Raw genomic sequence first — 56,780 nt, 5'->3', positions numbered from 1 at the left:
GCCCCCGGAGCGAGTCGCCCCACCCCACCGGTCGGCCGCTCGCCCGAGGCACCCGCCGCCTGAGCGGCAGGTGCCGGTTCCGCAGCGACGCTGTCCCGTGCTCCCGCTTCCGCCTGCGCCGTGCCCGCGGGGGAGTTAGCCGTGGAGACGGGCTGGATGTCCACGGAACGGGGCCTCGGTACTTCGGCTTCGGGCAGACGAGCGAGGCGTTCATCGGAAGTGGTGTGCCCGTCGGGGGCCGCCGTGGTCTCACCTCCGTCGTCGGTGGTGTTCTGACTAGCGCTCGTTGCGGTCCTGGGGTCCGCTTGAGCATCAGCCGGAGCCTCGGTCGCGTCGGCCCCAGCCTCGCCGGGCACAGCGCGCCAGCGGTTGGACAAGCGGCGCCCGCCGTCCCGACGGCCGGGCGTGTGCACGGCGAGCCCGCGCGCTTCCAACTGGCTCAGTGCCTTCCTCACGCTGGAAGCGGTCACCCCCGCGATGGGAGCCAGCTCGGCGACGGTGAGGGCGTCGGTTGCCTTGGTGAGTTCGGTGTGGATCACGGCGAGTGTGCCGGTGAGTTCGGACGTCGGCTCGTTCGAAGGGGGCATGTCGACCTGCGACGTGTTCTCGGGAGTGGTCTTGGACATGGGGAACCTCGCTGTCTCCGGTGCTCGGCTGTTGAGGTCCCCGGCCGGGGTGCGGGCACGATGTGCCGCGGGGCCACGGGGCGCGTGCGCATCGCGATATATCCCGTGGTGAGGCCGTACCTGCGGGGAGGCACACGGATCGCCCGTGGTCCGATCCTGCGGTGGCCGGCCGCGACCCATCGACGCTCGCCTCGATCCGAAAGTCAAGCCGAAGCCAATTGCACTGGTCAGGCTCCACACATCGGCGGGATTGCGTAACGCACATGCCCCTTCCCGATGGCTCAAAGGGAGACACCCCCGATGTAACGCTGTCGCCCTTCCCTTTCAGCAAGCGACACCTATGATGGCCACAAGTGCTATTGCTCCCTGCCGCCTCTGCGGTCAATCAGACCCGGCGCAGCACCGGAATCTGGCAAAATCAAGGCATGCTCATTGCGCCCAGACCTGGTGCTGATCGCCGAAACATCCGCCAAGCGTTGAGGGCAGCCCATGTCTCAGCTGGCAACGAGCAGAGTGCCAACGCCGGAAGTGCAGTCGGTCGACTCCTGCACTACCCGGAGCGGGCCACCGACACAGCCAGGGCGCTCAGCTCTCACGACAGCGATAAAGACGTCGACCAGCTCGTCTTGACCCACCGCTACCACGCGCTCTTGGCGGGTCGCGGAACCCTTGCAGGGACCGCGCAAGAGTGCCTCGTCAACGGTCTGGTTAACCTCGAATTGACGGAAAGCATCGATGCTCTCGAACGAGCCGAAAAATGATCTCAGTAATCTTGTCTTTGGCGAGGGCGCGCGCGTAATCGTGGCGCCCGGCTACCCGACAAAATTGGCGGTGCTGCGCAGCGGCCTTCATCTTAAAACCCGATGCTTTTGTGCGTGTGAAAGCGCGGCAGCGGTCGCACTCGCCCGACGTAATGTGCGATGAGGTCTTCGTCATCGGCGAGTTCCTGGCCGGTACCGGTTCTGACCACACGGCCGTTCTCCATGACATAGGCGCGGTGTGACAGGCGTAGGGCGGCCATGGCGTTCTGTTCGATGAGTAGTATGGCCACCCCTGATTTATGGAGCTGCCGCAGAGCGCGGTAGATGTCGGCCACCGCGAGGGGTGCCAGGCCAAGGCTTGGTTCGTCGAGGATGAGCACGCGAGGTTCTCCGACGAGTGCGCGCGCAATGGCCAGCATCTGCTGCTGGCCGCCGCTCATCGTCTCGGCGAGCTGGTGGCCCCGTTCCCGCAGGATCGGGAAGAGGTCGTGCACCCGGGCGAGCGCGGCCGAAGTGTTCACCCTGCGCCCGCGTGCCGCGTACCTGGCGGCCAGCCTCAGGTGCTCGCTGACGGTCAGACCAGGGAAGACCTGACGTCCTTCGGGGACGCCCCCCAGACCGGTCCGTATGACACGGTGGGCAGGCATGCCGCCGAGCGGTTCGCCGAAGAGGGACACAGAACCGCTGCGCGGCTTCAGGTTCCCGCTGAGACACTTGAAGAGGGTGGACTTACCGCCTCCGTTGGCTCCGATGAGTGCGACGAGTTCGCCGGGCCTCACCTGGATGGTGACGCCGTGCAAGACAGTGTGCGGACCGTATCCGGCGCTGAGGTCCTGGGCGTCCAGTGCGAAGACGCCGTCTTCGGTGCCACCGGGTTCAGACATCGACTGCTCCTGTCAGCTCGGTCCCGCTGCCGAGGTATGCGGCGATGACCGCCGGGTCGGCACGTACGTCGGCTGGGGGACCTTGGGCGATTATTCGACCGGAGTCGATGACGGTGATCGAGTCGGCGAGGTCCATCACGAGCTGCATATTGTGCTCGACGAGGGCGATCGTAATGCCCGACTCGTTGATGGCACGGATGCGCCGAGTGAGATCAGCGGTCTCGTGGTCATCAAGTCCTGCGGCCGGTTCATCGAGAAACAGCATCACCGGCTCTGCGACGAGCAGCCGCGCAAGTTCAAGCAGTTTGTCCTGACCCGTTGTCAGCAAATTTGCCGGGAGGTCGGGGTCGCATTCCAGATTGACCTGCCGCAGTGCCCGGCGACCTGCCTCTGCCGCGGCGGCCTCGCGCGCTCGTGCCCGGCGCAGCTTCAGTCCGGCGGACAGCATGCCGACTGGGTGGTGCTGCTGCGCCGCGACCATGACGTTGTCGAGGACCGTCATGTTGCGGAAGATCCGCGGATGCTGGAACGAGCGGCTCAGGCCCTTGGCCGCGAGCCGGTGAAGCGGGGCGCCGGTGATGTCGTGACCGTTGAACTGGATGCTTCCTGCATCCGGTCGTGTCACACCGGTGACGAGGTTGATGAGCGTCGTCTTACCGGCTCCGTTCGGTCCGATGACCGCGACCGTGGAACCCTTCTCCACTGTGAACCCGACGTCGTTCACGGCGTAGACCCCGCTGAAGTGCTTGCAGAGGCCGGCGGCTTCGAAAAGTGTCATCATGCGTCTCGATTCGATCCAGCGGTGCTCAAGGCCGATGGTCGCGATGCCGGTCCACGGGACAGGTGCCGGTCGTTACGCCCCCATAGCCAGTTGCCGAGGCGGATGACACCGCCGGCGGCCCCGGAGGGGGACAGCAGCAGGACGCCCGTGAGCAGGACACCCGCGAGCAGGGTCTGGTACTGGGCGAGGGAGCTGAAGTACTCGGGAAGCAGCTTGAGTACGGCAACGCCGATCAGCGTCCCCCACAGCGTTCGCTCGCCGCCCACCATGAGCATGGTGAGGAGGAGCAGTGAGGCCGTGAGCCCGAACTGGTCAGGGGATGCGAAATGCTGGAAGTGCGCGTAAAGGGAGCCCATCACGGTAGCGATCAGAGCGCTGAAGACGAAGATCCTCACTTTCACACGCCCCGGGTTGACGCCGAGTGAGCGGGCTGCCAGTTCGTCCGCGTGTACGGCTCTCATGACGCGGCCCGGTTGGCGTCGCACTGCGGCGCGCATCCAGGCGTAGAGGAGAACGAAGACGGTGACGAGGAGGTAGAGCTGCGACCGGAGGCTGCTGAAGGAGTAACCAAGTATCGACAGGTCGGGGATGCCGCCGAGTCCGGACTGGCCACCGGTGAGGCGGGTGAGCCCGTCCATGAGCCCCTCGAAGATGACGGCAAGGGCCATGGTCGCAAGTGCCAGGTTGTAGCCGGAAAGCCGGGTGCAGACGATGGACAGAAGCCAGGCGAGAGCGCCGGAGAGAGGCAGGGCGGCGAGCATCGCCGCCAGGGGCGGCCACCCATAGTGGGTGGTCAGTACGGCTGTGCTGTATGCCCCGATTCCCATGAACGCGGCATGTCCGAGCGAGACCATGCCCGTGTAGCCGCGCAGCAGATCCAGGCCCAGCAGCACGATCGCGTAGAGCATCCCCAACGACGCCACCGAGATGATGTAGCCGTTGGCCGGCACGAGCGGGAACACCAGGGCGATCGCGACACCCGCGAGGCTGGCACCATGCCGCCAGCGGCCTTCCGGCAGGCGGCTGAAGACATTCGGCACGGCGAACGAATCAGAGTTGGTCTCGCGGCTGCGCAACGAACGGTAGATCAGCGCGAGGAGCAGAATCGCAAAAGCAATGACGTCGCTGTAGACCGATGAAATGTACCCGGCGCTCAGCGACTCGGCCAGCCCCAGGACCAGTCCGCCCGTGATCGCTCCGACCGGGCGTCCGAGGCCGCCGAGCACGGCGGCGACGAACGCCTTGATTCCGAGCATGCCGCCGCTGTCGAAGCCGACGAAGGTGATCGGTGCCGCGAAGACGGCTGCCGCCGCGGCGATGGTGCCGCTGAGGCCGAACGCCAGCGTCCGCACGCGCGAGGTGTCGATGCCGGTGAGTCCGGCGCCGAACGCGTTGCCGGCCGTCGCACGCATGGCGATGCCGACGCTGGTGCGGTGCAGGAACAACGTCAGGCCGCCGCCGGTCACCGCAAGGAACCCGAAGAGCCACAGGTCCTGGGGGATGACGTGCAGGGAACCGAGAGAGAGCGGCGTCTGCTCGCCGAACGCCGGCAGGGCGCTGGCATCTCCGCCGTACCTGATCAGCAGGGCGCCCTGCACGATCATCGACACGCCGGCGGTGAGGACGAGTCTGATCGGGATCGCGGCTTGCCGTGTCGGCCGGATCACCACTCGTTCCATGACGAGACTCACCACGGTCACGAAGGCGATTGCGATGAGCGCCGCCGCCCACAGCGGCAGGCCGTCGGACGTGGAGAATCCCAGGGTGAGCAGGGCTCCTGCTGCGAAGAAGTCCCCCTGCGCGAGGTTGACGACGCCACTGACCTTGTAGATGAGGGTGAAGCCGAGAGCGATCGCGGCATATACGGAGCCGGATATCAGGCCGGACACCAGGATCTGAGAGAACTGGTTCATCGGCTGTCCGAGGTCGTCGCGGCCGCGGCATCGGTATCCGCGTCGGGTGTGACCTTGCCGTTCTCGACTCGGCCCAGCAGTGTGTCGGCCGCTGTGAGACCGACGTGATTGCCGGTGGAGAGGTGGTAGACACCCAAGACGCCCTGGGGGTTGTCGAGGCTCTGCAAGGCGGAGGTGATTTCGGCGGGGTCGTTCGAGTGCGCTCTGCGCGCCGCCTCGGCCAGCAGCATGACCGCGTCGTGGCCCACGGCCGATCCGAGCCCCGGCTCCTCACCCTCCTGTGCCACGTAGTCGCTATGGAACTCCGTTATGACCGGTGCTTGCGGGTCGCCGTCGGCGAGCCCCTTCCAGAAGACGTCCTTGGTGGCCTGCACATAGACGGTGGAGGGCTGTTTGTCGGCGATGCTGCCCAGGAACCCGGGCGCGAGGTTTCCGTCCGAGATCATGAACGGGGTCTTGACGGCGAGTTGATGCGCCGAGTTGTAGACGACCCCGAGTGGCTTGCCGATCTCCCAAGCGATGATCAGATCGGGTTTGCTCTTCTCGATGTTCGTCAGTTGCGGTGACACATCGACGTCGGTGGTGTTCATCTGCTCCTTCACGACCAGGTCGAGGCCCGCTTTCGCCGCAAGCTTCGGAAAGAGTGAAGCCACGATCTGCCCCGTCGCATCGTTGGTCGTCAGCAGGGCGATCCTCTTCACTCCGCGCCGAGAGAGCTCCCCGAACTCACTGCCGACCTTGTCCGTGATCTGGACCGGCGTCGAGAACGTCTGATGGTTCGGCGGAGTGAAGTTCCCACTGAGCACGTAGAGGGGAGTCTTGAGAGAAGCCGCCAGCGGTGCGACCGCGCCCGCCTCGTTGGTCAACCCGAGTCCTGCCACGGCGCTGACACCGTCTTGCTGAACCAGCTTGCGGAAGCCTGTCATGGCCTTCTGCGGATCGGACCCGGTGTCGTAGGTAATGAAGTCGATCTTCATCTTGCCTGTCCTGGGATGGAGCTTCTGATAGAGGCGCGCGCCCTTGACGGCTTCCTGGCCGTACCAACTGAATTGCCCGGTCTGCTCTACCAGCAGCCCGATCCTGAGGGTGTTCGGCGAAGCGCGAGTTCCCCCTTCGCATCCGGCAAGCGTCAGCAGACACGCGGCAGCGGTCACAGCGACGGACTTGGCTCGACGTCGCATTGCTCTCCTTCACGGGTGGTTGGCCTCCGGCTGCCACTGCGTGGACCGGCTCCGGCCGCGCAGCGATCCGCGAAGGCCAGCTGCTCCAGGTGCAGGGCCCGTGCGGCGTAGTGGTGGTCGGTGTTGTGACCGCTGCCCAGGACGACAGCCGAGTCGACATGCGGCGCTGCGCCGAACAGCGAGACGAAGCGTCCGAGCGCGTCCGGGCTGACGTCCTGGACCGCGTCGTGCTCACTGACTCGCACATGAACGGGAACCCTCACGTGCGCCGCCACTGCGGCCGCATCCTTCGGCCACCCGGAGGCCCACTCGCGGATCTCCACCGCCGGAGCGGGAGCGGTTGATTCCGCCGCGGCCGCGGCGACTGCGGGATCGAAGGTGCCGTCAGGGCCGTAGAAGTACGACCGCTGGACCTCGGGCGGCAGCAGGACGGGAGCGAGAGCAGGGGTTTCCTCCAGGGCTCCTGCCAGTTCGAGCATGCTCGGGACGGTCCGGTCCAACGTGCCGTTGACGATGACCCCGAGAAGCGGCCAGGCAGGCTGCCGGGCCGCGATCCGCAGCGCGACGGTCGCGCCGAAGGAGTGTCCGAGCAGAACGACGCCAGTCCGGTCCTTCTGGAGACGGCGCCAGGCGTCGGCAATGGCGGCGTCGACGGTCCTGGCTTGCGCGGGGAACCATCCCCGCTCCACGGCCGGGGCGTCACTGTCCCCGTAACCGGGTCGGTCCACCGCCAGTACCGGAAAGCCGTTCACCTGCGCCCGGCGCAGGAACGACGATGCTTCGATGTCGAAGTAGCGGCGGGTGTAACCGCCGCCGTGCAGGCAGACGATAAGAGGGGAAGACGGAGCACCGCCGCTCAGGTAACTTGCCGCGACGGACATGCCGTCGGCGTCCAGGAGGACGCTGCGGGACGCCGCCGCGGCCCCTCTTCCCCTGTCCATGCTCACCGCTCGAACTGCCGCGGTATGAGCCTGCTTCCACCAGCACGCGAGGCGAGCGCCTCTTTGGACGCTGCTCTCGCGGGTCCCGAATCAGTCGTCACAGTTGCTCCTTAGGTCTAAGTGACGACTGTATTCAGTAGTCACTTAGCCGGGCAATGGGCGTGCGTCAAAGCCACGCAACTCGCTGCCCAGGCTTCCGGCCGGTGACGATTGCCGATGCCCGGAGGCGTCCCCGGGGCCGCACCCCCCTGGAACCCCGCCGGTGGCCTGCCTCACCGATCGGGCCCCACGGGGTGCTGTCAAGCGTCAGCTCCCGCGGCGGCCACCGCGGTTCCACCAGCCGTGACGGGGGCTCCAGCCCAGCACGGACCGTGCTGCCGCGCTGTCGGCCAGCGCGGTGCGGGAGTCGGTGCCGAGGGACGCTCCGCGCCACGGTACGTCCGGCAGGTGCTCACGGAGTACCTCGACCGTCGGCCGGTCCGCGGCCACATCGTCGGCGCACAGCAACAGCCGCGCGTGTGTGGGGTCCGGACACGTCAGCGCCGCTACGAAGGCATTGGCCACATCGCGGACGTCGACGACCGCGCCGAGGTGCCACGCCGCCCCTCGCGCCGGCGGGAGTTCCGCCTGCTCACTCAGCTTCTCCCAGGCGGCCTCGTCGGCCACGAAGACCGGACGCAGGCAGATCGTGGTGATACCGGTGTCCCGGGTGAACGCCTCGCACATCTCCTCGGAGAGCCATTTGGACAGGGCGTAGGGCTTCGACGGCAGTCCGCGGTGCCGGTCGTCGACCGGTAGGTAGTCCGGATCGCGTTCGAGCATGCCGAGCGCCTTGCCCGACGATGCGTGGACCACCCGCCGCACACCGGTGGCTCGGGCCGCCAGAAGCACGTTCCAGGTACCTGCCAGGTTGACCGCCATGACCTGGTCAGGGTTGTCCTCCTGGTCCCCGGGCAGCCCGGCGAGGTGCACGATGGCGTCCTGATCCAACGCGGCGGAGGCGAGGGCCGCGGCGTCCCGGACGTCGTCACCCGAGGCCAGGTCGTAACCGGTGACGACATGGCCGTCGGCCTCGACCGCTGCTCGTACGGCCCTGCCGAGTACGCCGCGGTCGCCCGTCACGAGCACCCGCATGGTCAGGCCCCGGGGCCGAGCAGGCGTGTGCGCAGGTCGTCGCCCCCGCGTACCCGGCGCAGACCGCGTACGCCGAGACCGGCGTCGCTCTTGATGACCGTCCCTGTCATCGCCGGACCCTGCGTTCGCGACGCGACGAGGACGAAGGCGGCGGTGTGGTCCTCGGGGTCCGAGTGCCGCCGCAGCGGAGTCACCCGCTCGACCTCGGAGTCCGCGTTGGAAGGGTGGGAGTGGGCCCGGATCGCGTTGCCCTCCTCGTCCTTTCCGTAGGCGTCGGGGATGCGAATGTTGGTCTTCGTGCCTCCCGGAGCGACGGCGTTCACCCGTACCCACGGCGCGAACTCATGGCCCAGCTGACGGACGATGCCGAGCGCGGCGTGCTTGCTGGCGATGTACATGACGCCGCCGCCGTCCGGGTAGAAGGAGGAATTCGACAGGGTGACGATGAAGGCGCCCTTCGTCCTGACCAGTTCCGGTAGTGCCGCCTTCGCGCCGAGGATGACCGCCTTGACATTGATGTCGAACACCTGGGTGTAGGCGTCGGCCACCTTCTCGTCGGCGATGTCCACCAGCTCGGTGAACATGTCTCCCATCCCCGCGTTCGCAACGAAGATGTCGAGCTTGCCGAAGGCCGCCACAGCGTGTGCCACGGCTTCCTTGTTGGCCTCGATGTACCGGGCGTCCGAGACGAGGGTCGAGACCGCTTCGCCGTGGTCCTTGCGGATCTGTGCCAGCAGCTCGGCATCCACGTCGGTCACCACTACCCGGGCGCCTTCGTGGACGTACCGGTCGACGATGGCGCGGCCGATTCCCGAGCCGCCTCCGGTGATGAGTGCAACTTCTCCTTCGAGCCAACCCATGCTGTCGTGCCTCTCCTGTGTGTTTTAACTCGGATAGTCGTGTGTGCCCGCGTCGACCGGGTGTGCCCCGGTCAGATCAGCCAGTCGACGAGGACCTCGACCACGCCGTCGACGACGCGTGAGTCGAGGACCTCCAGCGGCTCCTTTGCGGGGCCCTTGGTCACTGCGCCGGTGCCGTCTGCTTTGAAACGGGCACCGTGCATCTGGCACTCGATCTCGCAGCCGAGGCGCAGGCGTGAGGCCCCGAACCGGAAGTCGGAGTGCGGGCACATCGCGTCATAGACGTGGATGCCTTCGGCGGTGGCTGCGACGACCACCGCCCGCCCTTCGACCTCGTGTTCGGTGAGGAACCCCTCTCGAAGGTCGCCGACCGCGGCTACCGCGACGTAGTTCACCGTCTTCTCCACCGTCACCTCTTTCAGAACAGCACGCTCAGGTTGGTCGCCGTGATCACCGTCTGGTCGACGAGGATCATGCGGCGGCGGATACGGAACCCGTCGCCGTCCGGGACGAGCCGGTCGTGCCGGACGCCGGTGAACATCTGGTAGTCCATGTCCTGCCGGGTCCTGGTGATGAGGAAGTTGACCCGGGTGGCGAGCTCGCCGCTTTCCGGATCGTGGGTCAGGCGAAGATTGCTGACGAAGTGGCGGGTCCGTGACGGCGGTGTTTCCGCCCACGCGAACTCCGTCTCCAACCGCCGTACGCGCGTCAGCAGCGTCTGATGGTCGTCGGCGAAGAAGTCGAACTCGTGGAAGCCCTCCCCGTCCACCAGGAACTGTGTGGTACGTACGGGCATGCGGTAGACCACGTCCTCGCTGAACAGAGCCAGCCAGTCGACCAGGCGATAGCTGTCCAGCAGCTCCGCCTCGTGGTGCAGGAACTCGGCGACGCGTCCGTAGGTGTCGCTGTTCGGCAGCAGCGCCGGCAGTGTCTCGTCCTCACGGAGGTCCTCGACGGCGGTCATCGCGCGGCCCCCGCACTCCGACGGTCGGGCCAGCCGGTCGTCATGGACCGCAGCCAGGCCGCATACCAACTGCGCTGGGTCATCTCGCCGTAGGAGCCCCGGTATGCCGTTCCGGGTCCCGGCCAGCTCTCGTCGACCGGCCGGCCCAGGCCCATCTTGTGGTGCAGCGTATGCTGCCGCGCGGCCGGACCGAGAGAGGCGCGGGTGCAGTCCTCCCAGTTCTCCATGTCGTCCTGGTCGTAGATCCCGCCGGGGCCGAACGTGCGCACGTACGTCTCGTAGGACGTCTTCGTGTACTCGGGATCGGCGTCCGAGTCGATCAGCAGCCACGACCACATGCGGGTGCGTGTGGGGCTGATGGGGACTTCCATGCGCAGGTTGAGGAAGGGCGCGTCCTTCTGTCCGAGAGTGCCGCTGCTCATGAGCTGGAGCCAGTGGAAGTTGGGCCAGACGGTGCCGGCGCTGTAGGCGGTGTTCGCGGCCATCAGGACCTGGTCCGCGTCCAGGTGCTCGGGGAACTTCTCGCGCAGGGCGTGCGGCAGGCCCATGGAGGCGTAGTCGTCGTTCGGGGCGCCGGGCGTCAGATGCAGGACGTGACCCTCTTCCGCGACTACCATCGTGCCGTGCCCGGCGAAGTCGGGGTCGTTGGGGAGCATTCCCAGCTCGACCAGGCTGTGGTGGGCCGAGAAGACGTGGAAGTTGTCGGTGAAGTTGTCGGTGGCGAACTTCCAGCTTGTCTCGACGTCCCAGATCTGCGGTGTGCCGAGGACCTTCACTCCGCCCGTACGGTTGAAGATGATGTCCAGGTAGTACGCCATGTTGCCGAGGTACTCGCGCAGGGGCGGGGCGGCCGGATTCCAGGTCGCGAAGATCAGACCGCGGTGGGTGCCGAGTTGCGCGACCGGGATCAGCCCGAGGTCGTCCTTGTCCAGCTCCCCGGGTCCGTAATGGTTCTCCGCGGCGGCCGTCACCAGTTCGCCGGTGTTCTTGTACGCCCACCCGTGGTACGGGCACCGGAGGAAGGACGTGTTCTCCCGGTCGGTGCGGCAGACCCTCATGCCGCGGTGTCGGCACGAGTTGAGGAACACACGGACGACCCCCTCGTCGTCACGCGCGAGGATGCCGGGGTCGGTGCCGACGCTCCGCGTGATGAGATCGCCCGGTTCGGGGATCTCGCTCTCGTGGCCGACGAAGAACCAGCCCTTGGCGAAGATGCGCTCCTGCTCCAGTTCATAGATCTCGGGGTCGCTGAAGATGCGCCGCGAGATCAGCCCCTCCTCGGGTTTGACGATGTCCTCCAGCGCGATGCCGTTCGAGAGCGCGGTACGCGAACTAGCTGCGGGACGCTCGGATACAGCCGTCATGGGCGTTATTCCTTCCTGTGTCCTGGTTCCTGCTGCCCGGTCCCTGGGGCCGGTGGGACGTGCATGGGGCCCGCGGGCTCCAGGGGGACCCCGGATCGCGCGAGTTTGATCCGTACGGCGACGAGCGCACGGGGCATGCCATAGGCCACGCCGCCCACGAGCACGTCGCCTGCGTATGCCGCGGCGGCGAACCCGCCGTCCTCGGGAGTTCCCGCAATGACCTCGAAACGATCGGCCATCCGCGGCAGGCCGACGCTCTGCAACCGCATCCCGAAGTGGTCCGACCAGAAGCTCGGGACGGTGCCGAACGGTGTGGCCCCGTCTCCCCGCAGCAGGGTCCGCGCCGCGGCGGCACCCTGCTCGACCGCGTTACTCCAGTGCTCGATACGCATCGGCCGACCGCCGAAGGCTGCGTTGGGCCAGCGCACGATGTCACCGGCCGCGACGGCGTCAGTGACTCCGACCACGCGCAGAGCCTCGTCGCACAGAACGCCGTCGCCGAGTTCGGCGCCCGATCCGGACAGCCAGCCGATGTTCGGCACCGACCCCACCGCGACGACCACATGGTCGGCCTCGACCTGCGTGCCGTCGGACAGTTCCACCCGGTGGACACCCTCGGTGAACCGTGCCGCGGCGACCGTCCGTCCGACGTGGAGGCGCACTCCGGCTTGCTCGGCGAGCCTGGTCGCGGCGGCGCCAGCCAGTGGTCCGGCTGGCTCCAGCGGGGCATCGAGTCCGACCACCGTGACGTGCGCGCCCCGGATGCGCGCGGACGACGCCACCTCAATGCCGACGAAGCCACAGCCGACGATCAGCAACCTTGTGTCCGCGCTGAGTGCCGCACGGAGGCGCAGGGCGTCGGCCATCGTGCGCAGCACGTGCACGTGCGGTGCGCCGACGGCGAAGCCGGGCAGGGAGCGCGCTCCGCTGCCGGTCGCGAGCACCAGCCCTGCGTAGGGGATCTCCATGCCGTCCGCGGTGCGGACCACCCGGCGTCTCGCGTCCAGCGCCACGGCCGGTTCGCCCAAGCGCCAGGTGACCGCGAGATCTTGTGCCCCGGGGAGTGCGATATCGGTCGGCGCGGATTCGCCGACAAGCAGTTCCTTCGACAGCGGAGGACGATCGTAGGGGTGCTCACGCTCGTCGCCGATGACGGTCAGTGAACCGTCGTACCCCTCCTCACGCAGTGTTTTCGCCGCGTTCAGGCCGGCGAGGGAGGCCCCCACAATGACGACATCTCGCAGCGCGTTGTCCGTGCTCACCGGGCTTCCCCCGCGTACCAGTCGGCTATCGCATCCGCCGAGGTGAACCAGACGTCGTCGAACCGCGCCATATGTTCCAGGGCTTCGGCGACGTACCGCGCTCGGTAGGGCTGGCCCGACAGAAACGGGTGCAGCCCGAAGCCCATGACACGCGGCCGGGTCTCGCCCTCGGCGCGCAGTCGGTCGAACTGGTCCACCAGGGCCTGCTTGAAGTCGGAGCCTGACTGACCCTGCAAGGCGTAGAAGGGGATGTCGTTGAGCTCGGTGGAGTACGGGACGGAGATCAGCTCGCCGGCCGGGACGTCGAAACGGAAGGGCTCGTCGTCCACGCCCCAGTCGAGGCTGTAGCGGAATCCGATCTCGGCGAGCAGGTCGTTCGTCGCCGGCGAAGCCGTGAGGGCCGGGCCCAGCCAGCCGCGGGGACGCGCACCGGTGCCGCGTTCGATGCGGTCGGCCACCTCGGTGATGTAGGCGCGCTCCTCCTCGATCGTCATGTGGGTCTGCCGTGTGGAGTTGTTCCGGCCGTGGGCAACCCAGCTCCATCCGCGCTTGACACCCTCTTCGACGATCGCCGGGTGCCGGTCGAGGACCTCGCTGTTGATCACCGCGGTCGGTTGGAGCCCGAGCCCGTCGAAGATCTCCACGAGCCGCCAGACGCCGACGCGGGGCCCGTACTCGCGCCATCCGTGGTTGAGGGGGTCCGGAGTCAGCCCCGCGGTGAACGGGGCCAGGCTCAGCGCGGGCTTGCCGTACTCGTAGTGCTCCAGATTCAGGGCGAACCAGACCGCGATCCGCTTGCCCTGCGGCAGGCGCAGCGGTGGTCGGCGCACTATCGGCGAATAGGTGAAGAACGGGTTGTCCATCGAAGGGTCTCCGGAGGTCGGTTCGGAAGCGCGGGCGCGGCTGCCCGGGAGTGCGTCAGCGGGCTCCCGCCTCCATGACGGCGGCGATGTGCTCGGCGACGATGTCCAGGACCTGCTGCTCGTTGTCCTCGTAGAACAGGAAGTGACCGTTGCCCTTCAGACCCAGCTCGCCGAGGTTCACCACGGCCGCGTCCGCGCCCCAGGACCGGAAGAGGGCAGCCGTCGCCCGCTCGCCGGCCGGGCGGTGTGCCGGGTCCTCGGTGCCCGCGATCAAACGGATGGGGAGGCCGGCGAACGCCGTGGTGTGCTCGACGGCGGGCAGCCCCGGCAGGACACCGATGCGCTGCAACAGCATCTTCGGCGGCAGGCCGCTGAAACCGGCGCGCAGCGGTTCGATCCGTTCACGTGGGAACCGCGTGCTGGTGGCGATGGCCTGGTTGTAGACGTAGTCGTCTTCGTAGAGGTAGCCGCGCCCGAGGTCCACGGTGAATTCGACGCCGGTCTCCTCGAAACGGGCCCGGACCACGTTGCCGTCCTCCGCGAGTATCCGGGCCTTCGGCGCGGCGTTGCCGGGGTACGAGGCGGCGATCGCGACAACGCCGAGGACCAGGTCGCCCTCGTGCTCCACGAGTTGCCAGGTGGTGGCGCCGCCCATCGAATGCGGGACGATGATCGCCGGGCGGCCGACCACCTCGCGCAGCAGGTGGCGGTACCCGTCGACGACATCGGCGTACTCGATGTCGATCAGATGCCGCCCACCGGACCGGCCGCAACCTGGCCAGTCGGTCACCCAGACCTCGTGACCGCGTGCCGCCAGCCGGTCGGCCCATCCGGTTCCGCCGGCCAGGTTTCCGCGGAAGCATCCTCCGGTCGCGCCACCGCCGTGGATCATGAGCACGGGCGGCCGGTTATGGTCCGACTCGCCGAGCACCTCGTAGTACAGGCCGCTGACGGGCTCGTTGCCAGTGCGCATCGTCCGCCTCCTCAGCCCAGCATCCGAGCCAGCGCGGACCTGGGGTCTCCCAGGCGGGTGTGGACCACTTTCTGCTCCAGGTAGCTCAACAGCTCGTCCGGTGACTCCTCGCGGCCGATGCCGCTGTTCCCCGAACCGCCGAACGGTGTCCCGAAGTAGTGCCTGGTGGAGTCGTTCACCCAGACGTATCCGGCGTCGAGCGCGTCAGCGGTCTTGTGGGCGACATCCAGGTCGTTCGTCCAGACACTCGCTGTGAGGCCGAGGTCGAGACCGTTCGCCTCGGCGATCATGGAGTCGTAGTTGTCCCAGCGGAAGACGGACAGGACCGGACCGAAGATCTCCTCGCGGCCGATCCGCATCTTGGGGGTGACGTCGGCGAACAGCGCGGGCTCAACGAAGTTGCCGCCCGCCGGAAGGCCACTCGGCCTTCCGCCGCCGCGGACCAGTGTCGCTCCTTCCGCCACGCCGGATTCGACGTAGCCGATGATCCGCTTCCGGTGGGCTCTGCTCACGACGGGCCCGATGTCAGTGCTCTCGTCATAGGCGACGCCGACCCGGTAGGCGCCGAGCTTGGCCGCCATCGTCGCGACGAACTCGTCGTAGATCCGGGAGTGGACGAGAATCCGCGAGTTGGACCCGCACGACTGGCCCTGGCAGACGTCCAGGTTCATCCCGTAGATCGCCCCCTCGGTTGCCGCATCGAGGTCGACGTCCGGGAACACGACCATGGCGTTCTTCCCACCGAGTTCCAGTGACAGGTGTTTGACGTGCCCGGACTCGGCCGCACGCCGCTGGATCAGCAGCCCCGTGGACACCGAGCCGGTGAAAGCGAGCCGCTTGACGTCCCGGTGTGTCACCAGAGCGTCGCCACTGGCGGCGTCTCCGGTCACGATGTTGACGACTCCGGGCGGGAATGCCTCGGCGAACAGTTCCGCGAGGGCCAGCGTCGACAGTGACGTCTCGTCGGACGGCTTCATCACCAGGGTGTTTCCAGTGATCAGTGCCGGCAACGGCCGTGTGACGGCGAACATCACGGGGTGGTTGAACGCCGTGATGCGTCCCACGACGCCGTAGGGACGGTGGGCCGTGTAGTGCAGGTTGCCCGGGCTGGCGGGGAAGACGTCGCCGTTCATCGACTGGGCCAGCGCCGGCCAGCCCTCCAGGTACGCGCGGCAGAGGTCGACGTCGAGACGCATGGCCTTGACCGGGTTGCCGCAGTCGATCGCGTCGAGCATCGCCAGGCGTTCGCGGTTCTCGATGAGCAGGTCCGCGAAACGCCCGAAGCAGGCGCTGCGACCGGCCACACCCAGCGCCTCCCAGGCCGGCTGCGCGTCGCGCGCGGCCGCCACCGCGGCTGCGACGTCGGCGGCACAGGCCACCGGGATCTCGGTCAGCAGCGCGCCGGTCGACGGGTCGAACACCTCCTTGGTCGTGCCCTCCGCCCCGTCGACGAACTTGCCGGCTATCAGCATCTTGAACTCGCGCCCGCTGACGTGGGTGGCGATCGGGTCGGGCGATCGAGGCTGACTCATCGGTTGTCCTTACTTCCGTGCCTTCAGAATCCTGGGGTCAGTACGTCGAGCAGGGCCGGTCGCCCCGAGCTGACGACCTTGACTGCTTCGGCGAGCTGCTCACTCAGCGTTTGCGCGTCGCCGATCGGGCCGGCCGCCCACATACCGAACGAGCGGGCGAGCCCGGCGAGATCGACCGGCGGATCGGTCAGCCCGGCACCCACGTAGCGGCGGGACACATCGTGCCCGCGGTGACGTGCGATCTTCACTGCGTGCTCAATGGTGTTGCCGTACTGACGGTTGTTGTGCACCAGTACCAGCACGGGCAGCGATCGGTGCGCCGCGCTCCACAGGGCAGAGGGCAGGAAGAGCAGGTCACCGTCCGCCTGGACGTCCACCGTCACCGTTCCCGGAGGCTGCGCGAGCGCCGTGCCCAGGGAACCGCCGACGCCGTACCCCAACCCCCCGCCGGCGGCCCATCCCGTGTACTGACGCGGCCGGTCCAAGGCGAGAAACTTGTGCTCCAGACGGCCGTTCGTCCCTCCGCCGAGCGCGTACTCGACGCCTTCGAGCGCCCGCCCGAGTTCGTGCAGTACCCGGTCGAGCGGGACCGTGCCGTCCGCTCTCGCGGCGGCAGCCCGCGTCTGCCAGGCGCGCCGTGCCTGAGCGCTCCGGTCGGCGAACTCCCGGATCCTGGCGGCAACGGGCGCTGCGGGCAGCGGGTCGGCGCGCAGCCGCTCCAGCAGCGCCGCGACCGCGTTGTCGCCGCTCGCCGTGACATGCCGCCCGGAGGGCACCATCGCCTGGTAGTCATGCGCCCAGGCGCGCAGCTTCAGGTGGGCCAGCGACACGTTGAGGACGGCGGGCGCGCGACCCGGCGGGCATGCGCGCAGATGTGAGTGGATGTCCTCCACGTCCAGGGCCAGCACGACATCGGCTTCGGCGATCACGCCCTCCATGTGCATCGCGGCGAGCGGATGCGTCGTGGGGAAGGCGTGCCTGACGCCCGTGTCCACCACGGGGGCACCAAGGGCTTCGGCAAGCTCGACGAGGGCGGCGAAGGACTCCTGGGACTCTCCCACGTAGCCGGCAAGGATCACGGGCCGACGGGCGTCACGCAACCGTCCTTCCAACCAGGCGACATCGGCCGGGGAGGGGGCCGGCGCGGCTGGGACGGGGAACACGCCGATGCCCTGCCTGCTGAAGTCGTCCGGGACCGGGTCCTCTTGCAGGTCCACGTCGTAGCAGAGATAGACGGGACCGGCCGGTGCGCTGGAAGTTGCGGCCAGGGCGCGGGCGAAGGATTCCTCGGCACCGGCCAGGTCATGGGGCTCGTCGTCCCACTTCACGAAGTCGCGGACGATGTTGGCCTGGACCGAAGCTGTGTGAATCCAGTCGATCCACGGCCGCCGGTTGCCCTTGGCCTTGGGCCCCGTACCGCCCAGCAGCATCATCGGCGCGCGATCGCACCAGGCGTTGTAAATCGCCATGCTCGCGTTCTGCAGGCCCACGACGTTGTGCAGTAGGGCTGCCATCGGCTTGCCCGCGGCCTTCGCATAGCCCTGTGCGATCGACACGGCCACGGCCTCGTGCATGCAGAGTGTCAGCTCCGGCGCACCAGGCGTATGCACGAGGGAGTCGTGAAGACCCCGGAAGCTCGCGCCCGGGTTGAACGCGACGTGCTCGACGCCTGCTTCGAGGAGCAGGTCGACGATGACGTCCGAGCCGTAGCGGTGGCTCGTCGGGGGTGCCACAAATACTCCTCCAGAGGTGACGGGCATGGCGGGGCGCGCACGGTCCCCGGGCGTCGCCGGGCGGACGACGAAGACAGCCGGGCGTGCCCTGGACGCGCGAAGTGAACGCGAAACGACTGCGCGGGGCGCTGTTCTCCACCGTGCAGGCTCAAGCCGCCTTTAACGCAAGAGCCGAGGCGGCGCAGGATTATGTGAAAATCTGCGCAATCGGCTCGCCGAGGACGCCGAAGCTCGCCGGACAACGCTTTGCACTTTTTCGGAAAATCCTCTGGCCGAAAACCACTGACTAGTGGTGTGATGGAGGAAACATCTCCCTCACCGTTGGGTCGGCTAACGTGGACGGGATGTCGAATGTGGATGCATGCGCGATACCGCCGTGCCCGAACCCAGAGTTCGAGAAGCGCCATTTCCCACCGAGCTGTTGAGCCGACTTCCGGAAAGGCATGCGCGCGATGTCATCTCAGCCCACAGGAATGTCCGATGAGGGAGCCTTGCTCCCGATTCACACCGTGGCGCGCCGCTTCGGAATGCGAGCCTCAACCCTGCGGTATTACGAGGAGCGGGACCTCGTCGTACCCGTCTCACTCCACTCCGGCCGACGCTGGTACGGGCCCGAGGAGATCCGCCGGCTTGCGGTGATCCGGTTCTGGCAGCGGCAGGGGCTCATGAGCCTGGAGGCGATACGGGAGCTGCTCGACGGCTCCTCGTCGCACACGCAATGGCAGGAGATCGTGCAGCGTCATATCCGGGCACTGCAACAGCAGGTGGAGCAGTTGCAGCAGGTGCAGTCGTACATCGCGCAGTCGCTCGCGTGCGAGTACCACGACCGCCTGGACGACTGCCCGAACTACGAGGCGCTGATCTGGGGGGACCTCGACGAGGAGGGAGTCGGCCCGCCTGCGAGGAGCGGCCCCACGTCGCCTCCGCCCTTCGACGGCAAGCGGGCATGACCCGGCCCCCCGCGTCCGTCGTGGGGCAGCACAGGGAACGGAGCGAAGTGCAGGTCCGCCGCTTCCCGGCGGGGCACACACGGGTGAACCAGCCGGCGCCACGAGGGGACGACACGGTCACGCCGGGAACGTCGGCGGATTCACGGCATCAGCATGCCGCCGTTGACGTGCAGCACCTGGCCGGTGATGTAGCGCGCGCCGTCACCGAGGAGAAACATCACAGGATCGACGACATCAGGAACCTCGCCGATCCTCGCCATGGGGATCAGCGCGGCTCTGGCCGATTCATCGAAGTCGGGGTTGTCCTCGATCATCGCAGTCCTGACCGGCCCCGGGGCGACGGCGTTGCAGCGGACGCCTCGGGCGGCGTACTCAAGAGCGACGGACTTGGCCAGGGCCTCGACTCCCGATTTGGCTGCGGCGTAGTGCGCACCGAGCGGGTATCCCTTCCGCCCCCAGCCGCTCGACAGCATGACGATCTGCCCCCCGCCGGCCCGGATCATCGACGGAAGCGCCGCCTTCGTCAGCAGGAACGCGCTCGTGAGCGAGACGTCGACCACCCGTTGCCATTCCCCGGGGTCCAGCGTCACCAGCGGGGACTCCGAGACGACACCTGCCGCGCACACCAGCTGTTGCGGCGCTCCCAGAGATGACTCGACTTCCGCGACCGCGGCCCGCACCGAGTCCGCGTCCCTGACGTCGCAGGAGACCGAGAGCGTCGCGTGCTCATTGAGGTTGAGATCGAGCACGGCCACCTCGGAGCCGGACTTCAGCAGGGCGTCGACGAGACCCCGGCCGATGCCGCCCGCGCCGCCGGAGACCAGTGCGACCGGGGTCACCGCGCCGCTCCCCGGGCCCTGCGTCCGGCCTCGACGACACGGTCACGGGTGTGCAGCACATGCGCCTCGACAGCGGCCCGGGCAGCGGCGGCGTCGCCCGACTCCACCAGGTCGAGGATGTGCTCGTGCTCCGCGCAGGTCTCCTGGGGCCGGTGGATGCCCGACCCCCTGGACCACAGGCGTGTATAACGCTCCGAGCGCGAACGCAGCGGGTCGAGCATCTCCATCGCCACCACCGCGCCGGACGGCCGGTACAACAGCATATGAAACTCCTTGTTCAGCTCAAGCCACTTGGTGTGGTCCGCCTCGTCGCGGAGCCGCTCGTTGAGCTGTCGGGCAGCCTCGACAATGGGGGCGCTCATACGGGCCACCGCCTGTTCGATCAGCCATCCCTCGACCAGAGCGCGTAGCGAGAACACTTCCACGAGCCGTTCGAGGTCCGTCCCCCGCACCGTTGTCAGACGGTGAGCACGGGACTCGACCAGGCCCTCGGCCTGGAGTTGCCGCAACGCCTCTCGGACGGGAACCCGGGACACACCGAAATGAGTGGCCAATGCGACTTGGTTCAGCACCGCGCCGTCGGGCAGGTTTCCACTGTTGATCGCCTGTCGCATCGCGTCGGCGATGTAGTCGGCGGAGATCCGCCGACCCGACAACTTGGTATCTACATCGATGACCGAGATATCCGCCTCTTCAGACATGTAAACAGAATACAGTGAGCTGGATGCTGGGCATGGGGCGGGAGGACTCCTTGGTCATTCGAGGAAGCTCTGGGGCGGCGTGGGGCCCCAGGTGTTGAGCGTCTTGGTCATCCGGTCTCCTGCTTCCCAGCCGATGGGAACGGCGTCGGGGTCGTTGATGTGTGCCATGTCGGCGAAGAGTTCGAGGCGCATGCCCGAGGACGGGTCGCAGACGTACACGAACAGGCTCCTGCCCGGGCGATGCCGTCCAGGGCCGTACTCGATCTTGTAGCCCTCGCTGTCAAGGTGGTCGAGCAGGGGCTGGTACGCCTGCCATCCGGGGACCTCGAATCCGAGGTGGTGTGCGGTCCCGGTGGTACCGGGGCGCAGAGCGACGTTGTGGTGCTCGGTGTCCGTCCGCAGCCAGTACAGGCTCTCGCCGATGTACTCGGACAGCCGGAGGTCCAGGGTCTGGGTGAAGAACTTCGCGGACACAGGCGGGTTGGACGACTTGAGGTTGACGTGCCCCATCCGCCGGGGGCGCAGCACAGAGGGCGGAGGTGCGGGAACCCTGAGCCGGCTCTCGGCCTCGAAAGCGACGGTCAGGCCGGTGGGGTCGTTCACGTGGATCGCTGTGTCCGACGCCCGGCGGGCCCCGATGAGGGCGGCCAGTTCGTCGAGGTCGGCTGCGTCGGGCATACCGAAGACCAGCCTCTCCATCCGGTGGTCGTCCCCCGGCACCAGCTCGATCGCCCCTTGGCCGTCCGGAGTTGCGTAGTCGCCCTCGCAGGTCGCTATGAGGTGCCCGGCGTCCTCGATGACGGTGAAGTGCAGCCCGTTCGACAGGAAGGCCCCGGTCGCCTGCGGATCGGGGACGGTGACGACGATACGGGCCAGTCTGCCGAAGGGCGGCCGCTCAGGAGTCGAGGCTGACGTACTGGAGGTCGAGGTAGTCATTGATCCCTTCCCTGCCGCCCTCGCGCCCGAGGCCGGACTGCTTGACGCCGCCGAATGGCGCGGCGGCGTTGGAGACGATGGCGCGGTTCAGGGCGACCATCCCGAAGTCGAGCCGCTCGGCGACCCGCAGGCCGTGTTCCAGATCGCGGCTGTAGAGGTACGCCACGAGTCCGTACTCGGTGTCGTTGGCAAGGGAGATCGCCTCGTCGGGATCGTCGAACAGCGTGATGGCCGCGACCGGGCCGAAGATCTCTTCCTTGAACATCCGTGCCTCGGGCGGAACCCCGGTCAGCACGGTCGGGGCGAAGAACGTACCGGCTCCCTCAAGGGCGGCACCGCCCGTACCGATGACCGCGCCACGCTCCACCGCATCGTTTACCAACCGCTCCAGTTTGTCGCACCCCGCCTGGTCGATGACCGGCCCGACCTGAGACTGCGGGTCAAGGCCGTGACCCACGGTGAGCGATGTCATTCGCTCGGTGAGGAGCGCGCTGAACTCATTCGCCACCCCGCGGTGGACCAGAAGCCGGTTCGCGGCCGTGCACGCTTCGCCCATGTTCCGCATCTTCGCCGTCATCGCGCCGTCGACGGCTCGCTCCACATCGGCGTCCCCGAAGACGATGAACGGTGCGTTGCCCCCCAGCTCCATCGACGGGCGGACGACCTTCGGGCCGCACTGCGCGATCAGCGTCCTGCCGACAGCGGTGGAGCCGGTGAAGGAGAGCTTGCGGATGCGGCCGTCGGCCAGCAGCGGGCCGCACACGCCGGGCGCGTCCAGGGTGGTGACCACGTTGAGCACTCCCGCCGGTAGCCCCGCCTCCTGGAGGACGCCGGCGAACAGGAGTGTGGTCAGCGGGGTCTGCGGGGCCGGCTTCAGCACGGCGGTGCACCCGGCGGCCAGAGCGGCGGCGACCTTGCGGGTCGCCATCGCCAGCGGGAAGTTCCACGGGGTGATCAGCAGGCACGGACCGACGGGACGGCGTGAGACCAGCAGCCGAGAGGCGCCGTCGGGCGCGATGCGGTAGTCGCCCGCGGGTCGGGCCGCCTCCTCGGAGTACCAGCGCAGGAACTCCGCACCGTAGTCCACCTCGGCACGTGACTCGGTGAGCGGCTTGCCCATCTCTGCCGTGATGAGCCGGGCGAACTCCTCGCGCCGCGTGACGACGGCCTCGAAGGCCCGGCGTAGAAGTTCGGCCCGCTGCCGCGTCGGAGCGGCAGCCCAACCGGCTGCCGCACGAGTGGACGATTCCAGGGCCGCAAGGCCGTCGCGGACCGAGGCGTCGGGAACCCGGGCGAGCAGCTTGCCGGTGGCGGGATCGGCCACTTCGAACGTCTTCTCGTTCTCCGCGGTTACCCATCGCCCGTCGATGAGCATGCCTTCGGGGACTGGGGGAGCCGGGGTGGGGGCGTCGGGGGCCAGGGTCACTGAGTCCTCCTCGGGGGCATGCCGATCGCCTTGAGTTCGGTGATGTCGCCTATCTCGCGGCCGAGACCTCGCGCGCGTGCGCCCTCGATCAGCGTGGTGGCCAGGGCGAGATCCTGTAGGGCGGTGCCGACGGACTTGAACACCAGCAGGTCGCGCCCGTCGGCGGGGTCCGGGGGCTCGGTCCACTGTGGCATCGCGACCAGGTCACGTTTCGCGAGCGCGCCGTCCTGCACGGCCTCTGCGACGTCACCGGATTCGGCCAGCACCTGGGCCGGGTCGTCGACCAGCACACGCCGTGCACGCGCGAAGGTGTCCACGTCGAGTTCGCGGAGGTCGGGGCGGGTGGAGCCGATCGAGAGCACGGCCGCGCCGGTGGTGAAGTCGGCGCCGTGAACGACTGGTTCCGTTGATTTCGTGCACAGGACGGTCACCGGGCAGCTCGCGACGACCTCCTCGACGGTCGCCGCCGGCCGCACCGAGAACCCCAGCTCGGTGCCCAGCCGATCGGCGAAGGACTGCCGCTTCTCGGCGGAGCGGCTGTGGACGAGCACTTTGGACAGTGGCCACAGCTTCGCGAAGGCACGTAGGTGGCCGTCCGCCTCGAAGCCGGTGCCGACCAGTCCCAGCACATCCGTTCCTGCGGGGCGCAGCAGTTCCCCCGCGACGGCAGTGGTGGCGGCGGTGCGCAACCGGGTCACCTCGGCCGCGTCGAGGGTGGCGACGAGATCGCCCGTTGCCTGCCGGTAGACAAGCAGCAGGTAGCGATTGCCGACCCCCCTGGCGAGCGTCATGACCTTGGTACCCATGTGGTCGCCGAGCGCGGCGGGCATGACCCGGAGGAATCCGGTCGGCACATCCACGTCGATCCGGGGCGGCAGGACGCAGTCGCCGCTCCGCTGCGCGTGCAGTGCCGCACGGGCGGCCCGCAGGGCCACGTCCTCGGTGCACAGCTCGGCGATGGTCGCGGCATCCAGGTGGAGGGTCATCGCACCCGGCCGGTGTAGAAGCCGGAGTCGTCGTCCGGCAGGTCGAAGCCGGAGGCGGCGAGCCCCGCGCGCAGCGCCTTCATCTGCCCGGGAGCCAGGCGCATCTGCGGCATGCGCAGCAGTCCGCCGTTGAAGCCCTGGAGCCAGGCGAGGTATTTCCAGCCGTTGCGGTGGATGAGGTTCGCACCGGCGAAGCTGGCGTGGAAGGCCCCCTTCGCCTCGCGTCCGGGGTTATAGCTCCAGAACGTCTTCATGGCCTGTTCGTACTCGCCGGCGTTGAGGGCGTTCATCATCTGCGGGACGCGCTCGCCGAAGGACTCGTAGGCGCTCGTCCCCCACCAGCGCACCCCGTATCGCCGGGCGAGCGCGGGAGCATGCTGCTCCATCGGATTCTGCACGAGCACGTGCGGGCTGCACCGTTCGAACACCTCGGTGAAGGAGGACAGCAGCGCAGAGCCTCCGCCCTCGTACTTCAGGGCCGCCGCTGTCTCCAGCCGACTCATCTCCTCCAGTGCCTCGACCGGGAACCCGGCCGGGTGCAGCGTCTTGAAACCCCAGGCGGAGGAAGCGAAGAGGACGATCGCCAGATCGGTGCGGTCGGTGACATACCGGGTGTGTTCCACGATGTCGGACGGGCTGCCGGGCCGGAAGGCGGGCGGGTACGACAGCAGGCCGGCCTCGGCACCGAGCCCGGTGGCCCGGTCGGCCACCACCAGCGACTGCTCGACCGTGTCGAAGCTGAGGTGCGCGACGATCCTGAATCCTGCCGGGGCGGCCTCACAGGCGACCTCCAGGAAACGGAGGTACTCCTCGAATGTCGTCCCGCTCTCCGATGCGACAAGCGTGCCCCAGAAGCCGAGTTCGGCGGCACGCCGGACGTCGTGCCGGATACCGGCCTCGTTCAGGCCCGAGAAGTCCTCGGTGAAAGAGGGCAGGGTGACCGAGCACCCGCCCTGCCACTCCTGCGCGGCTCGCTCCTTGATCTCGCCTCGCGTGTATGCCAATGCCATCGTCAGCTTCCCTTCACCGTCGGTGTACTCCATGACAAGGGCCGGTAGACCCAGCGGCCGCTGTGGAACCAAGGGCGCTGGGCGAGCGCGTCCCGACGCGCGGTGTTGCGCGCCGCCTCCCGCTCAGGGGCGCCCAGGACCCCGGCATCAGCGATCTCGTGCAGCGCGAGATGCGTCCACGGCTCGCCCGCGAACCCGGGTCGGACGAGGAAGCGCCGCACGCGCAGCCAGCCGGGCACCTTCATCAGCAGCGGAACGTGCTCTTGCTCATACCAGCCCTCGAACTCCTCCCGCTCCTCCTCGGGGACCGAGAAGGCGACCACGAACAGCACGTGGTCGCTGCCCGTCGCATCGGGCCTCGTACCGAGAGCGGCGGTGTCGGAGATCTGATCCGCGATGTAGCGGGTGAAGCCGGAGACGCTGTCCAGCATGCGCACGGTGCGCGGCGACGGGTCCGACTTCAGTGCCTGGTACTCGGCGGTCCCCAGCGCCGCCATGTCGTCGAGGAAGTAGCAGGCGAGGTAGCGGGGGTCGGCGTCCTGGACGTAGCGCACGGCGTGCGTGAAGCCGGGGATCGCCAACCGGGCTGGGATGTGTTCCGTCTCGTACCAGTCGTTGAAGTCGTTCTCCCCACCGGGCGGCGGCTGCATCTGTGAGAACAGCAGTCCCTTGCTCATCGCAGCCCGTCCCCCTTCGCGTCGCTCTTGGACAGACCGCCGACGCGGTGGTGCACACGGCCGCGCGTGGCCAGAGCGGCGATCACTGCGATCTCGTCAGGTCTCGGTGCCGCCGGCACGGTGACCGTGATGGCGTCGTAGAACTCACGCACGAACAGGGCGCGCTTGTAGGCCAGCGGGATGTCGATCGAGGTGCCGACCCCGCCGACCTTGGTCGCCGACGTCACCCAGCCGTTGCCGCCGATGCCGTCGCGCAGCGCGTCGCCGAAGGGTGTCGTCAGGCACGCCACCCCGTGCTCCTGCTCCCCGGCGACGCCGACGATCGCCCCTTTCCCACAACTCTCCGCCTCGGCCCCGCCGAGTGCGGCCAGGGCGCGGGAGACGAGGGCCTTTGCCAGCGCGCCACTGGGTTCGAGCAGCTCGGACAGGTCGTCGCTGTACCGGCCGGCGTAGGGGTTGCGGATCACTGCCGTCACCGCGGCCTTGATCAACGGCTGTTCCACCGTGGGGCCGCCGTCGCTGTGAATCTCCTCAGTCGTGGTGTGCCAAGCGCGCACATCGAAGTCGCTGGACGCCATCCTCTTCCTTTTCCTTTCCTTCTGAGTCGTGGGGGAGCCCACGTCAGTGCGAGCCCGTCAAAGCCGCCGAGGCCGGCCCGGACACAGTGACGTTGGTCCGCGCCGCGGGCGTGTTGCGGCTTCGGGTGAAGCGGACGACACCATCGGTGATCGCGGCGCACACGCCGGGGATGTCCCCGACCTCCAGCGCCTCCGCCCAGGTCCCGCCCGCCGATCCCAGCGGTGCGTCGAGCACGAGCAGATCCGCCGGCCTACCGACCTCCAGCAGTCCGGCATCGAGGCCGTAAATCCTGGAAACGTTGCCGGTGGCTGCCGCGATGGCGGTCTGCCAGGAAAGTCCGTCGAGCGAGACGAGTTCGGCCATCAGGTGCCACAGCGCGAGCGGGACGACGCCCGTCCCGGTCGGTGTGTCGCTTGCGATCAGGAGGCGTGACTCCTGCCCGTGTTCACGGATCAGCCCGCAAAGCTCCAGGGAGGAGCGCAGGTTGCCTGCCATCACCAGCTGAAGAGCCATGTCGCTCTGAGTCACCAGGCGCTCGTTGTGCCCGGGGGGCATGGCGGTCGGTCCGCCGTTCGCGTGGAAGGCGACGTTGGGGTTGATCTTCAGCAGGGCGTCGGCGTCCATCCGTTCCAATGTCCCCGGGATGGACCCGCCGCCGGTGTGGACGGTTACGACGATGCCCGCTTCCCTGGCGTCCCGGACGAGGTCAACGTAGTCCAACGGGGAACGGACGGCCCCGAACCCCCCCTTGGCCAGCCATACGCCCTGCTCACGCAGGTAGTGGAAGTCTGCAAGGGTGAGCCCCGGCTCCAGGATGACCGACCCGGCGTGCACGGTCATCCCACCGGGCCGGAAGTGTTGGAACGCACGCTGCGCCGCGACCGCGAGGGCCTTGACGCCCTCGGGGTCCTTCGGTCGACCCGGCACGTGCACCTCACTGGCGCTGAGCGCACGGGTGACTCCCCCGTGGACATAGCTCTCCAGAAACCCCACGGTCTGCTGGCGCGGAGTGAAGTCGCCGAATGTGACGTGCACATGAGAGTCGATCAAGCCAGGGACCACACCCGCGCCGTTGGCATCGAGCACGGTGTCGTGGACGCCCGCATCCACATCGCTGGAATCACCGATCCATGTGATGACCCCGCCGTCACAGACGAGCGCATCGCCCGCCAGCGGCGTGCCGTCGAGGTCGCCGCTATGGCTCAGCCCGAGAGAAGTGATGGCAAGACTCATGGGTGTTCCTTTGACGCGGTCATGTGACAAGGGATGTCGGCTGCGGACGCTGTCCGCAGGCACGTCACGCCCATAAGATCTACTGTCGTCTGTAGACACCTAGCGTGCATGAGGGCCCCTCTTCCGAGGGTGGGCCGACATCACTCCGTGAGTTGTATCGCGCTCATCGGACACAGCGGGATCGCTGCGCGGGCTGCGGCCTGATCGGCGGGGTCGTCGAGAGTCGCCCGGAGGACGACGGCCTGTCCGGCGTCGTCCAGGTCGAACAGGTCAGGCGCGGCGGGTACGCAGTTGCCGTATCCCTGGCAGAGCGAGAGGTCGACGGTGAGCCGCATCAGAGGAAGACTCCAAGGTTCTTGGTCCCGAGTGACGACTGGTCCAGGATGATCACTCGTCGCGTGATGAGCCATGCCTCCCCCTCGCGCCGCAGGGTGTCCCGCCGCTCGCCCACGATCAGATCGTGCGCGCCGTGATCACCTCGGCTGCGGAAGAGCATCATGTTCGTCCGAGCGGCGAGCTGCCCGGTCCCGGTCTCTCGGCGCACCCGCACGTTAGTGATCAGGCGGCGCGTGTGGGACGGGGGGTTCTCGGCCCACGCGACGTCGGTACGCAGTCGCTTGACCCGCAGGCCGAGAGACGACTTCGTCTCGTCGAAGTGACCGATGTCGTCGATGATGTCGTTCGCCGGCGCCCTGCGGGTCACCCGGATCGGCGCGGTGTACTCCAACTCCGGGGCGAACAGCTCCAGCCACTCCTCCCAGCGGCGCTCATCGAGCAGTTCCGCCTCCCGGTAGTAGAGATCCTCCACCTCGACCCGGGTCGCGAGGTCGACCGTCGCTCCTTCGCCGGCCCCAGTCATCGCACTTCCTCAAGGACGTGGTTGCGCCATACCCGGTAGTAGGTCCGGGCCGCGGCTTCGCTGAACTTGCCGTCGTACACATCGCCCGGCCCGGGGAACTCGCCCGGCGGCAGCGGTGGCGCGTCCAGGCCCATGCCGTAGTGCAGGAGGAACTCCTCCTGGCGGTACAGCGCGGCGTTGGACGACCTCGTCTGCGCTTCCCAGTTCTCGGTGTCGTCCTGGTCGAACATCCCGGACGAGCTGAAGGTCTGGATGTACATCTTCCTGCCCAAGCGCTTCCACCACTCCGGCGCGCCCCGCTCCACCAGGTGCCATGACCAGACCTGGGTGCGGTCGGGACCGGCCGGCTGCCACACCCGGAGCATCGCGCCGCTCACACGGCGCCCCTCGATCTCGATGAAGTTCGGGATGAGGAAGGAGAAGTTGGGGAACACGTTGCCGTGCAGGTTCTTGACCCGCGCGAGCGTCTGCGCCTGGCCCCCGTCGAGACGGGTTGCGTACTCCTCCGCGAGTTCGGCCGGGAAATAGGACTCCCCGTCGAAGTGCACGCCGATCCCGAGTCCGTGGCCCCCGCCGGGATCGACGTGGTAGCCGTCGCGACCGAAGTCAACACCTTTGACCATGCCGAGCCGGGAGAGGAAGGAATGCGCGGTGGCGGTGTGATAGGCGTCCGCCGTGAAGTTCTCCGACGGCAGCCTCCAGTTCGTCGGCACCATCCACCGTTCGGGCACGCCGACGACCTCCATCTCGGCCCGTCCGACGATCAGGTCGAGGTACCAGCGGACGTCTCCCAGGAACTCGTCCAGTGACGGCCCGCTCCTCGACCACGTCGCGAACACCAGGCCCTGGTAGATCTCCGCGCGAGCCTCGACGAGGTGGAGCGCATCGCGGTCAAGACCCTCAGGGTAGGCCGATCGCTCGAACGGAGCGCCCATCAAGGTACCCATGAACTCGCCCCTGGAACCGTACGTGAAGCCGTGGTACGGACATCGCCAGTTGGCCACCTCCCCGAAGTCCTCACAGGCCAGCCGCATACCGCGGTGCCTGCAAGCGTTCAGGAAGACGCGCACGACACCGTCGTCCCCCCGCCCGACGATGACGGACTCCTCCCCCATGCTGCGCACCACGAACGACCCCGGGTTGGGGATCTCGGAGGTGTGGGCAAGGAACAGCCACGTCGACCCGAACAGGCGTTCACGCTCCAGCTCGTAAACGTCCGGGTCGGTGTAGACGAACATCGGGATCTGACCCCGCTCGGGCAGGACCGTCTTGCGGATGCGGTCCGCCAGCTCCAGTCGGCCTTGTGCGTCGTAGCGACTCATGTAAACAGAATACACTTTCACATTTAGCGGGTCGAGGGCCTGCAGCGGGTCGAGGGCCTGCGCGGCCCCCAAGGGGTCAACCCCTGCGCCGCGTACGGGGACGGCAAGGGCTGCGGTGGCACCCAGCCCCTCGTTTACCACACGCATCGTTGACACCCGGGACCCGGGTAGGCAAATGTCTGACATTCGTATTGGTACCCTACGGGGGTGAACAACATCAAGGCCCCACGCAAAACGGCAAGCTTGGCAGCACAGCTCGTGGACAGCCTCCGGTCGCACATCGCAGCAGGTGAGTGGCCTGTGGGAACACGTATCCCGTCCGAGCACGACCTTGTGGAGCAGCTTGGAGTCGGACGCACCACCCTTCGTGAGGCGCTCGGCGCCCTGGTCCATCTGGGGCTCCTGGAGGCGCGCGTCGGCGACGGAACCTACGTTCGCGCTTCGAGTGAACTCCAGTCGGTGATGGTGCGGCGGGCGAGCTCGGCGGAGCGCGACGAGGTCCTCGAACTGCGTGCGGTCCTGGAGGAGCATGCCTCCGGGGCTGCCGCGCGGCGTCGCAGCCAGGACGACATCGACAAGCTGAGAGATCTCCTGGGCGACGTGGAAAGGGCCACCGCCAGTGGTGACATGCCGGCGGTGGTCGGCGTGGACGGGCTGTTCCACCGGACAGTTGTACAGACGAGCGGCAACGCCCTTCTCATCGAGGTCTACGACTACCTGGGGACAGCTCTCGCATCCACCCTGGGTGGCCTGCCCTGGGATGCCGATGCCGCCGATGGGCATGCCCGCCTCCATGTCAGGCTCGTCGACGCCATCGAGGCAGGCGACGAGATCGGCGCCCGACACACCGCAGCCGCGATCGTCCGCCTCAACCACGACCACACAACGGAGACGCCCGTGCCGGAAGCAGGGACGCCACAAACGGAGGCCAGGCAGTGAGCACCGAACAAACGACCGCCACTGACGCGGTCACCGGCCATCGGACTACCGCCCCGGACACACCACGCCACGCCGTCCCGCTCGGGCTTGTCCTCGCCATCCTGCTCATAGCGGCAAACCTGCGCACGACCCTGACCGGTGTCGGCGCGTTGCTCCCGGCGATCGAGCACGGCAGCGGACTGACATCGAGCTGGGGAGGACTTCTCAGCACACTTCCGCTGCTGACCTTCGCGGCGACCTCCCCCCTGGTGGCCCGTGCTTCTTATCGCTTCGGCACCGCACGCCTGCTGGTCACCGCTCTCGTCGCGTTGGCCATCGGAACGATTATCCGGTCCATGCCCTCGGTCATCTGCCTGTTCGCGGGCACGGTGATCCTCTCTGCCGCCATCGCGTTCGGGAACGTGCTGCTGCCCGCACTCATCAGGCGCAGTGTCCCACTGGAACGCATCCACACCGTCAGCGCGCTCTACGTCACCGTCATGGGTCTGACGGCAGCGGTCTCCTCCGGTATCTCGGTCCCCCTCGCGCACACCCTGCCGGGTTCCTGGCACACCGCGCTCGCCTGGGGCCTCGCCTTCACCGTCGTCGCGCTCGTGGTCTGGCTTCCCCGGGTACGCGGCGACAAGCCGCAAGCTGCCACCACGGGTACGACGCGCGGCCGGGTCCCGTGGCGCTCCCGGCTGGCGTGGCAGGTCAGCTTCTTCATGGGTCTACAGTCCCTGGGCTTCTACGCCGTCATCGCATGGCTGCCCAGCATCCTGGTAGACCAGGGCATGACAAGCACCGCGGCAGGGTGGATGCTGTTCTACTACCAGCTCGTCGCCCTGCTCGCGAGCAGTCTCATCCCCCTCCTCACCCGCGGACGCCGCGACCAACGGTGGATCGCCGCAGGCGCCTCGGTCACCGTCGCGGGGGGCTTCGCCCTGCTGCTGCTCGCGCCCGGCCTGTCGCTTCTCGCCTGCGCGCTCCTGGGTCTCGGCGGCGGGGCATGCCTCGTCCTCGCCCTGACATTCCAGAGCCAACGCGCAGGGAGTACCGGCGAGGCCGCGGCTCTGGCGGGGATGGCGCAGTCCATCGGCTACGTCGTGGCAGCGGCCGGCCCGCTCCTGCTCGGCATCCTGCACGACGGGACCGGCGGCTGGACACTCCCTCTCGCTCTGCTCGCGCTCTTCAGCGCTGCCATGGCCGGTGCCGGATACGGTGCGGGTCGTGACCGCCAGGTCGGTGACCACCCGACCGCGTGATCACACGACAGGGGTGGGGGCCGCGCGCAAGCCGGAGGGTTCACGGGATCCCCTCCGATCGCCTGAGCCCGCCGGGATCTCACCGCCACGGTGGCTCTCTGAAGAGGTCGTCCTCGATCTCGATCTGTCGGCTTGGCTTTAGAGCGGTTACCAGGGCCGATGTACCTAATTGTGTTAGCCGTTCTTAAAACAGCTGATCCTCTTGCCGGTACTGGTTTGCTTCACCGATCCTCTTCGGCCCATGCCGTCGGTCTCGTGGCGCCCTGGTAGGAGGACGAGTTGGTCCGTGCGGGTCCTTCGCGGACGGTGGCGCCGGGGTGCGGAGCGTCGATAGCACGACCGCTGCCGATGTAGATCGAGACGTGGGTGATGGATCGGGGGTCGGTACCGAAGAACAGAAGGTCGCCGGGGGCGATCGGTGTTCTTTTCGGTAGGCGGGGGCCCCGTTCGTATTGGGCTTGTGCGCTGCGGGGGATGGTGGTTCCGGCGGCGTGGTAGGCGGCTTTGGTGAGGCCGGAGCAGTCGAAGCCGCCCTCGGCGGGGCCATTGCCGCCCCAGAGGTAGGGGGTGCCGATCTGGGCTCGGGCGTAGGCGACCGCGGCGGCGGCGGTGCTGGATGGTGCGGTGTTTGCGGTTTCGTAGGTGTGGGCGGTTTTGAGGACTTTGTCGACGTACCAGGTGGCGTGGTTGTAGGCGTAGATCGCGGCTCGGAGGTTCTTGCCGTTTCGTGCGCCGTTGGCGCAGAGGAGGCGGGCGGCGGCGTAGACGGCGTCGGTGGGGTCCCAGGGGGTGGGTGGGTTCTTTCCGCCGGGGGGAACGGGGCGTGCGTAGTGCTGGAAGGTGGAGGGGAGGAACTGCATCGGTCCGACGGCTCCGGCGGTGGAGACCATGGTGGGGTGGCGTCCGTGGTCGGTCTCGACCTTGCCGATGGCCGCGAGGAGGGTCCAGGGCAGGCCGGGGCAGGTGGGTGCCGCGCGTTGGTAGAGCGCGAGCATGCCGGCGGGAATGTCGGCCAGGGCGTGTGTGCTGGGTGAGGCTGCTGTCGTGCTCGTGGAGGAGAGGCTGCTGAGCAGGGCGGCGCCGGTGAGTGCGGCCAGTACCGGCAGGGTGAGGAGGGTGCATCCGATGCCGGTGGCGGTCTTGGTGAGGGGGGAATTCACAGGGTGGGGGTGGTTTTGGGCGGGCGGGGTGGGACGGGGAGGGTGAGGGCGGTGTCGGCGTCGGTGGGTTCGAGTCCTGTGGCGGGGGTGAGGTGGCGCCACTGTTCGGTGAGGTGGGTGAGGGTTTCGCGGTGTGTGCCGGGTTGGAGTGGGGCCCACCAGGGGCCCCAGGGGTTGGTGGTGGTGAGGTCCGTGGAGGAAGTGGCGATGTTCAGGTCGAGTTGGTCTGCGGTGGGGGTGAGGCGGGTGCGGAGGGCTTGTTCGCGGGTGGTGGTGCGGGTGTGGATGAGGAGGGCGGGGCGGGTGCCGGTGGCGGTGGTGAAGGCGGCGTAGCTGGCGAGTTTGGCTTCGACGCGGGCGAGGGGCTGCGTGCCGGTGTCGTGTTCGAGGAAGAACGGCAGGAGGCGGCCGTTGGTCTGCCAGTGGGCGTAGGCGTCGGGGCGGATGATGTCGCTCCAGCGGCGGGCGCAGGAGCGTTCCGATAGCCACAGTGCGAGGCCCTCATCGGGTGTGGTGTGGGCGTGGGCGGCGAGGTGGGTGAGGAGTTCGTTGACGCCGAGGTCGTGGCCGAGGGTGGGGCTGTAGGCGATGCGTCCGGTGTGGGTGGGGCGCCATCCGAGGGCGGCCGGATCGAGAGCGGCGTGGGCGGCGAGGACGGCGGCGCCGGCGGGGCCGAGGGTGTAGTGCTCGGGGGCGGAGCCGGACTGGGTGAGGGGGCGGAAGGAGTCCAGGACGGCGTCGTGGTGCAGGGTGCGCAGGCGGCGTTGTGCTGAGCGGGGTGACGGGAAGGCCAGGCGGGCGATCTGGTGGGTGGTCAGGACGCGGTGTTCGTGGAGCATGCGGATGAGCCAGAGGTCGCGCAGGGTGAGGCGGCGGGCGAGGGCGGCGATGTTGGCGTGCGGGGAGAGGCGTCGGCGGGTGGTGGCGGCGCGGGCGGTGTAGCGGGAGCCGGGGCCGTTGGCGGGGCGGGGCAGTGCGGGCATGCGCTGTTCTCCAGTGGGGTGTGGGGGCGGGCCCGGGTTAGGGGGTGGCGCGGCGTGGGCGGGTGCGGGTGGCGGCCGCGGCACGGAGGTCTGCTGCCCGGCCGGGGACGGGTTGGGGCAGGGGGTGGGTGGTGAGGGTGAAGGCGGCTGTTTCGGCTCCGCCAGTGAGGAGGTGTGCGGCGGCCTGGTAGGGGCCGAGGTGGGCGAGGTCGTGTGCGGCGAGGGTGGGCAGGGTGTGGCGTTCCAGGGCGGCGCTGTCCTCGGGTGAGGCGCTGAAGAACAGCTTGTTGCGGGCGTTGGCGGAGATGCCCTCGCGCAGGTCACGGGGGAGCTGCGCGAGGTGCTGGTGGGCCAGGAGCATGGACAGGCGGTAGCCGCGGGCTTCGGCGAGCATGTCCTCCAGGGGGTAGGGCAGCGTGAGGAAGTTGTGGGCCTCGTCGATGGCGAGTGCGGCGTCGATCCGGGTGTGTTCGGGGGTGCGGGCGCGGGCTGCGGCGGCCTGCCAGGTGCCGGCGACGATGAAGGACCCGAGGAGGCGGGCGGTTTCTTCGCCGAGGGCTCCTTTGGGGAGGCGCGCGAGGAGGATGCCGCCGTCGAGAACGTGGGCGAGGTCGAAGGTGGAGGGTCCTGCGCTGATGGTGCGGCGGGCGAAGTCGCGCAGCAGGAAGGCGCGGAGCTTGTTCATGACGGGGCCGATGACGGCGGCGCGTGAGGGCTCGGACATGGACTCGTACCAGGTCCAGAAGCCGCGCAGGACGGGGTCTTTGAGGGCGGGGATGATGCGCAGGCGGTAGGCGGGTTCGCCCAGGAGGCGGGGGATGTCGGCGAGGGTGACCAACTGGCGGGTGCGGTCGCGGTGTTTGAGGAGGGTCAGGCAGGCGGCGCGCATGACGTCGTCGGTTCTGGGTCCCCAGAAGGCGGCGAAGATGCGGCGGAAGATGCCGGTGATGTTGTCGACGGTGACGTCGATGTCGGCTCCGGTGTCGCCGAGGACGTTCAGGCAGGGCGGGGTGTGGGGGTCGTCGGGGTCGATGAGGACCAGGCGGTCGGCGGTGGTGTCGGGGAGCCGGTCGAGGAGGTCGGTGACCAGGTCGCCCTTGGGGTCGATGACGATGACGCCGCGGTGGTGGCGGACGTCGTCGAGGACGAGGTTGGCGATGAGGGTGGACTTGCCGGAGCCGGTCGCGCCCATGACGTGGAGGTGGTGGCGGGCGTCGGGGACGGCGAGTCCGACCGGGCGGCGGGCGCCGGTGTCGGAACGGCCGAGGGGTTTGACGTCGGCTGCCGGGGCGGGGATGGAGGGGGGTGGCAGGACGGAGCGGGCGCCGGCTCGCTGGAGGCCGGGCGCGTCCGCGTCGACGGGGAGGTGGGCGAGGGCGGCGAGTTCCGGCACGGACAGTAGCGCGCAGCGCGGCGGGAAGCGGCGGGCGGCGAGTGCGGGTTCGGGGTGTGGCAGGCGAGTGCGGGCGAGGTAGTTGTGGTCGGCGTAGAGGCCGAATGCGGAGGCGAGGGCGTGGGCCCGCCCGCGCGCGATGTCGCCCGCCCGCTCTGCCGCGGGGTGGCAGGTGGCGGCGTAGGTGAGGGCGCACTGCCATTGGGGGCCCGCGAGCTTCGTGGCCGCGTGGCGCACGGCCGGGCCGTGCTCCGGGTCCTGTTTGCCGGTGCTGGTGGGCTGGGGGCGGTGCAGGAGCAGCGCGGCCAGGGTGGGCAGGCGGGCTGGGGTGCGTCCGACCTTCAGGCGCCTGGCCTGGCGGCGGGCGCGGCGCAGGGCGGCGCCGGTAGCCGGGCGGGCGAGGATCTGCACGCACGCGGTCTCGTGCTCGCCCATGCCGGTGGCGGCTTGGAGCAGCGCGCGCAGGGGATCGGTGGTGTGGTCGGTGCGCAGCGGGTGGGCGTCGGGGCGGGCCAGCCGCAGCCGTCCGGCCGAGACCGTGTGCGCGGCCGTGAGTGGGGGTGTGGCGGTGGTGACGCGGGTGTGGGCGCCGGGCCAGGCAGCCTCCACGGCGCGGCGTACCAGGCCGAGGGGCACGGTGCCCGGGACCCAGAGGCGGATGCGTAGTCCCGTGTGGGACCAGGTGTATTCGAAGGCGAGGTGGGGCTGGCCGGTCAGCAGGCGCCGCCACCAGGGACGGAGAAGTCCGGTGAGCTGGGCCCACAGGACCTCACCGCCGCGCCGTGGCACGGTGGGCGGGGCGAGGATCTCGACGCCGTGGGCGCCGTCGGCAAGCCGCTGCTGGTGCAGGAGCCGCCAGGAGCGTTTCAGGGCACCGGCCGTGGCCAGGATGCCCGCGGCGCCGGGGAGCAGGGTCGGAGCGTGTGTGCCGAGCCAGTGGGCGCCACCGCTTGTGACGGATGTCCACGTGGTGCCGGGATCGGTGAGGAAGTCGACGAGCGGTCCGCGGGGCTGGGGGGCGGTGCGGGCTGTCCCCGCCATCATGACTCTGTCCGAGAGCCGTGGGCCCCATCGAAGTCATCCGGGTCGTCGAGCTGTTGGGCGGCGAGTTCGCGTGGGTCGGTGGTGATGACCTCGTGCTCGCCGGGCGCCGCGACGCTGATCAGGGCGACTTTGTGCCGGCGGTCGCCGGTGAGCAGGAGAGCTTCGCCGCGGGTGGCAGTGAGGAGGAACTCCCGCTCGCCGTGGCAGAGGTGGAAGTTCTCGGTGATCGTGTCGATGGCCTGTGGTGCCTGGCGCAGGAGGATCTGGGTGGCGGCGTTGGAGACGATGGCGCGCCCGAGGGGGGAGGCGAGGACGTCGTCGGCGTCCTGGGTGATCACGGCGAGTCCTGTCCAGTACTTCCGGCTGGCCTTGGACATCCGGAAGAGGAATTCGGCCCCCGCGCCGTTGCGCATGAGGGTCCACGCCTCGTCGACGACGACGAGGTGGCGGCCCGCGGGGGTGCGGTGGGTGACGTGGCGCCAGATGGTGTCCAGGGCCAGAAGCATCGCGGGAGCCCTGACCTCCTCGGGGAGCCGTCGGAGGGCGAACACGACGAGGTGTCCGGTGGCGGCGCGCGTGCTGAGGCCATTGAACAGGCGGGCGTGCGAGCCGGTCGTGAAGGGCACAAGCCGCTCGGCCAGGCTCTTCGCCTCGGGGGACGCCTCCTGCGCCAGGGTCGAGGCGAGGTCGGCCAGCACGGGAGGGGTGCGCTGCCAGGTGCGGGGGTCCGACGTGATTCCGGCCTGTGCATAGGTGGCCAGCAGGGCCCGGTCCAGCAGGGCCTTCTCCGCGGTCGCCGGTTCGGCGCCGAGCAGGACCGCGAGGAAGGTGTGGAGGAACAACACACGTCTCGTCAGGGCATCGTCGGTCTCGTGCGGCCTCGGGGGCAGGTCGAAGGGGTTGAGGCACACTCCTTCGGCGCCGGGCGCGATGATCTGGCCGCCCACTGTTTCGGCGAGGCGGACGTATTCGTCTTCGGGATCGATGACCGAGGCGGTAACGCCGGTGAACAGCAGCCGCAGCAGTTCGAGTTTGGCGAGGTAGCTCTTGCCGGCCCCGGAGCGGGCGAGGGTGATGGAGTTGTAGTTGTCCTGGGTGAAGCGGTCCCACATCACCGGGGCGGCGGAGACGGCGTTCAGCCCGTAGAGCACGCCCGAGGCGGTGCCGTCGTCCGCGGTGGTGACGGGCAGGTCCGGGCTGGTGAAGGGGAAGCAGGCGGCGAGGGCCGCGGTGTCGAAGGTGCGGCGCACGCGCAGGGTGTCAATGCCGAGGGGGAGGGTGGCCAGCCACGCGGGCAGGGCCCGGTAGGTGGCGGGAGCGACGGTCAGGAGAAGGGATTCGGCGATGGCGCGGACGGCGGCGGCCTGCTCGGCGAGGGTGGCCTCGTCGGGGGCGTGCACGGTGAGGTAGAGGGCGACTTGGAAGAGCCGCCCTTCGCCGCGGGCGATGCGGTAGGCGAGGTCGGCGGCGTCCGCGGCGGCAGCCTCCACCTCGGGGTCGTCGAGGCGGCCCTTGTCGAAGCCGGTGCGGCGCCCGGACTCCAGACGGGCGCGCTGCTTCTTCAGGCCGGCGGCGGCGAGGGGGTTGGGGACGGGCTCGATGTGCAGGGCGATGTCGAGGTGGCCGGGGTAGTTCACGAGCGGGGACAGCCAGCCGGGTGTGACCTCGGCCGGATAGCCGGTGACCACCATGCTGGTCACTAGGTGGGCGCCGAGGGCCAGGGTACGGGCGTGCACCTCGACGGCCTCGGGACCGGCGGCATCCAGCAGCGAGGCCCCGTCCACAGTCCGCTGCCCGGCGACGGGCTGACGGGGAAAGCGCTTCATGAGGGACCGCTTTCCGTTCGGGGTTCGGGCGGCAGAGGGGTGTCGGGGTTGCAGGCGGCGCTCACCAGGGCGGTGCTCTGAGCGGGGTTCATGGGGGTGACGGTGATTTCTGCGGCGGCGAGGGCGCGGGCGGATTCCGCGACGCGTTGGAGCGCACGCCCGGCTCCCGCCTGCCCGCTTCCTGTCCGGCGTCGGCCGCCGTCGGGCGCCGGCTCGCGGGCGGCCAGGACGACCTGCCGGGCCAGCAGGTTGCTGTCGACGGCGAGGTCGGCGAGGAAGTCGGCGTGAGCGCGGGCTGCCCGCTCCAGCGCTGGGTGGGGCAGTGCGGCGGCTTTGTGGTGCAGGGTGGCGGCCGTCGGAGCGAGGTCGAGTCGGTGGCAGCGCACCAGTACCTGGGTGGGCCCGGTCAGGGAGTTGAGCCAGCGTGCGAACGCCGCGATCAGGTTCTGTTGTTCTGCGGCCGAGCGCAGCTCGAAGTTGACCGTGGAGCAGGTCGCCAGGGCGGCTTTCCCCTCCTCGGCCAGGTCGAGGACGCCGGCGGGCGTGACGCCGTCGTACGGCATCGTCATCGCGGCCGGTGGCCTGCCCGCGGCGTCGGCCCAGCGTCGGGGAACGGCTGAGGGCAGCGGCGGCACCCCTTCGGGGGCGTGGACACGACGCTTGGGTGCGCGCAGGTGGGTGAGCGCGGCGAGCAGGAAGCTGTCCAGGCCGACGCCCTCACGACGGCCGAGCGCGAGGGCGGTGACCGCTCCGGCGATCGAGACCGTCAACGCCAGATAGGCGAGGGGTGCCAGGAATCCGCGGCTGGCCCACCAGCCGCCGTACAGCACGAGTGCGGCGCTGGCGAGGATGGCGGTCTGCCGCGCGGTGAAAGGCCCCACCAGGCGGTCGGGGCGTGAGATGTCGACGGGGACACGGGTGGCCGGTACGGCCTCGTCTGTTTGGTCCATGTCGGGGTCACCTCCGGGGCGGTTCGAGGGGAAGCCAGAGCTGAACGGGACGCGGCGGACGGACACGGACGCGGGGGGCCGCCACGGGCAGCGTCATTTGGCGAGTCCGGGGCGAGCGCGGGACAGGGCGGTCGGCCGTCGAGCGGAACAGGCCGCGCGGGGGCGCTGGTGGCGGTACGGGGCTTCCCGGCGGTGCCGTGCTGCGTTCGGCGGTGATGGGCAGCCAGAGCTGCGTCGGTCTCGGAGGGCGGGCCGGGACGCGTTCCGCGGTGACGGGGAGGGCGAGTTGCTGTGTGCGGCGTGCCTGGGCGGGATGCGTCACGATGCCGGGGCCTCTCAGTGCGCGGGGGACGGGGGCCGCCTGAGGCCCCGGACGGGAGGGCGGCGCTTTCTGAGGCGGTGGAAACGCGGCGCCCATCGGGCGGCCTGGCAGCGGCTCCCGGCCCGGGGACCGTTCGGAACCGGCCGGCCCGGGGCCTCGCGGAGCCGCCCTTTCCGGTGCCGGGCGATGGCTTTCGGGGGCGGCGACGGGGATGCGCGTCTCCGGGCCCTGGGCTGGGTTGGCCGTGCGCGTGCGGGAGCGGGGCGATGGGCGGGGTCCGTTCGGCCGGCCTCCGCCGCCTCCGGGCAGACCCCCGCCCCCGGGACCTCCCCAGTGCCTGATGCCAAAGCCGCCTCCTCCCGGCCCGCGCCCCAGAGGCACGCGGCCGGGCAGGTAGTGCTCCACGATCCGGTACATCGCCAGGTGCTTGAGCATCCGCACCCCGCTGGGGACGTGGGGATTGTGCAGGGGTGTGCCACGCAGGACGACTTGAAGCGTCCAGCCCGGGATCTTGAAGAGCACCCAGAAGAGGGCGACCCCGGCGAGCATCGTGCCCAGTTGATCGGAGCGGGGGATGCCCAGGGTCGTCGCGCCGGGGGCGAAGAAGAGCTTCAGGGCCAGGACGAACGTCAGGGACTGGGCGACCTGGATGACCAGGCACCCGGCCAGGGCCCGCCACCACAACCGGGCGACGGGATCGCTCAACGGGTGCGCGTGGCACGCGAGCATCAGCGGCGCTGCGACGGCCAGCAGCGCCATGACCGCGATCCGTACGAAGAACCCGATCACCACGGCCAGGACCAGCACAATCATCACGATGCCGATGACCAGCAGATACAACTGGAGCCCTGGCGCACCGAACAGCGCGAACGGCAGTACCCGTTCGACCGCGCCCTGCCCGGCGTCTTTCAGGTCGGTGGCCATGATCGCGTGGGCGAGGGCATTGGAGAGGCTGATCGCCTTGGCCATCACCGTCAGTGAGGTGGCCGCCGCGGTCATACCGAGCAGGAGGCGAGGGGCGATCTGGCGCAGCGTGTAGCGGCTCTGGACGGTCTCGTGGCCCATGACGGTGATGCCGCCCGCGGTCACGAACAGGACGTAGATGCCGACCGTGAGCGTCAGTGTCCCGGTCCACATCCGCTTGATGTCGGCGTGCCCGGTGACGTCGGGGGTGGCCAGCAGGGTATCCGCGAGGAACTCCCGTACCGGCTTCATGATCTGCTCGACCAGCGTCCCGAGGAACGAGGTGACGGCGTTCACGATCATGCCCGGGATGTCGAGCATCTCGCCGAGTCCGAACCCGCCGCTGTTGTCGCAGTCGCTGGGGTCACCGTCCGCCGCGCACGCCTGCGGCGTCGGGCCCGGAGTCGGCTCCGGCGAAGCGGGAGGTGGCCGTTCGGGGGCGGGGCGGTCCGGGGCGGGAGTCGGGCCGGGCGTGGGGGCGGGCCGAGTCGGTGAGTCGTGCGCGCCGTCTGCGGCGGAGGGTCCGGGGGCGGGATGGGGTTCCGGCTCGGGGGCCTCCGGGGCCGTCATGACCGCCGCGGAGGCCGTATGCACGGTGAACGCAGCGGCGGGCGGTACGAGGAGGAAGACGAGCACCACGGGCAGCAGCACCACCAGGCGCCGCAGCGCCGGTCGGGCGCTGCTCACTGGGACCCGCCGCCGACTCCGACGATGCCTTGCAGGACCGTGACCACAACCGGTGCGAGAACGGCCAGCCCGTAGCCAATGGCTGCGGCCTTCAGGGCCCGCTTGCCCGCTTCGACCTCGCCCGGGTCGCCCCCGGCCATCAGGTAGCGCAGCCCGCCGAAGGTCAGGAACAGGGTGGCAAGGCCGGCGAGGAGGCCGATGATCCAGTTGCGCAGATTGTCGATCACGGTCGGGATGTCCGCGACCGCCCACGCCACCGGCGAGGCGATCAGGATCAGCGCGGGCGCCAGGGCCGCGGCGCAGCCGGTCCGGGCCGCCCGGCGCGCCACCGTCCTGCTCGGCAGTCGGCACGGTCGGCGAAGTTCTGCGGGCACGGCGAACGACCTCCAGCAGACGATGCAGTACGACGGACAGCTCCGGGCCCCCGCGACGCAGGGCAGCGCGATACGGGGGGCTGTGGAGGTGGGGTGAGCACGATCCTCGTTCCCGGGGCCGTCCTCCTCGGCCGGACGGCGGGAAACGGGGGCTCGGGTTGTCAGCACGAGACGGTGTGCTCACCCCACCCGCGGCGCACGACCGGCGTTGCCCGCCGGGCGTGCGCCTGACCGGCCTCCTCCGAATGCCAGGGGCACCGGCGAAGGCCGTCACCGGTGATAGGGATTCCGACGGGGACGCTTTGACATCCGCAGCCGGAATCCCCTGCCCGGTTCACCTCATTGCTCGCGCGCCCCGCCCCCGCGCGCCCCGCCCCTGAGGTACGCGGCCAGATGCTGCTCGGCGGCCGCACGGTGCCGGTAGAGCTGACGGGCGCTCACCCCGCGCTCGGCGGCCAGTGCGGACATCAGCTCCCCGCCCAGCCGCGTGCGGGCGATCAACCGCGCCTCGTCGACGCTCAGGACTTGGACCTTGACCGCGCCGGCGAGCACCGAATACTCGTCGGCGTCCTCGGTAGCACTCTTGGCAGTGTCCTTGCACCCGGGCAATGCCAGTTCGTCCAGGTCCTCGGGCTGCGGTCCCGACTCCCGCGCCGCGCGGCGCCAAGCCGCGTACACGGCGCGGTGTACCGCCCGGTCGGCAGCGGCGAACAGCTCCCTGCCGACGTCCTGGACCTCCATGTCCACGACCCGCAGAGCGGCGGTGACCGCCGTCAGCGCCTCCTGTTCAAGGTCAGCCCGTTCCAGCCCCGCCGGACGCGTCAGGCGGGCGAGCATCCGGCGCAGCACCGGCAGCGTCATCGCGAGGGCCACGGTCTCCCACGGCTCGCGAAGTCGCTGAGCACGCGTGACCACTTCCTGCCAGGTCTGCCGGCGCAGAGCGGGCTCCGTGGCCGGGTGGGCGAGGCGGGCCCGGACCTGGTCGACGGGCAGCGTGGCGCACTCCGGCTCCGCCCAGACCAGGTCTGCGGGGAGGGTGAGCGGGACGGGCGTACGCGCGAGGGCGAGGAAGGACTCCTCCAGCGCACGCAGCGGCGAACGGTCATCGCCGTACGGGCGGGTGGGGCGGCAGGCGGTGCAGTGCGAGTGGTGCACGGATGCTCCTTGCGGGGCGTGGCGGACAACGTCTGCCGCCACCCCTTTCAACCCGCCGCACCAGCCCCGGACCGTCCGCGTGCCGGTGCCGAGCCGCCTCCCGCCCTGTGGTCCGGCCTGTGCGATGGCCCCCAACTGGCCCACCGCGGCTGACCGGTGCCGTTCCCCCGCAGGGAGCATCCGATATCGAACATGAAGAAATTTCGCGATCCCGCGCTCGTCTCCGTCCCCGACTCCCGCAGTGGCTCGGCGGTGGCTCGCGACCGGCCCGGACCTGGCTCGCCCCGCCCTGACCTGCTAGGACATCTCTGCATGGGCGGAAAGCGGCTATGTGGACCGGCGTGCGTCCGCCTCGCCGGTGCGGTTCGAACGGCCGCACAGGCGATGGCAATTCCACCGCCGCGTTTCCCTATCACCTCTCGTCAGCACGTGACGGACCCGATCCCCGTCCCCGGGGCCCAACGCCCCATGTCCCACGCCTCACCACGCAACCGAGCCCACGGCCCTTCCGCGCCGCTTCCGGCAACCATCTGGCTCCCCGACCCCGCACAGTCCTCCGAGCCTCCCGCCGCCGACCGCGTGCTGCCGGACTGGGCGACCGCCAAGATCCGCTCCGAGTTCGCCCGCCGCCCCGGTCACCCGCCCGCGCCCCTGCTGCGGATCTCCATCCCCGACACCGCCCCCGGCATGGACACCCGTATCCGCTGCACGCTGGACACCGACGACGCCGACACCACCACCGCCTCCCTGCTCCTCGGCGAACTCCATCCGGACGCCCTCCCCGCCCCCGGCGACCGCCTGGCCCCTCTCTCGACCGAGATGTCCGCCGCGATGGAGAACGGCTGGCCCGGCTTCTTCCACCGCGCCCACTGCCTCCTGCCCGCGAACGGAACCCTCCTGCTGGCCGCCCGCCAGCGCCGCAGCGATGGAACCCTCGCCGACCCCCTCGGCTCCCTCATCGCCGCAGCCCGCACCGCCGGCTTCACCTACCTCCAGCACATCGTCATCGCCCACGCACGCCCAGACGGAGACAGCCTCGTCCCCAGCCCGCCCGACGACGCCGACCCCGGGGTCACCCACAGCGACCTCATCGTCTTCTCCGCGATCCACTACGCCTGAAGCCCAAGGAGCCGCGTGCCCACCTCACCCTCGCTGTGGAACACCGCCCCCACCTCGCCCTGGGCTCAGCGCAAAAACCGCTACGTCCCCGGCACCTCCGCCCACCCCGCGAAGATGTTCCCGGCCCTCGCTGCCCACGCCATCCGCACCTACACCCACCCCGGCGACCTGGTCCTCGACCCGCTGTGCGGCATCGGTACCACGCTCGTCGAAGCCATCGACCTCGGCCGCCACGCACTCGGCGTCGAATACGAAACACGCTGGGCCCACCTCGCCCGGCTCAACGCCGCCTACGCCGAGCACCGCGGCGGCACGGGTACGGCGACCGTCCACCACGGAGACGCACGACGCCTCACCACCCTCATCCCCGAGGCGTTCCACGGCCGAGTGGACCTCGTCCTCACCTCACCCCCCTACGGCACCAGCGCCCACGGCCGCGTCCGCTCCACCCGCGAAAGCGGCAAACCCGGTGTCGCCAAGTGGGACCACCGCTACAGCCGCAACCCCACCAACCTCGCCCACGTCTCCAACGACCAGCTCCTGGGCGCCTTCACCGGCATCCTCACCCAGTGCCGCACCCTGTTGCGGCCCGGCGGCACCGTCGTCGTCACCGCACGCCCCTGGCGCGAACGCGGCGAACTCATCGACCTGCCCTCAGCCGTACTCGCCGCAGGCCGCACCGCCGGACTCATCCCCACCGCCCGCTGCGTCGCCCTCCTCGCCGGCATCCGCAACGGCCGCCTCGTACCGCGCCCGTCCTTCTTCCAGATGAAAAACGTCCGCGACGCCCGCCGAGAAGGAATCCCGCTGTCGGTGATCCAGCACGAGGACGTTTTGGTTTTCACTCGCCCGGCCCTCTTGCCCTGGTCCCGTGACACCGAGCCCCGGGGCGTGGACCCGAAGAATTGCTGAGGGGAGTGCAAGGACTCGACTGGGCTGCTGATGAGGAGGAAAAGGCCGTCTCCATGCCCCAGTCTGCTTCGCCAGTCAACAGACACAACCACGGTATTGACGACGCGGCTGGAGGCGAGCGTCCATCGTCGTCAGACGACGTGTCGTCTGCGCTACCAGGAACTTCGGCAGTGGCGCGGGCAAGGGGCGCATCGTCTGTGACCGTACGGTACGTCGTCGTCGACGGGCCCGCCGGGAATGCACTTGCTCGACGTCAAGCAGAGGCGATCAGAGAGGCGCTGACCTGGCTGGCCACCCGTTCACCTGCTGTCGACGAAGACGCTGCCGCTGAGGAGTAGCGGCCGTCCTCACCGTCCTTCGGTATGAGGACGGCAGGAAAGGACCGTCATGGCATCGGCACCCGAGACCTTCTCAGGGCCAGCGGTTTCGGGGATGCCCTGGAACCCGTCCACCAGTGGACCGTCAGCAGTCCAGGCCACCGTCGCGGTGGCCTGGCTCGGGCGCACGTCGACGGAGGACTCCCAGGACCCAACCCTCTCTCTGCCGCGCCAGTTGCGGAACGCGCGGGCGGCGCTGCCGCCCGGCTGGGTCATCGTGGCTCATTTCTATGACGTCGAATCAGGCCGCAAGGATCTCGACGCCCGCGGTCACAGCACCGCTCATGAGCGCTTCGCCATCCCCGTGCCGCGCGACGGCGGCATCACTGACCTTCTGGAAGAGGCCCACAGCTCGACACGGCGCTTCGCCGCGGTGATCTGTGAGTCCATCGAGCGCGTCGCCCGGCGTACGTACTTCGGCACGAAGATCGAGCATGAGCTGGAACAGTGCGGGGTCGCTCTGTGCGCCGCCGACGAACCGATCCTCACCAGTTCCACGGCCAAGCGTGCGACCCCCACCCTCACCCGGCGGGTCAAGCAGGCCGTGGCCGAGTGGTACGTCCTCCAGATGCTGGAACTGTCCTGGGACGGCTTCATCGAGCACACCCATCAGGGCTGGAATGTTGGCAAACCGCCCTATGGGTACGTCGCGGAGAAAGTGCCTCACCCGGTCCCCGCCCGCCGCGCCGAGGGCCGTACGAAGCACCGTCTCGTCCCGGATGCCGCCTGCGGCCCTGTGGTCACCGAGATCTTCTCGCTTCGTGCTCTGGAAAGACTCAGCTACCAGGCCATCGCCAACCGGCTCAATCTGAACCCGGAGCGATATCCGCCTCCCACAGCCAACCGGCCGGAGGCCACGGTGGGACTGTGGACCGTGCAGGCCGTTCGGGGTGTTCTGGAGAACCCCAAGTACACCGGCTACCAGGTGTGGAACCGCAAGGCGAGGAAGAAGAGGGGGAACAAGGGCAATCCTGTCTCCGAGTGGGTCTGGTCCCCCCTTCCTGTCCACGAGCCCCTCGTCACGCGCGAGGTCTTCGATCTGGCTTGGGCTCACAGGCGGGCTGGCCAGGGCTCTCGTAGCGGCAGCGGAAAGAACTCACATCCTGACACAAAGCGCGAATACGCTTTGCGCTCTTATATCCGTTGCGCGCTATGTGGGCGTCGTATGTCGGGCAAGACGAGCAAGGACCTGCCGTACTTCGTCTGCTACCGCGACGACGCCCATCACCGAAGGGAGGCATGGTTCGATCGCCACCCGAAAGCCCTCTGGGTCGGTGAGAAGATCCTTCTGAGGGCGGTGCACTGGTTCTTCGGCGAGCATGTCCTGGGGCCCCGCCGCGTCGACCATCTACGGGCTCAATTGGCAGCTTCGGAGTCTCCTGCCGAAGCCGCCGACGCGCGGAAGGCCGAGCACCTCCGCAAAGAGATCAAAGCGCTCGGACGCCGCAAAGAGCGCCTACTCGACGAGCTGGAGCAGTCTAGCGACGGTGGTGATGAGGCCGACCGGGAGTTCCGCCGAAGTATCCGCGCACGCTTCCAACGCCACGAGTGTGAGCGTCGCCGTCTGCTTGCCGAGCTTCAGAAGTCTGAGGAGGCTCCTAGCGGCAGCGGGCCGCGCGACACGGACTTGGTCGACGCGTTGCCACGACTTGTTGTGAGTATCGCGAAGCTGCCCGTCAGTGAGCAGCGACGGCTGTACGACGCGTTCCAGTTGGAAGTCCACTACCTGCGACCGCGGCGTGAGATCCAGCTTCAAGTGACGCTGCCCCGCGCCACGGCAGAACAGTTGGGGCAACTGACCCGTAACATCACGGCCCCGCTCACGGCGGCAGGGGTGGCCCCTGACCAGCCATGTTTGGAGCGCCCCCGGCAGGACTCGAACCTGCGGCCAAGCGCTTAGAAGGCGCCTGCTCTATCCACTGAGCTACGGGGGCCGGGTGGTGCGTGGCGAGGCCGGGGTCCGGTGGAGGGGCTCCGGTCTTGCCTGGGCCGGGGACAAGGATAGGGCTCCCGGTTCCTGGTCCCTGGTGCTTCGCGTGCGCGCCATGATGTGGAGGTTCGGTGAAGCGATCCTGATAATCGCAGGCAGTTGCGAATCTCGCATTGCTTTTGGCGCCTCGGGGGCCGGGTGTTGTGCACTCGTTATGCCTTGCCCCGGTCGCCCCTTGCCCCACATGCGTCGAGTCGGCACGCAGAGGCGCCCATATGCTTCATAAATCAGTCAAAATTGGGCATTCTGCACATGTGGTGACTCTGGACGTACGGCCCCAAATGCTCGATGCACTCTCCGCGCTGCGCGACCGCGTCGCCGCCGCCCGCTTCCCCCTGCCCCTGGCGGGAGCACCACGCGCGCGTGCCAACCGGGCCGAGTTGCTCGCCCAGCTCGACGACTACCTGCTACCGCGCCTCACGACCCCCGCCGCCCCACTCCTGGCGGTCGTCGGCGGCTCCACGGGCGCCGGAAAGTCGACCCTGGTCAACTCACTCGCCGGAAGACGCGTCAGCGAGGCGGGCGTGCTGCGCCCCACCACCAGGACGCCGGTCCTGGTGTGCCACCCCGACGACCGCCACTGGTTCGCCGACACCCGCATCCTCCCCGACCTCATCCGCGAATGGGGCCCCGGCACCGACACCGAGGGCCCCACCGCGGCCAGCACCGCGACCGGACGCGGCACCGGCACCAGACTGCTGCGCGCGGGCCGCGGTACCGCCGCCCCCATCGGCGCGGCCGGCGGCCCGGGGCGCACCGCCGCCGGTCGCCGCCCCCCGTCCGACACCCCCGTGCTCCGGCTGGAAACCGCCCCCGCGCTGCCCCGCGGCCTCGCCCTCCTCGACGCTCCCGACATCGATTCCCTCGTCTCAGGAAACCGCGTACTCGCCGCCGAACTCGTCTGCGCAGCCGACATCTGGATCATGGTGACCACCGCGGCCCGCTACGCGGACGCCGTCCCCTGGCACCTCCTGCGCACCGCCAAGCAGTACAACGCCACCCTCGTCACCGTCCTCGACCGCGTCCCCCACCAGGTCGTCGGCGAGGTCTCCCAGCAGTACGGCGCCCTCCTCGCCAAGGCGGGCCTCGGCGACGTGCCCCGCTTCACCGTCCCGGAACTGCCCGAGTCCACCGGCGGCGGAGGACTCCTGCCGGAAACCGCCGTCGCCGCGCTGCGGGCCTGGCTCACCCACCGCGCCCAGGACCCCGCGGCCGCCGCCCGCGTAGCCGCCCGTACCGCCCACGGGGTCCTCGACTCCCTGCGCACCCGCATGCCGGAACTCGCCGGGGCCATCGCCGCCCAGCACGCGGCCGCCCTCCGCCTCACCACCGCGGTCGAAGCGGCGTACGAACAGGAGCACGCGCGCGTACGCGGGCGGCTCCAGGCGGGCGCCGTCCTCGCAGGCGACGCGCTGAAGCGGTGGCGCGGCTACCCCCTCGACTGCGGCCCCACCGAACTCCTCGACGCCCTCGTGGAAAGCCTCGTCGCGCTGCTGCTGTGCGCGGTCACCGCCGCCGACGAGCGCATCGACGAGCGCTGGCGCCGCGAACCCGCGGCCACCGCCCCCGGGCTCACCGGCTGCCGCCCAGAACAGCACCTCGTCGAACACCGCGTGGGGCTCGCCGTGCGCCGCTGGCGCCGTATCGCCGAGGAGTACGCCGAGGAGGAGGTACGCGCCCTCGACAAGTCCACCACCCCGCCCCCGGAGCCCGAGGCCGTCGCCGCGCTCCTCGCCGCCTCCCTCCTCGGCGGACGCCGAGCACGCTCCGCGGGGGAGAAGCTCGCCGAACGCATCGGCGCCCACGGCGCGCTGCGGCTGCGCGACCGCGGCGGCCGACTCCTCACCAAGTACGTCTCCCAGATCCTCCACGACGAGCGCGAACGCCGCCTCGCCCCGCTCGACAGCCTCGGCGTACGGCCGGAGCCCCAGGCCGAACTCATCGCCGCGCTGTCCGTACTCCAGAAGGAACAGAAGGAGAGGTGACCGAGGTGACCGCCGTGACCGACCCGGCAGAGCCCACCGACCAGCAGGCCACGGGCGCTTCCCCGGGCGCGGGACCCCACACCGGCGCGGCCGCGGACCCCCCGGGACCACGCGCCGACCTCCAACAGCCCCCCACCGCCCGCGCCTCCCGCACCCCACCGGAGGCCGCGGGCACCCGGGCGGAAGACGACCGCCAGGACTCGGGCAACAGCTCCGCGTCCGCCACCCCCGCGCCGGGCACCGGTCAAGGCCACAAGGACGCCCCCGGAGCCAATGGCGCGGCACAGGACAGCGATGTCACCAACCCCTCTGCCGCCGCTGCCTCGGCTGCTGCGGGAGACGGGGGGACTCCCGCCGGGCACGCGCGCGTGGAGGCCGATCGGCGGTACACGCGTGTCGGCGGCCCCACCCCTCCCGGCGTGCGCCGCGCCGAGCCCCCGGCCGACACGGCCGGGCGCGGCGGCGCCGTCGACGTGTGGGACGACGGCCTCATCGCCCGCCGCGCCTTCGACTCTCCCGCCCCCGGCGGCCCCAACCCGGTCTACGGCGCCCACGACACCGAGCAGCAGGGCCACCCCCTCTACGACAACGGCCTGCGCGGACGCCTCGAAGCGCTGCGTGAACTCGTCGGCCTCTCCAGGGCCCGCCTCGACTCCGGCGATCTGGCGCGCGCGACACGCGTGCTCGACGAGGCGGGGGCACGGCAGGCGCTGTCCGGGCGGCACACCGTCGTCGCCCTCGCGGGCGCCACCGGCAGCGGCAAGTCCTCGCTCTTCAACGCCCTGGCGGGCACCCACGTCTCCGACACCGGTGTCCGCAGGCCCACCACCTCCTTCCCGGTGGCGTGCAGTTGGAGCGACGGCGGCGAACCGCTCCTTGACCGCCTCGGCATCCCCGGACGGCTGCGCCGCCGCCCGCTCCCCGGCCACGACGGCTCGTTGAACGGCCTCATCCTCGTCGACCTCCCCGACCACGACTCGGCCATGGCCGCCCACCGCGACCAGGTCGACCGCGTACTCGCGCTCGTCGACGCCGTCATCTGGGTGGTCGACCCCGAGAAGTACGCCGACGCCGTCCTCCACGACCGCTATCTGCGGCCACTCGCCGGGCACGCCGAAGTGATGTTCGTCGTGCTCAACCAGATCGACAGGCTCCCCGGCGACGCCGCCGACCAGGTACTCGACGACCTGCGCAGGCTCCTCGACGAAGACGGCGTGGCGCTCGGCGAGTACGAGGAACCGGGGGCCACGGTGCTCGCCGCCTCCGCGGCCACCGGGAGCGGCGTCGGAGAACTGCGCGAGGCCCTGGGCCAGTTCGTGGCCGAACGCGGCGCCCCCGCCCGCAGGATCGCCGCCGACATCGACACCGCGGCCGCCGGGCTGAAAACCGTCTACGCCACCGCCCGCCGCCCGGGCCTCGGCGAGGACGCGCGCGAGGAGTTCACCGACCGCCTCGCCGAGTCCATCGGGGCCGCCGCCGCGGGCGAGGCCGCGGAACGCGCCTGGCGGCGGCACGCGGGGAAGGCGTGCGGCACCCCGTGGCTGAGGCTCTGGCGCTGGCACCGGGCCCGCCGCGCCCCGCAGAGCGGCGCCGTCGCCTGCGCTCCGGCGTCCGAGGAGACCACGGCGCGCGCCCGGGTCGAACAGGCCGTCAGAACGGTCGCCGACCAGGCGGCCTCCGGGCTCCCCGCTCCGTGGGGGCAGGCCGTGCGCGAGGCCGCCGTGCGCGGTTCGCGAGGGCTTCCCGAGGCCCTGGACGAGCTGGCGGTCACCGTGGGCGCCCCGGAGGACCGGCCGCCGCGCCCCGGCTGGTGGCCCGCGGCCGTGCTGGTGCAGGCGTCGATGACGCTGCTTCAGATCCTGGGCGGGCTGTGGCTGGTCGGCCAGATCGTCGGAGTGTGCCCGCCGAACCTCGGGGTGGCGGTGCTGCTGATGGCGATCGGCATTGTGGGCGGCCCCTGCGTCGAGTGGATCTGCCGCCTCTCCGCGAGGGGCCCCGCGAGACGGTACGGACTTGAGGCGGAACGCAGGCTCCGCGAGGCGGCCGCGGCCTGCGGCAGGGCCAAGGTCCTGGACCCCGTGGCCGCCGAGCTGCTGCGGTACGCGGAGGTACGGGAGCAGTACGTCCGGGTGCGGGGGGACACGGCGGTGGGCGCCCGCCTGGGGTGAGCCGGGGGGAGCACGGGACGTTCAACACCCTTGTGGGTGACGAAGTTATCCACAAGCCCTCCGTCATCCACAGCCCGCAGCGGGATCGTCACGCACCGTGCAATCTGGTCTCGCGGCCCGGATCACCGGGGCGCCCCGCGGGGGACCGGCAGCGGTTCCCCGCGGCGACCGCAGTGGCATGGGAGGGATTCGGCATGAGCGAGACGACGGTGACGGTGGTGGGGAACGTCGCGACCGCCCCGGTGTTCCGGGACACACCGGGCGGCCAGTTGGCCAGGTTCCGGCTGGCGTCCACCACCCGGTACCGGGACCGCGCCACCAATGCCTGGACGGACGGGCACACCAACTTCTTCACGGTCTGGGCCCGGTGGAACCTGGGGGCGAACGTGGCGGCGTCCCTCGCCGTCGGCGATCCGGTGTTCGTCCGGGGCCGTCTGAAGGTGCGTGACGACGACCGGGCCACCCCGCCGAGGATTGGCGCCGACATCGACGCCCAACTGGTCGGGCACGACCTGTCCCGCGGCACGGCGGCCTTCCGCAGGGCCCCTGTCGCCAAGCCGGCCCCCGAACCGACCGGCGGAGGCGGGGAAGCGGCCGTCGCGGACGCGGCACCGTGGGAGGAATCGGGCGCCGAAAGGGGAGGGGGCGACGGCTCCGAAGGTCGTCGAAATATCCCGCCCACACAAGAGGATTCAAGTATTCCAATTGTGTCCAACGAAGCGGAATCAAGTGTTCGACGGTCGCGGCAATTGAGCCGCGCCACGTGAGGCCGAATGCCCGAACTGTGGCTTATCCATGGGGAAGTTCCGTTGATTTGTCGATAAGACCAGTCGGCAAACGTGGATTCAGATAACGGTTCGGATTCGGATCGGTTATCCGATGGTATGGCCAGGGGGTGAAGTTGTGCCCGGTTTCCTAAGATGCCGGGCGTAACTCACGGGGCACCCTGAGCATCCGAATCTGCTGGCGGGCCGGCTGTCCCCCATGCCATTGGCTCCCGCCCGGAGGGAAAATCTGTGTTTTCTGCACTCTCTGTGTATCGGCGAGGGGCCGCCCGCCTCGCCGCCGCGACCATGGTGTCCGGCCTTGTGGCGGCGGGCGCCTTCGCCACCTCCGGTGTGGCCGTAGCCGACGACGCGCCGCAGCAGCAGGGCGGCGCCACCGCCACGCTGGGCGGGCTCAAGACCTATGGCGACGCCGTCATCCATGACCACGGCAAGAACGAGAAAGTCTCCGCCGGTCTCTTCGAAATGTCCGTCGACAACGGCGGCACGCTCCAGACGTACTGCATCGACATCCACAACCCCACCCAGAAGGACGCCAAGTACCAGGAAACCCCCTGGAGCGGCACGTCCCTCAACGGGAACCCCAACGCGGGCAAAATCAACTGGATACTCCAGAACTCCTTCCCGCAGGTCAATGACCTCGCTTCGCTGGCGAAGAAGGCCGGCGCCGACAAGCTGACCGCGCAGGACGCCGCGGCGGGCACCCAGGTGGCCATCTGGCGCTACTCGGACAACGCCGACGTCGACGCCAAGAGCCCCGCCGCCGAGAAGCTCGCCGACTACCTCCAGAAGAGCGCGCAGAACCTGGCCGAGCCCAAGGCGTCGCTGACGCTGGAGCCGCCCGCGGTCTCCGGCCACGCCGGGGAGAAGGTGGGCCCCGTGACCGTGCGCACCAACGCCGGTCAGGCCACCGTCACCCCGCCCGCGGACTCCGCGAGCGGCGTGAAGATCGTCGACAAGGACGGCAAGGCCGTCACCAAGGCCGCCGACGGCAGCCAGCTCTTCTTCGACATACCCGAGGGCACCGCGGACGGCTCCGCCGCGCTGACCGTCCAGGCGTCCACCACCGTCCCGGTCGGCCGCGCCTTCGCCTCGCAGACCCGCAGCCAGACCCAGATCCTCGCGGGCTCCAGCGAGTCCACCGTCTCCGCGACGGCCACCGCGAACTGGGCCAGCAAGGGTGCGGTCCCCGCGGTGTCCGCCGAGAAGAACTGCGCCAAGGGCGGCGTCGACATCACCGCCAGCAACAAGGGTGACCAGGCGTTCACCTTCGAGCTGATGGGCAGCAAGCACACCATCGAGGCCGGTAAGTCGCAGACCATCACGGTCCCCGTCAAGGAGGACCAGGCGTACGACTTCACCATCAAGGGCCCCGGTGGCTTCGAGAAGCACTTCAAGGGTGTCCTCGACTGCAAGACCGAGACCGGTTCCGCGGGCGGCGGCTCCGCGACCCCCTCGTCACAGCCGAGCCCCGCGTCGGTCGGCGGCAGCAGCTCCTCCTCCAGCAGCACCGGTGGAGACCTCGCCCAGACCGGTAGCTCCAGCTCCACTCCGCTGATCGCGGGCATCGCCATCGCGCTGGTGCTCGTCGGCGGCGGCGCGGTGTTCTTCCTCCGCAAGAGGAGGGCGTAGCCCGAGTGAACTCGGCGGCGGCCTGCGGTCCCCGATGACCGCAGGCCCCACCGAGAACACCACGGCCCCATTCGCCCCCTCGTGGGGGTGGATGGGGCCGGTTGCTTTTCGGGGGGTGGAGGTGGGGTGGGGGAGAGGGGAGGGAGGGGGAGGGGGGGGCGGGGGCGCGCCCCCCCCGGGGGGCGCGCGGGCGCCCGGGGGGGGGGGGGGGCGCGGGGGGGGGGGGCGGGCGTGGGGGGGGGGGGGGGGGGGGGGGGGGGGGGGGGGGGGGCCCCCCCCCGGGCCGGGGGGGGGGCCCGGGCCCCACCCCCCCGGAGAGCCCCCGCGCAGCCCGGTCCGCCCCCCCCAAGAGAGCCCCCGCACCCCCATCCACCCCCACCCCTCACCCCACCCCCGCACCCACCCCCCACCCCCCGTCCCCCAACCCGTTTTCCCCAGAGCACCCCCGTACGGCAAAATGGCTACGTCTGCCCTCACGCGGCGGAATCGCGTACTGCCTCTGCTGGTTTCAAGCTGCCGGACGGTTTCCTTTGGCTGAGTTCATTTACACCATGCGCAAGGCGCGCAAGGCGCACGGCGACAAGGTGATTCTCGACGATGTGACGACGAGCTTCTATCCAGGAGCGAAGATCGGCGTCGTCGGGCCGAACGGCGCCGGGAAGTCCACCATTCTCAAGATCATGGCGGGCCTTGAGCAGCCGTCGAACGGTGATGCCTTCCTGTCGCCCGGGTACACGGTGGGCATCCTGCTCCAGGAGCCGCCGCTGACCGAGGACAAGACCGTCCTGGAGAACGTCGAGGAGGGCGTCGGGGCGATCAAGGCCAAGCTCGACCGGTTCAACGAGGTCGCCGAGCAGATGGCCACCGAGTACACCGACGCGCTGGGCGAGGAGATGGGCAAGCTCCAGGAGGAGCTGGACCACGCCAACGCGTGGGACCTCGACGCCCAGCTCGAACAGGCGATGGACGCGCTGGGCTGCCCGCCGGGCGACTCGGCCGTCACCAATCTCTCCGGTGGTGAGCGCCGCCGGGTCGCGCTCTGCAAGCTGCTGCTAGAGGAGCCCGACCTGCTGCTGCTCGACGAGCCCACCAACCACCTCGACGCCGAGTCGGTGAACTGGCTGGAGCAGCACCTGGCCAAGTACCCGGGCACCGTGGTGGCCGTCACCCACGACCGGTACTTCCTCGACAACGTCGCCCAGTGGATCTGCGAGGTCGACCGGGGCCGTCTCTACCCGTACGAGGGCAACTACTCCAAGTACCTGGAGACGAAGCGGTCCCGGCTGAAGGTCGAGGGCCAGAAGGACGCCAAGCGCGCCAAGCGGCTCAAGGACGAGCTGGAGTGGGTGCGGTCCAATGCGAAGGGCCGCCAGGCGAAGTCCAAGGCCCGTCTCGCCCGCTACGAGGAGATGGCGGCCGAGGCGGAGAAGATGCGGAAGCTGGACTTCGAGGAGATCCAGATCCCGCCGGGCCCCCGGCTGGGCAATGTCGTGGTCGAGGTCGAGAAGCTGGGCAAGGCGTTCGGCGACAAGGTGCTCATCGAGGACCTGTCGTTCACGCTGCCCCGCAACGGCATCGTCGGGGTGATCGGCCCCAACGGCGCAGGCAAGACGACCCTGTTCAAGATGATCCAGGGCCTTGAGGAGCCGGACAGCGGCTCCATCAAGGTCGGCGACACCGTGAAGATCTCGTACGTGGACCAGGGCCGCGCCAACATCGACCCCAAGAAGACGCTGTGGGCGGTGGTCTCCGACGAACTGGACTACATCAACGTCGGCCAGGTGGAGATGCCGTCGCGCGCCTATGTGAGTGCGTTCGGCTTCAAGGGGCCCGACCAGCAGAAGCCCGCGGGCGTCCTCTCCGGCGGTGAGCGCAACCGGCTGAACCTGGCGCTCACCCTGAAGCTCGGCGGCAACCTGCTGCTCCTCGACGAGCCCACCAACGACCTGGACGTGGAGACGCTGTCCTCGCTGGAGAACGCGCTCCTGGAGTTCCCCGGGTGCGCGGTGGTGGTCTCCCACGACCGCTGGTTCCTGGACCGTGTCGCCACGCACATCCTCGCCTACGAGGGCGACTCCCGCTGGTTCTGGTTCGAGGGGAACTTCGAGTCGTACGAGAAGAACAAGGTGGAGCGGCTCGGGGCCGACGCGGCGCGCCCGCACCGCGCCACGTACAAGAAGCTCACCCGGGGCTGAGGCGGGTGGCACGGCACATCTACCGCTGTCCGCTGCGCTGGTCGGACATGGACGCCTTCGGGCATGTCAACAACGTGGTCTTCCTCCGCTATCTGGAGGAGGCACGGGTGGACTTCATGTTCCGGCCGGCGCCGGACGGCGTCACGTCGTCGTTCACCGAGGGCACCGTCGTGGCCCGGCACGAGATCGACTATGTGCGGCCGCTGGTGCACCGGCACGAGCCGGTGACGGTGGAGACCTGGGTCACCCGGATCAGGTCGGCTGCGGTGACGCTGTCGTACGAGGTCAAGGACTATGCGGCGGGTGAGCCCGCGGTGGAGGGCGGGGAGCGTCCCGACGTCCTCTACGCACGGGCGTCGACGGTCATCGTGCCGTACGACCTCGATGCGAAGCGTCCGCGGCGGCTGACGGCGGACGAGCTGGCCTTCCTCGAAGGGTTCCTCGACGGCAGGGACGAGGGGCGCGAGAAGTCGCGGGCGCTGGTCGCATGACGGGGCCGCGGCATTCGGTGGAGTTCGCCGACCCCGGGGAGGCGCGGGATCTCGCCGCCTTCCTGGGGCGGTTGGTCCACTATGACCGGGCGGCGGCGGTACGGCTCCAGGCGGCGGGCACCAAGCTGGCCGTCTTCGGCCGCCCGCCCGCGTTCGACGTGATCGCGGTGCGCACGGCGCTGCTGTCGAAGCCCTACGAGCACGGTCTCGACCACACGCTGGACACCACGGTGTCGGCGGGTGAGCTGCTGGACTCCCTCGACGAGGCTGCCGCGACGGGGGAGGTCCCGGAGGCCGTCACCGGGCCGCCGTGGGCGGGCATCCTGCCGCCGCGTGGCGGCTGGCGGCCGGAGCCGGGGCTGCCGGCGCCGGCCGCGCTGAGCGCGGCGGTCGCGGGCGTGGTGGCCGAGTTCAGGACCCGTGCCGCACGGCTCGCGCCGGAGGCGCGGACCCGGCCGGAACTCGACCGGCTCGGGCACGACCTGTGGTCCCGCCCGGCCGGTGACACCCGGCTGCCGCTGCGCGCCGTGCACGCCGCCCAGTCGTTGGGCTTTCTGCGTCCGCCCGCTCCCGCGGCGCCGCGGGAGACGGCGGGGGCGGGTGTGGACCTGCTGGCGGCGGGCTCCTGGCTGCGGCTGCGCACCCCGTACGGCTCGGTCGCGGTACGGCTCGGCGGCCTCGGGGGGCTCGGCGTCACCCCCGCCTAGGGCGTGTCCGCAAAGTTGTGGCGTCGTTGGTCTGTTCGTGGTGCGTCGTCATGAGGTGACCGATGAATCGTGGGCGGTGATCGAGCCGT

At 69.6% G+C, this 56,780-nt stretch carries 50 protein-coding genes, 1 tRNA gene and 2 pseudogenes (1 of these 53 running past the window's edge); 16 read left to right on the top strand and 37 right to left on the bottom strand.

The window, feature by feature from the left end; translation table 11 throughout:
- Positions 1 to 626: the 5' portion of a hypothetical protein gene (locus tag ACIBIW_RS32560; protein ID WP_399341441.1), read on the bottom strand. The gene continues 202 nt to the left of window position 1, outside the view; 626 of the gene's 828 nt are visible here — the first part of the coding sequence; its start codon is at positions 624 to 626; the stop codon falls past the left edge of the window.
- Positions 627 to 1,051: 425 nt separating this feature from the next.
- Between ACIBIW_RS32560 and ACIBIW_RS32555 the strand changes: the two genes are divergently transcribed.
- Complete coding sequence (locus tag ACIBIW_RS32555; protein ID WP_399341439.1) at positions 1,052 to 1,387, top strand: hypothetical protein; 336 nt, start codon at positions 1,052 to 1,054, stop codon at positions 1,385 to 1,387.
- 92 nt (positions 1,388 to 1,479) lie between these two features.
- Here ACIBIW_RS32555 and ACIBIW_RS32550 read toward each other — a convergent pair whose 3' ends face one another.
- The 15 genes from ACIBIW_RS32550 to ACIBIW_RS32480 form a co-directional block, all read right to left on the bottom strand.
- A complete protein-coding gene (locus tag ACIBIW_RS32550; protein ID WP_399341437.1) occupies positions 1,480 to 2,271 on the bottom strand; it encodes an ABC transporter ATP-binding protein in 792 nt (263 codons plus the stop codon).
- Complete coding sequence (locus ACIBIW_RS32545) at positions 2,264 to 3,052, bottom strand: ABC transporter ATP-binding protein (RefSeq protein WP_399341436.1); 789 nt, start codon at positions 3,050 to 3,052, stop codon at positions 2,264 to 2,266. The genes ACIBIW_RS32550 and ACIBIW_RS32545 overlap by 8 nt, the downstream gene beginning before the upstream one ends.
- Complete coding sequence (locus ACIBIW_RS32540) at positions 3,049 to 4,965, bottom strand: ABC transporter permease (protein WP_399341434.1); 1,917 nt, start codon at positions 4,963 to 4,965, stop codon at positions 3,049 to 3,051. Before ACIBIW_RS32540 ends, ACIBIW_RS32545 begins: the two co-directional genes overlap by 4 nt.
- Entirely contained in the window at positions 4,962 to 6,146 is a 1,185-nt protein-coding gene (locus ACIBIW_RS32535) for an ABC transporter substrate-binding protein (protein ID WP_399341432.1), read from the bottom strand. Before ACIBIW_RS32535 ends, ACIBIW_RS32540 begins: the two co-directional genes overlap by 4 nt.
- On the bottom strand, positions 6,116 to 7,027 hold the full coding sequence (locus ACIBIW_RS32530) for an alpha/beta hydrolase (RefSeq protein ID WP_399341430.1): 912 nt from the start codon (positions 7,025 to 7,027) through the stop codon (positions 6,116 to 6,118). The genes ACIBIW_RS32535 and ACIBIW_RS32530 overlap by 31 nt, the downstream gene beginning before the upstream one ends.
- 366 nt (positions 7,028 to 7,393) lie before the next feature.
- Positions 7,394 to 8,221, bottom strand: a complete 828-nt coding sequence (locus ACIBIW_RS32525) for an NAD-dependent epimerase/dehydratase family protein (RefSeq protein ID WP_399341427.1) — start codon at positions 8,219 to 8,221, stop codon at positions 7,394 to 7,396.
- A gap of 2 nt (positions 8,222 to 8,223) precedes the next feature.
- The gene (locus tag ACIBIW_RS32520; protein WP_399341425.1) at positions 8,224 to 9,081 is read right to left on the bottom strand and encodes an SDR family NAD(P)-dependent oxidoreductase; all 858 of its coding nucleotides are present in this window, start codon (positions 9,079 to 9,081) and stop codon (positions 8,224 to 8,226) included.
- A gap of 71 nt (positions 9,082 to 9,152) precedes the next feature.
- Positions 9,153 to 9,488, bottom strand: a complete 336-nt coding sequence (locus ACIBIW_RS32515) for a Rieske (2Fe-2S) protein (protein WP_399341423.1) — start codon at positions 9,486 to 9,488, stop codon at positions 9,153 to 9,155.
- Positions 9,489 to 9,499: 11 nt separating this feature from the next.
- Complete coding sequence (locus tag ACIBIW_RS32510; protein ID WP_399341421.1) at positions 9,500 to 10,045, bottom strand: aromatic-ring-hydroxylating dioxygenase subunit beta; 546 nt, start codon at positions 10,043 to 10,045, stop codon at positions 9,500 to 9,502.
- Positions 10,042 to 11,409, bottom strand: a complete 1,368-nt coding sequence (locus ACIBIW_RS32505) for an aromatic ring-hydroxylating dioxygenase subunit alpha (protein ID WP_399341419.1) — start codon at positions 11,407 to 11,409, stop codon at positions 10,042 to 10,044. The genes ACIBIW_RS32510 and ACIBIW_RS32505 overlap by 4 nt, the downstream gene beginning before the upstream one ends.
- Positions 11,410 to 11,414: 5 nt before the next feature.
- Complete coding sequence (locus tag ACIBIW_RS32500) at positions 11,415 to 12,671, bottom strand: NAD(P)/FAD-dependent oxidoreductase (RefSeq protein ID WP_399341417.1); 1,257 nt, start codon at positions 12,669 to 12,671, stop codon at positions 11,415 to 11,417.
- Positions 12,668 to 13,534, bottom strand: a complete 867-nt coding sequence (locus ACIBIW_RS32495) for a polysaccharide deacetylase family protein (protein WP_399341415.1) — start codon at positions 13,532 to 13,534, stop codon at positions 12,668 to 12,670. The genes ACIBIW_RS32500 and ACIBIW_RS32495 overlap by 4 nt, the downstream gene beginning before the upstream one ends.
- Before the next feature lie 55 nt (positions 13,535 to 13,589).
- Positions 13,590 to 14,507: an alpha/beta hydrolase gene (locus tag ACIBIW_RS32490; RefSeq protein WP_399341413.1), complete on the bottom strand. Its 918-nt coding sequence runs from the start codon at positions 14,505 to 14,507 to the stop codon at positions 13,590 to 13,592.
- 11 nt (positions 14,508 to 14,518) lie between these two features.
- Complete coding sequence (locus ACIBIW_RS32485) at positions 14,519 to 16,039, bottom strand: aldehyde dehydrogenase family protein (RefSeq protein ID WP_399341409.1); 1,521 nt, start codon at positions 16,037 to 16,039, stop codon at positions 14,519 to 14,521.
- A 23-nt stretch (positions 16,040 to 16,062) separates the two neighbouring features.
- On the bottom strand, positions 16,063 to 17,772 hold the full coding sequence (locus tag ACIBIW_RS32480) for a thiamine pyrophosphate-binding protein (RefSeq protein ID WP_399341406.1): 1,710 nt from the start codon (positions 17,770 to 17,772) through the stop codon (positions 16,063 to 16,065).
- Positions 17,773 to 17,855: 83 nt separating this feature from the next.
- Between ACIBIW_RS32480 and ACIBIW_RS32475 the strand changes: the two genes are divergently transcribed.
- The gene (locus ACIBIW_RS32475) at positions 17,856 to 18,062 is read left to right on the top strand and encodes a hypothetical protein (RefSeq protein ID WP_399341404.1); all 207 of its coding nucleotides are present in this window, start codon (positions 17,856 to 17,858) and stop codon (positions 18,060 to 18,062) included.
- A gap of 153 nt (positions 18,063 to 18,215) precedes the next feature.
- A complete protein-coding gene (locus ACIBIW_RS32470; RefSeq protein WP_399341402.1) occupies positions 18,216 to 18,722 on the top strand; it encodes a MerR family transcriptional regulator in 507 nt (168 codons plus the stop codon).
- Positions 18,723 to 18,862: 140 nt separating this feature from the next.
- On the opposite strand, the gene ACIBIW_RS32465 is transcribed toward ACIBIW_RS32470, so the two are convergent.
- The 12 genes from ACIBIW_RS32465 to ACIBIW_RS32410 all read right to left on the bottom strand — a co-directional run bounded on the left by ACIBIW_RS32465 (position 18,863) and on the right by ACIBIW_RS32410 (position 29,290).
- Complete coding sequence (locus ACIBIW_RS32465) at positions 18,863 to 19,561, bottom strand: SDR family NAD(P)-dependent oxidoreductase (protein WP_399341400.1); 699 nt, start codon at positions 19,559 to 19,561, stop codon at positions 18,863 to 18,865.
- A complete protein-coding gene (locus ACIBIW_RS32460) occupies positions 19,558 to 20,262 on the bottom strand; it encodes a GntR family transcriptional regulator (protein WP_399341398.1) in 705 nt (234 codons plus the stop codon). The genes ACIBIW_RS32465 and ACIBIW_RS32460 overlap by 4 nt, the downstream gene beginning before the upstream one ends.
- A gap of 54 nt (positions 20,263 to 20,316) precedes the next feature.
- Entirely contained in the window at positions 20,317 to 21,198 is an 882-nt protein-coding gene (locus ACIBIW_RS32455) for a VOC family protein (protein WP_399341396.1), read from the bottom strand.
- Positions 21,158 to 22,573, bottom strand: a complete 1,416-nt coding sequence (locus ACIBIW_RS32450) for an NAD-dependent succinate-semialdehyde dehydrogenase (protein ID WP_399341602.1) — start codon at positions 22,571 to 22,573, stop codon at positions 21,158 to 21,160. Before ACIBIW_RS32450 ends, ACIBIW_RS32455 begins: the two co-directional genes overlap by 41 nt.
- A gap of 47 nt (positions 22,574 to 22,620) precedes the next feature.
- Positions 22,621 to 23,610 (bottom strand): ornithine cyclodeaminase family protein, encoded by a 990-nt coding sequence (locus ACIBIW_RS32445; protein ID WP_399341394.1) that lies wholly within the window; start codon positions 23,608 to 23,610, stop codon positions 22,621 to 22,623.
- Complete coding sequence (locus ACIBIW_RS32440; protein WP_399341393.1) at positions 23,607 to 24,620, bottom strand: dihydrodipicolinate synthase family protein; 1,014 nt, start codon at positions 24,618 to 24,620, stop codon at positions 23,607 to 23,609. Before ACIBIW_RS32440 ends, ACIBIW_RS32445 begins: the two co-directional genes overlap by 4 nt.
- Before the next feature lie 2 nt (positions 24,621 to 24,622).
- Complete coding sequence (locus tag ACIBIW_RS32435) at positions 24,623 to 25,297, bottom strand: hypothetical protein (protein WP_399341390.1); 675 nt, start codon at positions 25,295 to 25,297, stop codon at positions 24,623 to 24,625.
- Entirely contained in the window at positions 25,294 to 25,875 is a 582-nt protein-coding gene (locus ACIBIW_RS32430) for an amino acid synthesis family protein (RefSeq protein ID WP_399341388.1), read from the bottom strand. Before ACIBIW_RS32430 ends, ACIBIW_RS32435 begins: the two co-directional genes overlap by 4 nt.
- Before the next feature lie 43 nt (positions 25,876 to 25,918).
- Positions 25,919 to 27,109, bottom strand: coding sequence for an amidohydrolase family protein (locus ACIBIW_RS32425; RefSeq protein WP_399341386.1), 1,191 nt, complete (start codon positions 27,107 to 27,109; stop codon positions 25,919 to 25,921).
- Positions 27,110 to 27,249: 140 nt separating this feature from the next.
- Positions 27,250 to 27,444: a ferredoxin gene (locus ACIBIW_RS32420; protein WP_399341384.1), complete on the bottom strand. Its 195-nt coding sequence runs from the start codon at positions 27,442 to 27,444 to the stop codon at positions 27,250 to 27,252.
- Positions 27,444 to 27,968, bottom strand: coding sequence for an aromatic-ring-hydroxylating dioxygenase subunit beta (locus ACIBIW_RS32415; RefSeq protein WP_399341381.1), 525 nt, complete (start codon positions 27,966 to 27,968; stop codon positions 27,444 to 27,446). The genes ACIBIW_RS32420 and ACIBIW_RS32415 overlap by 1 nt, the downstream gene beginning before the upstream one ends.
- Entirely contained in the window at positions 27,965 to 29,290 is a 1,326-nt protein-coding gene (locus ACIBIW_RS32410; RefSeq protein WP_399341379.1) for an aromatic ring-hydroxylating dioxygenase subunit alpha, read from the bottom strand. The genes ACIBIW_RS32415 and ACIBIW_RS32410 overlap by 4 nt, the downstream gene beginning before the upstream one ends.
- Before the next feature lie 207 nt (positions 29,291 to 29,497).
- On the opposite strand from ACIBIW_RS32410, the gene ACIBIW_RS32405 reads away from it, so the two are divergent.
- Together ACIBIW_RS32405 and ACIBIW_RS32400 are read left to right on the top strand one after the other, a co-directional pair.
- Complete coding sequence (locus tag ACIBIW_RS32405) at positions 29,498 to 30,229, top strand: FadR/GntR family transcriptional regulator (RefSeq protein WP_399341377.1); 732 nt, start codon at positions 29,498 to 29,500, stop codon at positions 30,227 to 30,229.
- Positions 30,226 to 31,473, top strand: a complete 1,248-nt coding sequence (locus ACIBIW_RS32400) for a CynX/NimT family MFS transporter (protein ID WP_399341375.1) — start codon at positions 30,226 to 30,228, stop codon at positions 31,471 to 31,473. Before ACIBIW_RS32405 ends, ACIBIW_RS32400 begins: the two co-directional genes overlap by 4 nt.
- A 221-nt stretch (positions 31,474 to 31,694) precedes the next feature.
- Here ACIBIW_RS32400 and ACIBIW_RS32395 read toward each other — a convergent pair whose 3' ends face one another.
- From ACIBIW_RS32395 to ACIBIW_RS32365, 7 genes are read right to left on the bottom strand one after another with little or no spacing between them, the layout of a single operon-like run.
- Positions 31,695 to 32,633 carry an NlpC/P60 family protein gene (locus ACIBIW_RS32395; protein ID WP_399341373.1) on the bottom strand — a complete coding sequence of 313 codons (939 nt, stop codon included), beginning with the start codon at positions 32,631 to 32,633 and terminating at the stop codon, positions 31,695 to 31,697.
- Positions 32,630 to 33,616, bottom strand: coding sequence for a replication-relaxation family protein (locus ACIBIW_RS32390; protein ID WP_399341372.1), 987 nt, complete (start codon positions 33,614 to 33,616; stop codon positions 32,630 to 32,632). Before ACIBIW_RS32390 ends, ACIBIW_RS32395 begins: the two co-directional genes overlap by 4 nt.
- Before the next feature lie 37 nt (positions 33,617 to 33,653).
- Complete coding sequence (locus ACIBIW_RS32385) at positions 33,654 to 36,050, bottom strand: type IV secretory system conjugative DNA transfer family protein (RefSeq protein ID WP_399341370.1); 2,397 nt, start codon at positions 36,048 to 36,050, stop codon at positions 33,654 to 33,656.
- On the bottom strand, positions 36,050 to 37,879 hold the full coding sequence (locus ACIBIW_RS32380) for a VirB4 family type IV secretion system protein (protein WP_399341368.1): 1,830 nt from the start codon (positions 37,877 to 37,879) through the stop codon (positions 36,050 to 36,052). Before ACIBIW_RS32380 ends, ACIBIW_RS32385 begins: the two co-directional genes overlap by 1 nt.
- Positions 37,876 to 38,829, bottom strand: coding sequence for a PrgI family protein (locus ACIBIW_RS32375; RefSeq protein WP_399341366.1), 954 nt, complete (start codon positions 38,827 to 38,829; stop codon positions 37,876 to 37,878). Before ACIBIW_RS32375 ends, ACIBIW_RS32380 begins: the two co-directional genes overlap by 4 nt.
- A gap of 7 nt (positions 38,830 to 38,836) precedes the next feature.
- On the bottom strand, positions 38,837 to 40,801 hold the full coding sequence (locus ACIBIW_RS32370) for a hypothetical protein (RefSeq protein ID WP_399341363.1): 1,965 nt from the start codon (positions 40,799 to 40,801) through the stop codon (positions 38,837 to 38,839).
- On the bottom strand, positions 40,798 to 41,091 hold the full coding sequence (locus ACIBIW_RS32365; RefSeq protein ID WP_399341600.1) for a pilin: 294 nt from the start codon (positions 41,089 to 41,091) through the stop codon (positions 40,798 to 40,800). Before ACIBIW_RS32365 ends, ACIBIW_RS32370 begins: the two co-directional genes overlap by 4 nt.
- Here ACIBIW_RS32365 and ACIBIW_RS32360 point away from each other — a divergent pair.
- The gene (locus ACIBIW_RS32360; protein ID WP_399341608.1) at positions 41,036 to 41,272 is read left to right on the top strand and encodes a hypothetical protein; all 237 of its coding nucleotides are present in this window, start codon (positions 41,036 to 41,038) and stop codon (positions 41,270 to 41,272) included. The genes ACIBIW_RS32365 and ACIBIW_RS32360 overlap by 56 nt on opposite strands.
- Positions 41,273 to 41,514: 242 nt before the next feature.
- Here ACIBIW_RS32360 and ACIBIW_RS32355 read toward each other — a convergent pair whose 3' ends face one another.
- Positions 41,515 to 42,330, bottom strand: a complete 816-nt coding sequence (locus tag ACIBIW_RS32355; protein WP_399341361.1) for an ECF-type sigma factor — start codon at positions 42,328 to 42,330, stop codon at positions 41,515 to 41,517.
- 429 nt (positions 42,331 to 42,759) lie between these two features.
- Here ACIBIW_RS32355 and ACIBIW_RS32350 point away from each other — a divergent pair, with 429 nt between their 5' ends.
- The 3 genes and pseudogenes from ACIBIW_RS32350 to ACIBIW_RS32340 form a co-directional block, all read left to right on the top strand.
- Positions 42,760 to 43,449, top strand: coding sequence for a hypothetical protein (locus ACIBIW_RS32350; protein ID WP_399341359.1), 690 nt, complete (start codon positions 42,760 to 42,762; stop codon positions 43,447 to 43,449).
- A 15-nt stretch (positions 43,450 to 43,464) separates the two neighbouring features.
- A complete protein-coding gene (locus ACIBIW_RS32345; protein ID WP_399341357.1) occupies positions 43,465 to 44,361 on the top strand; it encodes a TRM11 family SAM-dependent methyltransferase in 897 nt (298 codons plus the stop codon).
- 387 nt (positions 44,362 to 44,748) lie between these two features.
- Positions 44,749 to 45,735 (top strand): annotated as a pseudogene (locus ACIBIW_RS32340) (recombinase family protein); the annotation flags it as partial.
- An 864-nt stretch (positions 45,736 to 46,599) separates the two neighbouring features.
- On the opposite strand, the gene ACIBIW_RS32335 reads toward ACIBIW_RS32340, so the two are convergent.
- Positions 46,600 to 46,672: transfer RNA gene (locus ACIBIW_RS32335), tRNA-Arg, on the bottom strand.
- 310 nt (positions 46,673 to 46,982) lie between these two features.
- Between ACIBIW_RS32335 and ACIBIW_RS32330 the strand changes: the two genes are divergently transcribed.
- The 7 genes and pseudogenes from ACIBIW_RS32330 to ACIBIW_RS32300 all read left to right on the top strand — a co-directional run bounded on the left by ACIBIW_RS32330 (position 46,983) and on the right by ACIBIW_RS32300 (position 56,691).
- On the top strand, positions 46,983 to 48,713 hold the full coding sequence (locus tag ACIBIW_RS32330) for a dynamin family protein (protein WP_399341355.1): 1,731 nt from the start codon (positions 46,983 to 46,985) through the stop codon (positions 48,711 to 48,713).
- Positions 48,710 to 50,881, top strand: a complete 2,172-nt coding sequence (locus ACIBIW_RS32325; protein WP_399341352.1) for a GTPase — start codon at positions 48,710 to 48,712, stop codon at positions 50,879 to 50,881. The genes ACIBIW_RS32330 and ACIBIW_RS32325 overlap by 4 nt, the downstream gene beginning before the upstream one ends.
- 194 nt (positions 50,882 to 51,075) lie before the next feature.
- Positions 51,076 to 51,453 (top strand): annotated as a pseudogene (locus tag ACIBIW_RS32320) (single-stranded DNA-binding protein); the annotation flags it as partial.
- 501 nt (positions 51,454 to 51,954) lie between these two features.
- Positions 51,955 to 53,298: a Cys-Gln thioester bond-forming surface protein gene (locus ACIBIW_RS32315; RefSeq protein WP_399341350.1), complete on the top strand. Its 1,344-nt coding sequence runs from the start codon at positions 51,955 to 51,957 to the stop codon at positions 53,296 to 53,298.
- A gap of 530 nt (positions 53,299 to 53,828) precedes the next feature.
- The gene (gene ettA, locus ACIBIW_RS32310) at positions 53,829 to 55,493 is read left to right on the top strand and encodes an energy-dependent translational throttle protein EttA (RefSeq protein ID WP_399341348.1); all 1,665 of its coding nucleotides are present in this window, start codon (positions 53,829 to 53,831) and stop codon (positions 55,491 to 55,493) included.
- A 5-nt stretch (positions 55,494 to 55,498) separates the two neighbouring features.
- Positions 55,499 to 55,984, top strand: coding sequence for an acyl-CoA thioesterase (locus tag ACIBIW_RS32305; RefSeq protein WP_399341346.1), 486 nt, complete (start codon positions 55,499 to 55,501; stop codon positions 55,982 to 55,984).
- A complete protein-coding gene (locus ACIBIW_RS32300; RefSeq protein ID WP_399341343.1) occupies positions 55,981 to 56,691 on the top strand; it encodes a hypothetical protein in 711 nt (236 codons plus the stop codon). Before ACIBIW_RS32305 ends, ACIBIW_RS32300 begins: the two co-directional genes overlap by 4 nt.
- Positions 56,692 to 56,780 lie beyond the last annotated feature (89 nt).

It is taken from the genome of Streptomyces sp. NPDC050560 (assembly GCF_044457285.1).
Taxonomy (GTDB): Bacteria; Actinomycetota; Actinomycetes; order Streptomycetales; family Streptomycetaceae; genus Streptomyces.
This window is presented reverse-complemented; position numbering and strand designations above follow the sequence as displayed.

Coding starts and splice junctions, on each gene's coding strand:
- ACIBIW_RS32510 (WP_399341421.1), bottom strand. CDS start 10,045: ATGACCGCCGTCGAGGACCTCCGTGAGGACGAGACACTGCCGGCGCTG.
- ACIBIW_RS32535 (WP_399341432.1), bottom strand. CDS start 6,146: ATGCGACGTCGAGCCAAGTCCGTCGCTGTGACCGCTGCCGCGTGTCTG.
- ACIBIW_RS32545 (WP_399341436.1), bottom strand. CDS start 3,052: ATGATGACACTTTTCGAAGCCGCCGGCCTCTGCAAGCACTTCAGCGGG.
- ACIBIW_RS32455 (WP_399341396.1), bottom strand. CDS start 21,198: ATGACTACCTCGACCTCCAGTACGTCAGCCTCGACTCCTGAGCGGCCG.
- ACIBIW_RS32555 (WP_399341439.1), top strand. CDS start 1,052: ATGCTCATTGCGCCCAGACCTGGTGCTGATCGCCGAAACATCCGCCAA.
- ACIBIW_RS32520 (WP_399341425.1), bottom strand. CDS start 9,081: ATGGGTTGGCTCGAAGGAGAAGTTGCACTCATCACCGGAGGCGGCTCG.
- ACIBIW_RS32415 (WP_399341381.1), bottom strand. CDS start 27,968: ATGACTGGGGCCGGCGAAGGAGCGACGGTCGACCTCGCGACCCGGGTC.
- ACIBIW_RS32375 (WP_399341366.1), bottom strand. CDS start 38,829: ATGGACCAAACAGACGAGGCCGTACCGGCCACCCGTGTCCCCGTCGAC.
- ACIBIW_RS32505 (WP_399341419.1), bottom strand. CDS start 11,409: ATGACGGCTGTATCCGAGCGTCCCGCAGCTAGTTCGCGTACCGCGCTC.
- ACIBIW_RS32495 (WP_399341415.1), bottom strand. CDS start 13,534: ATGGACAACCCGTTCTTCACCTATTCGCCGATAGTGCGCCGACCACCG.
- ACIBIW_RS32485 (WP_399341409.1), bottom strand. CDS start 16,039: ATGAGTCAGCCTCGATCGCCCGACCCGATCGCCACCCACGTCAGCGGG.
- ACIBIW_RS32410 (WP_399341379.1), bottom strand. CDS start 29,290: ATGAGTCGCTACGACGCACAAGGCCGACTGGAGCTGGCGGACCGCATC.
- ACIBIW_RS32525 (WP_399341427.1), bottom strand. CDS start 8,221: ATGCGGGTGCTCGTGACGGGCGACCGCGGCGTACTCGGCAGGGCCGTA.
- ACIBIW_RS32460 (WP_399341398.1), bottom strand. CDS start 20,262: ATGTCTGAAGAGGCGGATATCTCGGTCATCGATGTAGATACCAAGTTG.
- ACIBIW_RS32315 (WP_399341350.1), top strand. CDS start 51,955: ATGGTGTCCGGCCTTGTGGCGGCGGGCGCCTTCGCCACCTCCGGTGTG.
- ACIBIW_RS32470 (WP_399341402.1), top strand. CDS start 18,216: ATGCGCGCGATGTCATCTCAGCCCACAGGAATGTCCGATGAGGGAGCC.
- ACIBIW_RS32300 (WP_399341343.1), top strand. CDS start 55,981: ATGACGGGGCCGCGGCATTCGGTGGAGTTCGCCGACCCCGGGGAGGCG.
- ACIBIW_RS32440 (WP_399341393.1), bottom strand. CDS start 24,620: ATGGCATTGGCATACACGCGAGGCGAGATCAAGGAGCGAGCCGCGCAG.
- ACIBIW_RS32420 (WP_399341384.1), bottom strand. CDS start 27,444: ATGCGGCTCACCGTCGACCTCTCGCTCTGCCAGGGATACGGCAACTGC.
- ACIBIW_RS32550 (WP_399341437.1), bottom strand. CDS start 2,271: ATGTCTGAACCCGGTGGCACCGAAGACGGCGTCTTCGCACTGGACGCC.
- ACIBIW_RS32360 (WP_399341608.1), top strand. CDS start 41,036: ATGTCCGCGACCGCCCACGCCACCGGCGAGGCGATCAGGATCAGCGCG.
- ACIBIW_RS32530 (WP_399341430.1), bottom strand. CDS start 7,027: ATGTCCGTCGCGGCAAGTTACCTGAGCGGCGGTGCTCCGTCTTCCCCT.
- ACIBIW_RS32450 (WP_399341602.1), bottom strand. CDS start 22,573: ATGCTCATCGACGGGCGATGGGTAACCGCGGAGAACGAGAAGACGTTC.
- ACIBIW_RS32380 (WP_399341368.1), bottom strand. CDS start 37,879: ATGAAGCGCTTTCCCCGTCAGCCCGTCGCCGGGCAGCGGACTGTGGAC.
- ACIBIW_RS32430 (WP_399341388.1), bottom strand. CDS start 25,875: ATGGCGTCCAGCGACTTCGATGTGCGCGCTTGGCACACCACGACTGAG.
- ACIBIW_RS32435 (WP_399341390.1), bottom strand. CDS start 25,297: ATGAGCAAGGGACTGCTGTTCTCACAGATGCAGCCGCCGCCCGGTGGG.
- ACIBIW_RS32390 (WP_399341372.1), bottom strand. CDS start 33,616: ATGCCCGCACTGCCCCGCCCCGCCAACGGCCCCGGCTCCCGCTACACC.
- ACIBIW_RS32445 (WP_399341394.1), bottom strand. CDS start 23,610: ATGACCCTCCACCTGGATGCCGCGACCATCGCCGAGCTGTGCACCGAG.
- ACIBIW_RS32385 (WP_399341370.1), bottom strand. CDS start 36,050: ATGGCGGGGACAGCCCGCACCGCCCCCCAGCCCCGCGGACCGCTCGTC.
- ACIBIW_RS32425 (WP_399341386.1), bottom strand. CDS start 27,109: ATGAGTCTTGCCATCACTTCTCTCGGGCTGAGCCATAGCGGCGACCTC.
- ACIBIW_RS32490 (WP_399341413.1), bottom strand. CDS start 14,507: ATGCGCACTGGCAACGAGCCCGTCAGCGGCCTGTACTACGAGGTGCTC.
- ACIBIW_RS32540 (WP_399341434.1), bottom strand. CDS start 4,965: ATGAACCAGTTCTCTCAGATCCTGGTGTCCGGCCTGATATCCGGCTCC.